Source organism: Stenotrophomonas lactitubi, from assembly GCF_002803515.1.
In the GTDB taxonomy this organism is placed as follows: Bacteria; Pseudomonadota; Gammaproteobacteria; order Xanthomonadales; family Xanthomonadaceae; genus Stenotrophomonas; species Stenotrophomonas lactitubi.
Map to the genome: position 1 here is coordinate 2,722,240 of NZ_PHQX01000001.1, position 57,671 is coordinate 2,779,910.

The following is a 57,671-nucleotide window of genomic DNA, read 5'->3' on the forward strand; positions in this document are numbered from 1 at the left end:
CGCGTCGATACCGCTGTTGAACGCATCGAAATCGAACGTGCGGGTCTCGAATGCCTCCACAGCGAACACGGCACGCAGGTCCTGGTTGGACTGCTGTCCGGCGACGCTTCTGCGATACATCCGCACCATCAGGTTGTTCGCCCCACCTGCGCCACAGGCACGTACGACCACGCGCAATCGACGCATACCATTGATTGGCACCCACTTGCCACCATTAGGCTGCAGCGTGGGATTCACACTGGTATATCGATTGAGCAGCACGCCCGGACGGCCGTCGCCGTTGACCGTGCTCCACACTGCACCGTTGGCGGCTGCCGATGCGGTCCAGCCTCCCAGGCCCTCTGCGAAATCGGGATTGGGCAGCAGGCCGCTGCCGGTATTGAGCACTCCCTTCAGGCTGCTGGAAAGATCAGTGACCTGCTGCGCCTGCGCATCGACCCTCGCCCCCTGCTGATCCACCTTCGTGGTCAGCGCAGTGACCGCCGTTGCCGTGGCGGCGGCGCTCTGCTGGGCGGCGTAGGCATCGGTGACATCGATCATGCGGATATCATCAACCTGTACGCGGACCCCCACTTCCCGTGCGCCATTTCCGCCCGGGATACTGACGAGCATCCGCCACTTCGCGGCAGAGGCCGCAGTATCCATGTAGCCGCTGACCTTGGTCCATGCATCCTTGCGCAGGGAGGCCAGTGCATAGGCCTGCAATGGCCACAAGCTTTCCGCGTTGGCTTCGTTGGTAGTCTGCCAGCCCACCCGGATGGAACCTCCGGTCGGCTGGATGCTGTCCGGATGCAGGCGCGCGTAGTACTCCACGTAGATGCGACGATTGCCGGTGATGGGGGTCCACTGGCCGACGTACATGTCCGCGTTCGTGCTCTGGCTGGTGTTGGCTGCGACATTCACGTCCAGGCCCCGCTCACCGGTCCGGCGCGCATCGGCGCGGGCGGTGTAGATCGTGCCCGCCGCACTCGCCAGCAGTTGGCCGTCCTGGAAGGTTTCGAACGATCCCAGCGGGAACAGGCTGTCGCTTCCGTTGAGAATCGACTGCACATCCGACTGCAGCTTGACCACATTGGCCGCGCTGCTGGTGATGCGGTCGCCAAGCTGCACCACGTCGGTGCGCAGGTTGGAGATCGCCGTGGCATTGCCGGCGATGTCCTGTGCATCGGTGATGTCGTAGAACTCGACGCGGTCGAACAACACCTTGCCATTCGCATTGGTCAGATGCACCTGTGGCATCACTTCATTGCGGTCAAGCCCCGTCGACCACTCCGCCGTGTACGTTTTCCAGGCACCGTCGGCCAGGTTCAATGTCACGTCCGCATGGCTTTCGCCAACGCCCGTGGTGCGCACCCTCAGGCGACATACCAGCGTCGCCGTCGCGCCATCGAAGGCACGGGCGATCATCACCATCCGGTACCGGCGTGACTTGCCGGCAGCCACCGGCAACCAGCGCGCATCATTGGCTGTGATTGCCGGGTTCTGGCCGGCCTGCGGCCCGTGCGTCATCAACAACGCATCGCCGCCCTGGCCAGAGGCCTTCACCCACTCCACGGTGTTGGCCGGCAGCGTGCGGGTCAACGTCCACCACGCGGCACTGCCGGCGAAGTTGCTGTTGCGCAGCAGGTTGTCATTGCTCACCACGGACGTATCGATTCGTGCACCCAGACTGGTGATGCTGTCCGCCGCAGATGCCAGATCGGTACCGAGCTTGCCCACATCGGTGCGCAGCCCGGTCAGTGCTTCGGCATTGGCCCGCGAGGCACGGTCGAGCGCCGACGAGTCCTGCGATCCGGTCGGTACACCATTGAGCAGGGTGATGGTCATTTCCACCCACATGCCAACGCGGCTGGCATCCAGCGCGGGCGGAGACAGGATCTGCCTGCCGCCACCGGCGCCACTCTTCCTGCGCCCGACCATCACCAGCATCCGTCCGCCGGAAAGCGCCACAAGATTCTCCTGCGACAGACCGGCATCAAGCAGGCGCGTGCGCAGGCCGACGGTGTCGGCGTTGGTGCCACTGCTGATCGCCCCCACCGCGTCAGACGTATAGGCGATGAAGTACTGATTGTCCTTCAGGGTCTCGTCGTACCAGGCGTTGAAACGGGCCGATTCAGCCTGCAGATTGCCGTACGTGTCGAACACGGCGGTACTGCTGATGCTGTTGTCCGCATTGATCACCCCTACCCGCAGGCCGCGGTTGGCCCCCATGCCGGCCACGATGCTGCCGTTGGCGCGGTAAACACCCGATGCACGCGGTCCACCTGTGGGCCAGGCGTTGATGTGCGCATTGGCAATGATGTTGTAGGCCACCATGTTGCCGATACCGGACGCCAGGCGTGTCACATCCTCGGCGGCGGTCGTCAGCTTGCCATCGATCTGCTCCACCTTGGTCGACAGACCCGTGATCGCCGAAGCATTCGCATCGGCGTCGGTCACTTCCTCCACCCACAGGTCATCCAGCCACAGCGTGCCGGCCGTGCCGTTGCGATTGATCGTGACCTTGATGCCCTGCACCGTGCCGGAGGCCGGCAGGTTCACCAAGGTCTCGGTTTTCACCCAATCCACGGACCTGGGGAACGAGGCTGTCGCAGCCACCATCAGATTGCCATTCTGGTCGCCGATACGAAGCTTGGTATTGTCGGCCGTGCCATCGAAGTCCTCGCTGGTCCGCGTCCAGCAGGAAACGCGATAGCGGCGCCCGGCCGTCAAGGCAATGAACCGCCCTTCATTGACGGCCGCGCTGACCACCGTGTTGACGCCACCGGCATAGGGGCCGGCCTTCCAGCACAGGCTGTTGCCACGCCCCTCCCGCACCACCGATGCAGCCGTTGTATTGGAGAAGGTCCAACCTTCGGGGCCCAGGTTGAAGTCACCATTGAGCGCGAGGTTGCTGCCCGCCCCCATCACCGCCTCCATCCGGCTCTTCAGCTGCACCAGGTCCTGGCTGCTGGTGGTGACTTTGCCGTCAAGTTGCCCCACTTCCGACTTCAGCGCATTGAAGGCACTGGAGCCGACCTTGTCACCCATCGTGGCGTCCAGGCTGTCCACACGACGTCCCAGCGCGGTATCGGCAGTGACCATTGCCTGTTGCAGGCTGCTGACGCTGGCATTGGTAGCCACCGCGCCGGTACCTGCGGGCATGCGTGCCTGCAGTGCCTGGATCGATTGTGCGTTGACCTGGTCGCCGCTGAGCCGCGCGGACTTCTCCGCCGCGATCAGGCCCTGGCTGACGCCCGCCAGATCGCCTCCTTCGTAACTGCCTCGCAGCTGCACGCCGAGCGTCTCTCGACGACTGGCCTCGCTGGAATCGGCTGCGATGCGTGCACTGGCTTCGTCCTGCAGCATCGCCACCGATGCGCCCGGTGTCGGTCGGCCGATCGCCACCCAGTCCAGCAGGAAGTAGTGGGCATCGGTCTGCGCCTTGGACAGATCCAGGCGGATCTGGTCGACCACGGTTCCGTTCCACGGAATGTTGTCCACATCCAGCGTGGCGATGCCATTGCTGTCATAGCCCGGCTCTGCGAACTGCACCGTGCGCGCGTCGTCCCACGACTGGCCGGGGCCGTTCCACAGCAGTCGCCCGTCCCAGGCAGGACTACCCACCTTGCGGATGCGCAGCTTGACGAAGCGGTGCGCCGCGCCCTGGACGTCCTGGCCACGCGGGCTGGTCACGAAGGCATCGCTGGCATGGTTGGCCGGGCGCAGCCAGCCATCCACCAGCGTGGGACTGCCACCGTTCGCGCCCCATCCTTCCACGCTGCTGTCGAAGTACCAGATGCGCTTGCTGTCAAACTGCACGCCACTGCCGGCCGACAGCTGGCTCACCATCCGCGTGAGATTCTCGACATCCGACCGGCGTTCGCTGGTTTCGCGGGTCACCGCCGTGGTCAGCTCGGTGCGGGTATTCAGATCGCCTGCAGCGCGGTCCAGCACTTCGCGTGCCAGGCCATCGGTGCTTGCCTTGATCGCCAGCGCCTGCTGGTCCAGCTGCCCGGCCTGCTGGGCAAGGTGCGTGGCACTCTCGGTGATCTGTCCCTGCAAGCGCAGCGATTCACTGCGCAGTGCTTCGGCCGCCTGGGTGGCGTTGGCCAGGTCGTTGTCGATGCGGGCAGTGATTTCCTTGCCCAGATCCTGCTTGACCGACTCCACCACGCCACCGATTCCCTCCAGCGTCTGCCCGACGTTGCGGCCAAGCGCACGTCGCACGTAGCGGGCGGCCGTCGACAGTACGCCCGAGGTGTTGCGACTGCGGCAGGCAAAGGTCCAGCTGCCCGACGCCGGCAGCACCGCTTCGATCGCGGCAGTGAAGAAGCCACCCGCATCGCCGAGCGGTGTCATCTGCTCCCACAGCGGGTTGTCGATGCTGCCCACGGTGTAGCGGATTTCCACACCGGCGAAGTCGGTCGATTGCACCGTATCGCTGAAGAAGCCCCATACGTAGCGGCGCACACCGCCACTGAGCTCTTCGATGTCGAACAGGTCGACCAGGACAGGCGGGGCATCGGCGCCCATCGTGGTGTACTGGGTGGACACCGCGACGCCGGCGCGTCCCTCCGGACTGTACGGACGCACGACGACGGGATAGGTGCCCGCACCGGGGATCGACCAGCTTGCCGAGCGCGTCGTGGTGCGTGCGACTTCCTCCAACGCGGCATTGCCGTCTGGATCGGACAGCACCAGCGTGTCACCCACCGGCCCGCTGATGTCGAAGCTCGCCTGCAGTTCGGTATGGACGCTGCCGCCCTGACTGACCTGCCGTTCGATCACTTTCAGGTTGCTGGCGATCGGCCGGGTCTGCAGCGACGATTCGTTCGCCGGCGGCACGTACTGGCCGGTGCGCACGTAGTGCCAGAACGCGGGCCCTTCCTGCACCACGTCCACCGATGCACCCTTGAGGTCGCCTTCCGGACGGATGCCGGTCACGCGCACGCGGGTACCCGGCGTCTGCTTGAAATCGTAGATCCAGATCGTGTCGTGGGCAGGATTGTTCTCGCTGCTGCCAGGCAGCGACGCGTCGGCCGGCCAGGGATCCGCCAACACCAGGGTGTGGCTCGGCTCACTGCCAGGCACCACGCGCAGTACGCGGTAGACACGCTCGCCCGGGATGCGCAGGCCAATGAACGCACTGCCCACCGCCGGCGGCGGCACCGGCTCGTCCAGCTGCAGCGTGGTCACACCTTCGGCATCGACCGTCGCGCCGATCAGGCGGCCACCGAAGCCCCACTGGGTCAGGTCGTGCTGCAACGCCAGCACCGACAACCGCGAGTAGGCCAGGTGCTCGATGTCGGTGCTGTAGCTGATCGACTTGTACTGATAGACGCTCTGCGCCAGATGCCAACGCGCCAGCATCGCGGCGTGGGCTTCGGTGCTGACGCCCTCGCCGGTGATCTTGGCCGGGTTGAGCATCACTTCCACACCCGGTGCCGGCACGCGCAGCGTCGCCGCCTTCCAAGTGCGGCGGTCCAGATAGCTGTACTCGATGCCGTCGGCGGCATTGGCCAGGGTGTAGTCGACCTGGAACTGGCCCTTCTTGATCGTCGCCATGTTGACTACGCCGGAGAGCGGCTGCTCGTCGGCGGCCCATGCCACGCCCAGGCGACCCTTTGCCCAGGTCACCTGGCCGAAGCCGGCCAGGGCGATGGCATCCAGTACCGCCTGGTGGCTGCGCACTTCGGTCAGCCAGTAGTCATAGCCAAGCGCATTGTCTGCGCAATGCAACATGAAGGCTTTCAGGCTTTCAATGTCGATGCGTCGATCCGCCATGCCCAGGCCGGCGATGCGCTTGCCATTCTCGTCGTTGATGCCTCGCACGTAGGCCAGAATCTGCGCGCCCGGGTTGCTGGTCTCCTCGGTCACCCAGCCAACCGCATCGCCCTTCCACACCGGGATCGGCCGCGAATGGGCCACGCAGCGGATTTCATCCGGGGTGCCGTTGAGCTGGCCGGAGGCCTTCATCTGCAGGCCGATCGCGGGAATGCCGGCATGGCTGGCATCGTCACGCTGCACGCTGACCAGCGTGGTCCAGGTGAAGTTCGCCTGCGCACCGCTGCCATCGGTGTTCTGTCCAGCCACGCGCACACGCACGTCGTACTGGCCAAGCTCCACATCGCGACCGTAGCTCACCCGACGGGCTTTCTGCGTGCGCCCCACAAGGTTGTAGTTGCCGAACAACTGCCAGTTGGTGGTGCCTACCGGGCGGTACTGGATCTGGAGCTGCTCGCGGTTGTCCTTGTCCTTGCCCTTGGAGGTCGTGTCCCACAGACGGAATTCCACGTTCACCTGCAGGCGAAGCGTCTCGGCCGAACTGGTGCGCTCCACCCACGGGCTGGCCACATGCTTGGCGTCGCTGCCGGTATCCAGCAACAGAGCGCCTTCGATCACATCCGCGTTGCTGTAGAGCGGAATCGCTTCGTCCGGCATCTGCGGGAAACCGCGGAACCAGGTGCGCACCCCCTCATAGCTGGACAGCGGTGACTCACCGTTCTGCAGCGCCTCGACACGGCCGACATTGATGCCTGGGCTCAGGGTCATGCCGACGAACTGCTCATCGCCTTCGAACCAGGTATAGGGACGGCTGATCAGATCGGGCGCCACGCGCGTGGAGCCGAACAGCAGACCCAGCGGCTCATAGGCGCGCACGCGGTTGCGAGGCGCAGCCAGCGAATAGGCGGTATCGGCAACACCACCACCACCGGGCCGGGGAGGCTTCGGAGTGAGAACCTTGTTGATCAGCACACTGCCGGCCACGTAGACCGCCGAAGCGGCCAAAGTGCCATAAGTGCCCGCGATCGCTCCCGCACCCCAGGCGGAGCCTGCCGCCAGCGCGCCGATGCCGAAGGTGAAGTAGGTCAGCGCGATCATCGCCACCAGCGGGATCACCGCTTTGCCAACCACGCTGCGCACTTCGATCAGCTGCCCATGCCGCGGGCGCACCTGCATCCACTGCTCACGCGGGACATCGATACCATCCACGCAGACCTGCCAGGCCTGCCCATCGAGGCCATCGATATGGCGCATGAGGAAGGCGTACAGGCTTTCGCCCGGGCGCAGGTCGACCGGTACGTTGCGCTGGCCATCCAGCAGCACCGGATGCGGGGTGATGATGAGGCGACCGTCGGTCGCCGGTTGTGGGGTCAGTTCCATGCGTAGTATCCCTCGATCCTCAGCCCATATCCGGGCAGGTCACGAACGCGGTGCAGCACGCTGCAGCCGTTCGTTTCATTGCTGTGCAGAACCCAGCCCTCGTGGGCCAGGAAAAAGAAAACCCCGGCATGGCCGGGGTTGTGTTGTCCGCGTTCGATCATCAGTACCAGGTCGCCGTCCTGCGGAGGGCCCTCGCGGGCTACCGCCTGCGCGCGCGACAGCGTGCCCAGTTCGGCCGAGCCGCGCCGCCCGCGCGGTCGCCGCCCGGGCAGCTCCACTTCACGGGCGAACAGCGCCCGCTGCACCTGCACCACCAGATCGGCGCAGTCGCACGCGGCTTCGTCATAGGGAATTCCCACCCATCGCTCGACGTCGACCAGGCGCATCAGAAGATCCCCGGCAACGTGAAAGGATTGGCGTGCAGCAGCACGGCCTGCTGGCGCATCAGGAAGTCGACGCCGCACTGGGCGCTGACCGTGCGCGTGTTGACCGATACCTGGGTCATCGGCAGGTCGTACTCGGCCTCGATGGCATCCGGGTTGGCACGGTCGGTCAGCATCAACCGGGCGGTCACCATCTCGCCCGGGGCCAGTGCTTCCAGGTCTTCGGTGAGTGCGCGGCCGATATTGTCGATCACCAGCTGCGCACGCGGAGCCTGCCCGCTGACGTCGTCGGGAAGCTGAAAGCCGAATGGTGCGGCGATGAACTCGCTGCCATTGCTGGTCCAGTTCACGTTGTCGTTGACGATCCGCAGTACTTCCGGCATCGATGGCGCCGACACTTCCAGCAGCATCAGCGGCCCCTGGGTATCGGCCAGGCGCTGGCGACGTTCATGGAACGAGCTCATCGCATGTACTCCAGCACCAGATCACGCTTGGAGAAACGGAACTGGGTGTTGAGCGGCACCAGGCGGCCGATCCCCTGCGGAAAGCGGGCGCTGATCGGCTGCCCGGTCCGCGGGTGCTCCATCGTGAACCAGCCGACACGACCGACATCGCGCAGGTACCACTCCTCGAACGCTTCGGCGTCGGCCGCACTGCGGAACTGCACCGAGGCGTACACATTCTTCATCACCCGGCTGTTGAGCGTGCGCATCTTGCTCGGCCCGCGCTCCATGTCGGTCCGCTCTTCGGACGCGACGATCTCCTCGCCATAGTCGGCGAAACGAATCTCTGCATACTCTGGCCAACTGCTCATCCCACTGCCTCCGTCCATCCATATCGGGCCCGTCCAATGGCGCCCAGCTCGCCACCGTTGAGGCTGTCGCCCACGATGTCGATCACCAGTCGCCGCACTTCGCTGCCATCCGGCATGCGTTGTCGCTCTTCCCGGGTATTGACCCGGCTTTCGCCGTAGTTGTTGATTTCCACGTTCATCCCACCCTCGCCGGCACGGGCGATCGGCACCTGCACATAGCCACCGCTGTCGCCACCGGACAGGCCATTGCCGGTCCGCAGCGACGTGCGCAGGGCGAAGAACGCCGAGGGGCCGCCGAGAGCGGCCATGTCTTCCTGGCTGAGCACGCCCTCGCCCTTGTGGACGATGCCCGCCGGCTCGTGCTTGCCGCCCGGGCCTGTGTAACCGCCGATGGAAAAGGAGGTGGAAATGGCCTCCTTCACCGGGGGACCGATGGTGGCCCCGACGACGGCGTTGTAGACGGTATTGAAAATCCCCACCATCGCCCGCTTGATTGCAATACGTGTCAAGTCGGCGATGATCGAATCGGCCAGTGACCTGAAGGACAACTTGCCCTTGTCCACGAATGTGTAGAGCGCATCCTCGATTCCCTGGAACGTTTTGGCGAACTCTGCCTTGCTCTGTGCTGCGGTATCGGTTGCGGCCTTGGCGTAGTCGGCGTATGCGGAGTGGAATCCTTCCCTGAACTTTTCGGCCTGCTGCCAGGGCTTTCGATCCTTGTCGAAGGACATCGCCTCGACCTTGTCCATCTCCGGTGCCTCGATGGCGAACAGACTCGAATCGTAGGAAATCCGCTCGCGCTCGGGCTGCATGTCCGCCACCAGTTCCGGCAGGCGGGCCGGTCCGTCATCCTGCGGTGATCCGTTGCCGCCAGCACGGCCAGGGGAGCTGGCCAGATGTGCCGCTGCCTTGCCAACGCTCCCGATGGATGCCGTCGCCTGGGCCGCCTGGGCCCGAATGGCCGCGAAATTCTGCGCGGCGATTCGATTGAGCTCATTCATCGCAGTGCGGAATTGCGGTGTGTTGATGCGCGGTGTGATGTCCAAGTTGTGGACTGTAGTGGCCACACATTTCTCCTGTTTGATGAAGGGCCCCATGGGAAGCCCTTGGTTCGTTGGTCCGGTCACCGCTGCCGGTCCGGCTGTCGATGCCGCCGCAGCCGGAACGAATTCACCGGCTTGTTCGGGCCAGCCGGATCGCGCTATTGGCTTGCATTGCGCTCCGATGCGACCTGGAAAACCTCCAGCAGCTGTTGTGTCCGCAGCTTTGCCTCGACCTCCGGCAAACGACGCTGCTGCACCAGCAGGAAGTCTTCGGCCGTAGTCGAATTGCCATGCACCTGAGCGAGTACACTGGTCAATTGCGCGAGCATGTCCTGCAATGGTTGATCCATCGGCTCGACGCGGGCAAATGCATAGATCTCGGAAAGCTGGCGGGATGTCAGCCCCGCCAGCATCTGGTCCGGATGCGGGAGGCCCAGCCTCCACGCGATCCGGAACTGAAGCCGGCGCTCAGGCCGGCGGATCAGTTTTTTTCCAGCTCTCCCACGGCCGCATCGCCGAGCGCATTGAGCGTCTGCGCGACACGGAACACGCGATCCAGCGCCGCCGCCGATTTCGCGCCCAGCTGGGCCACCTCATGGTCGGAGAACAGGCGCCCCCCCATTTCGTCGACCAGACACAGGCCGACGAAGCGCGCACGGAAGTCATCCACCTTGGGCGTATCACCGCCGTAGGTCTCCTGCTCCCAGCGGTCACGGTCGCTGGCCGACATCATCGCCACACGCACATTGCCGCCCCATTCGGGCACGGCGATGTCCTCATGGCGGCGATCATGTGCATCCAGGATCTGCTGCTTGCCCAGCAACATCACGGAGTGCCGCCAGCAGCAGCGGTGACGATGGCGAAATCACGCGGCAACAGATCGGCGGTGAAGGTCAGCACCTGGTTGGTACCCGGGGCGACGTTGAAGGCTGCGACCTTGGCCACGAAGGTGGCTGCATCGCCGGTGGGCAGCACCATCAGGAAGTGCAGGTCGGCATCCGGATCGGCGTCACGCAGGATTTCCTGACCCGCCGAGCTGCCCACCGGCCAACGATGGCCGGACACCTGTACGGCCTGGCCGCCGGACAGGCCTGCGATGTTTTCCATCTGCTTCGAACGCAGGTTGGTTGCATCCAGGGTGTTGGCCTGACCACGGCCGAACGGGAAGGCGGTGAGACCGTCGATCTCGGTGTAGCCAGCCGGATTGTTCGGCGCGGTCGGCGCGGTGCCGGCCTTCACATACAGCGCGGAGTCCTGGGCGGAAATGGCTTGATTGATGGACATGGTGTTGATTCTCCTGGAAATGAAAAAGCCGCCTTGCGGCGGCTGGGTTTCGGGGTTATCAGGCTCGGGTCGGCCTGGATGTCTTCGTCGCGGTTGGCCCGGCACAGCCGCCTGTTTCCACGCCGCCCTCGGGCAACGCGCGGACAACAAAAAAGCCCCCGGCTTGCGCCGGAGGCTTGTATGTCATCCTGGCTGAAAGCTTAGGCGCCGGGTGTGCACCGGTCAATGCGAAAACCACCATCTGCACCGCCTTGGGAAACCACCGCCATTTCCCCGTAGCCGCCCGATGCGGCACAGCCGCTGACATCGCGCTAACCCTCACAGCGTCGACAATGCCGTTCTGTTCCCTGCAACGAGGTACCCCCCGATGTCCGAATGGATCACCCTGGATACGCATTACGGTCCGGTCCGTGCCTGGCAGGTCCTGCCCGAAGGCCCTCCGCGTGGCAGCCTGGTGGTGGTGCAGGAAATCTTCGGCGCCAACCCGCACATCCGCAGCGTGGCCGAACGTTTCGCGGCCGAGGGCTACGCGGTGCTGGCACCGTCATTCTTCGACCTGGTGGACGGCCCCGAGGCCGATCCGGATGCCCTGCCCTATACCCCCGAAGGCGTGAAGGATGGCCTGGAACGGGTCACCGCCCTGGGCATGGAAAAGGCGCTGGAAGTGGTCCGCGCCGCAGCCACCCGGCTGGCGCCGCACGGCAAAGTGGGCACGGTCGGCTACTGCTGGGGCGGCAGCGTCGCGCTGCTGTCCGCGCTGCGCCTGGGCCTGCCCTCGGTGAGCTACTACGGGGCGCGCAACGTGCAGTTCCTGGATGAAACGCCGAAGGCCCCGGTGATGTTCCACTTCGGCGCGCAGGACAAGAGCATCCCGCCGGCGGCGATCCAGGCCCACCGCGAGAAGCTGCCGCAGATGGCGACCTACGTCTATCCGGCCGATCATGCCTTCAACCGCGAGGTCGGACATGCGTATGATCCAGACAGCGCCGCCCTGGCGCTGCAACGCACCCTGGACTTCTTCTCGGAGCATCTTGGATGAGCGATTTCGAACTCGATTCACGCCTGGCCACCGATAGCGTGCTGGTGGCCGAAGGCCCGTTGTCGCAAGTGCGACTGATGAACGACGAACGATTCCCCTGGCTGGTCCTGGTGCCGCGCCTGGCCGGGGTGACCGAGTGGATCGAGCTGGACGGCGATCAGCAGGACAAGCTGCGCACCGAGCTCAACCGCGCCTGCAAGGCGCTGCACGGTTCCGACGGGGTTGAGAAGATCAACATCGGCGCGCTGGGCAACATCGTGCGCCAGCTGCATTTCCACGTGATCGGCCGCCACGACGGCGATCCGGCATGGCCGGGACCGGTCTGGGGCAGCGGCCCGGCGCACCGCTATGAGCCGGCCGCGCTGGACCAGCATGTCGCCTACTGGAAGGAACGGCTAGGATATCCGGCCCATTCCTGAGCCAGTGCCGACCCGATGCGATTCAATATCGTCGCCGCCATCCTGCTGATCCTGATTGGCCTGTTCATGCTGGCCAGCAACCTGGGCTGGACCAACCTGAACCTGTCGCGCCTGCTGCTCACCTGGTGGCCGCTCGGCCTGGTGGCCGTAGGCATCGCGATCCTGTTCGGTCGCGGCAAATAAGCAAAGGCGGCGCATGCGCCGCCTTCGTGATCACGCAGAACGCCGGGCATCGCCCGGCGCCACCTTCAGGTGCGCGGCAGGGTCACGCCGGTCTGGCCCTGGTACTTGCCGCCGCGGTCCTTGTACGAGGTCTCGCACACTTCATCGGACTGGAAGAACAGCATCTGCGCCACGCCTTCGTTGGCGTAGATGCGTGCCGGCAGCGGCGTGGTATTGCTGAATTCCAGGGTCACGTGGCCTTCCCACTCCGGCTCCAGCGGGGTCACGTTGACGATGATGCCGCAGCGCGCATAGGTGCTCTTGCCCAGGCACACCACCAGGGTGTCGCGCGGGATGCGGAAATACTCGACCGTGCGCGCCAGCGCGAAGCTGTTCGGCGGAATGATGCACTCATCACCGACGATGTCGACGAAGCTGCCCGGATCGAAATGCTTGGGGTCCACGATCGTCGAGTTGATGTTGGTGAACACCTTGAACTCGCGCGAGCAGCGCACGTCGTAGCCGTAGCTGGAAGTGCCGTAGCTGACGATGCGCTCGCCGTTGACCTGCTTGACCTGCCCGGCCTCGTACGGCTCGATCATGCCGTGCTGTTCGGACATCTGGCGGATCCAACGGTCACTCTTGATGCTCATGCTCTGTCCTGGGTGCAAGGGGGCGCGAGGATTCTAACAGGGGGCCGGGCGTCGCCGCCGCAGCCCCGCCAGCGGGCCCTTACAGCAGCGAGGACAGGATCGGGATCGAGGCGCGCGGGCGCTTGCCCACCTCCTCGACCAGACGCTGGGCAGCGCGATGGTAGGCCTGGGCCGCCGCCGAATCCGGCTGCGCGGCGGTGATCGGGGTGCCGGCATCACCCTGCTCGCGGATGCCGATCTGCAGCGGCAACGACCCCAGCAGCGGCACGCCGTACTGCGCGGCCATGCGCTCGCCACCACCCTCGCCGAACAGGTGCTCCACGTGCCCGCAGTTGCTGCAGGTATGCACGGCCATGTTCTCGACCACGCCCAGCACCGGCACCTCGACCTTCTCGAACATCTTCAGCGCCTTCTTCGCATCCAGCGTGGCGATGTCCTGCGGCGTGGTGACGATCACCGCGCCGGCCAGCGGGATCTTCTGCACCAGCGTCAGCTGGATGTCGCCGGTACCCGGCGGCAGGTCGATCAGCAGATAGTCCAGGTCGTCCCACAACGTGTCTTCGAACAGCTGGGTCAGCGCCGCCGTCGCGCGCGGTGCGCGCATGATCAGCGGTGTCTCGTCCTCGACCAGATAGCCGATCGACATGGTGTCCACGCCGAAGGCACGCATCGGCTCGATGCTCTTGTTGTCCGGGCTTTCCGGGCGGCCGGACAGGCCGAGCATCGCCGGCACGCTGGGGCCGTAGATATCCGCGTCAAGCACGCCGACGCGCGCGCCAAGCTGCTGCAGGGCAACGGCAAGGTTGACCGCCGTGGTCGACTTGCCCACCCCACCCTTTCCCGAGCCCACCGCGATCACGTTGCGGATGCGCACATGCGGCGCCAGTCCCTTCTGCACCTGGCTGGCATGCGGACGACGGGAAGAACTGTTCACTGCGGACTCCGGGGTGAATCGATAAGAAGAGCCGAACATCATACTAGCTGGACGTACGCTGACTGAAATTCAGGATTGCTACAGATTCGTGCACAGATTGTTAAGTTCATGTTACGTTCGCTGAGCACTGGTTTTGGGCTCCGCGGCTGGTTGTTGCAGCACGCACGATGGCGCATGCGCAGTGCCGTACTCGTATTTGCTCTTTGAACGGAACTACATGAAAGACCTTCGCAATTCCGCACGTCGCAACACCCTCGCTGTCGCCTTGATCTCCGCCCTGGTTGCCGCCTCGCCGGCAATGGCCCAGGACAAGGCCACCAACCTGGACAAGGTCACCGTCACCGGTTCGCTGATCCCGCAGACCCAGGTTGAAACCCAGACCCCGGTGATGTCGATCTCCGCCGAGGACATCCAGACCCGCGGCTTCAGCAGCGTTGCTGAAGTGCTGCAGCAGTCCTCGCTGACCACCGGCGGCCTGCAGGGCGGCCAGACCTCGGGCGCCTTCACCCAGGGCGCCGAAGCGGCCGGCATGTTCGGCCTGAACCCGGGCTACACCAAGTACCTGATCAACGGCCGCCCGATGCTTTCGTATCCGGCGCTGTACAACGGTAGCGAAACCTTCAACAACATCAGCGGCATTCCGATCGACATCGTCGAGCGCATCGAAGTGCTGCCGGGCGGCCAGTCGTCGCTGTACGGCTCGGACGCGATCGCCGGCGTGGTCAACATCATCCTGAAGGAGCGCATGGACGGCGGCACCGTGACCGTCCGCGGCGGCACCTACACCGAGGGTGGTGGCAACAACATCCGCTTCAGCGCGGCCAAGGGCTTCAACGCCTTCGATGACCGCTTCCATGCCCTGGTCAACGTGCAGCTGGAAAACAGCAGCCCGATCTGGGGCTTCCAGCGCGACATCACCAAGCAGAACAACCCGGTCGGTTACACCGCGCAGCTGCCGTCCAACGACTTTGCCGTGATCGGCAACTCGGACAACAAGCTGTACATGATGGACCCGACCCGCTGCGGCAACGTGGCTGGCCTGTATGACGGCACCACCACCGTCGGCAAGCGCACCTCCGGCGAGTCCTGCGGCTCGGTGTACAGCGCCGGCTACAAGACCCTGAAGAACGGCAAGGACAGCGGTCAGTTCTACTCGTCGATGACCTTCGACGTGAACGACAACTTCCAGCTGTTCGCCGACGTGCTGTACAGCAAGGAAAAGACCGAGTTCACCTCCGGCTCCAGCGCCCTGTGGTGGGGCACCAAGTCGGTCATGGGCGGCTTCTACGACCAGGGCCTGGGCAAGGTCGTCAATCTGCAGCGCGCTTTCGCGCCGGAAGAAATCGGCCCCGGCCACTACGACAACATCCTGAACTCGGATGAGAGCCGTTCCTACCAGGTCACCCTGGGCGGCAAGGGCATGGTCGGCGACTGGGACTACAGCGCCAGCTTCACCCGCGGTGAGTACCGTCTGGACCAGAACCGCTTCGTGCGCTGGAAGGACAAGATCGAGGACTTCTTCGGCCAGACCGTGCTGGGCCCGCGCCTGGGCACCACCGCTGATGGCTTCGGCATCTACAACCCGAACTACGCCGCGTTCTACTCGCCGATCACCCCGGACCAGTTCGCCAGCTTCACCGGCTACGGCACCCACCGCAGCAAGACCTGGCAGAACCTGGCCCGTGCACAGGTGACCAACGGCTCGCTGTTCCAGCTGCCGGGCGGCGACGCCGGCCTGGCGATCGTCCTCGAGGGCGGCAGTGAAGGTTGGGATTACTCGCCGGACCAGGCGTTCGTCGATGGCAACGTGTGGGGCACCACCGCCGTGGCCGGCGCCGGCCATCGCAGCAACTACGCGGTGACCAGCGAACTGCGCATGCCGGTACTGGAGACCCTGACCGTCAGCGCCTCGGGCCGCTATGACGCGTTCAAGATCGGCGACGGCACCGTCGACAAGGCCACCTACAGCATCGGTCTGGAATTCCGTCCGATCGAAAGCCTGCTGTTCCGCGGCAAGTACGGCACCGCCTTCCGCGCGCCGACGCTGTCCGATGCTTACCAGGGCATGAGCGGCTCCTACGCCTCGAGCCAGAACGACTACTACCGTTGCAGCCAGCTGGGCTACGCCCTGCGCGACGAAGCCTGCTCGTTCTACAAGACCACCTCGGTGTACAGCGAAAAGTCCGGCAACCCGGAACTGAAGCCGATCACCGCCGACGTGTGGAGCGCAGGCGTGGTGTGGGCTCCGATCAGCAACTTCTCGCTGTCGGCCGACTACTACAACTGGAAGATCAAGAACGAGGTCAAGACCCTCAGCACCGACCAGCTGCTGCTGGCCGAGTACCAGTGCCACAACGGTCTGCCGAACAACACCTCGGCCAGCTGCCAGAACGTGACCGACTGGGTGACCCGCGATGCCGGCGGCAACCTGACCCGCGTGTACACGCCCAAGCTCAACGTTGCCAGCCAGAACCTGGAAGCGGTGACGGTCAGCGCCAAGTACCTGCAGGACATGGGCCGCTTCGGTTCGCTGCAGTTCTCGGGCAACTACACCAACATGCTGAAGCGTGAAGTGACCCCGCTGCCGGGTGCACAGAAGCTGGATCTGCTGAGCGATCCGTACAACATGTGGTACTACGACAACTTCGCCAAGGTCCGTGGCGATCTGTCGGTAGGCTGGAACATCGGCAAGTTCACCACCACCGTGTATGCCAACTACGTCGGCAGCACCCCGAACTACCTGGCCTACACCGGCCGCAGCTATGACTACGTCCACTCCTCCGGCGCCAAGGCCGGCAAGTGGGGCTCGTACACCACGTACAACATGAGCCTGAACTACCAGGCGCAGGACGATCTGACCCTGTCGCTGATGGTCAACAACGTGTTCAACAAGCTGCCGGAAGGCCAGCGCTACAACTACCCGGGCAATGAATCGACCCCGTTCAATGGCGGCTTCTACAGCGTCTACGGCCGTCAGATCTCCGCCCAGGTGAAGTACGACTTCGGCAAGTAATCCCGTCGTTTTCCGGGTCTGATTCCGGACCAGGCCCCGCTTCGGCGGGGCCTTTTTTTTTGGGCTGGACACGCCGCGCCAAATGCAGCAATGCCTCAATTGTTAATCAAGAAATATTTACACAACATTCATTCCGCCAAACTCGGCAAAGCATCGAAGATCTCGCAAGATCTTGTTTTTAAAGGAAATTTGATTAACCTCAAATGCCGAGCCATTGGAGCGTTACAAAGCCGCGCAAATCAAGTTAAGCGTGTGTTACGTTCGAAAAACGCCGCCTTTCTGCGTCTGCAGGCTGCTGAACAATCCATGAGTTCCCAGGAAAGGGAAACGCGTCTCTCACGACCACACGGAGTACCGCATGTCTCGCAATGGCTTCCCGCGTCACCCGCTCACCCGCGCCGTCCTCAGCGGCCTGATCCTGGCGAGCAGCAGCGCGATCGCGCTCGCCCAGGAGAACACTCCCACCGATCTCGGACGCGTGACCGTCACCGGCTCACTGATCCCGCAGACGCAGATCGAGAACCACACGCCGGTCCTGACCGTCACCGCCGAGGACATCCAGACCCGCGGTTTCACCAGCGTGGCCGAGGTGCTGCAGCAGAACTCGCTGACCACCGGCGGCCTGCAGGGCGGCCAGACTTCCGCCTCGTTCACCCAGGGCGCTGAAGCCTCGGGCATGTTCGGCCTCAGCCCGAGCTACACCAAGTACCTGATCAACGGACGGCCGATGCTGTCCTACCCTGCCCTCTACAACGGCAGTGACACCTTCAACAACCTCAGCGGCATCCCGATCGACATCGTCGAGCGCATCGAGATCCTGCCGGGTGGCCAGTCGTCGCTGTACGGCTCGGACGCGATCGCCGGTGTGGTCAACATCATCCTCAAGGACCGCATGGACGGCGGCGTGCTGAACGTGCGCGGCGGCGGTTACACCGAGGGTGGCGGCAACGATTTCCGCGTCAGCGGCGCGCATGGTTTCAACGCCTTCGATGACCGCTTCCACGCGCTGGTCAACGTGCAGTACGAGAAGAGCAGCCCGATCTGGGGCTACCAGCGTGACCTGACCAAGCAGAACAACACCAAGGGCTATACGCCGCAGGTGCCGACCAACGACTTCCTGGTCTACCTGCCGGGCCAGCAGAACGCTTACGTGATGATGGACCCGACCCGCTGCGCCAACGTGGCCGGCCAGTTCGGCGGTACCACCGTACTGGGCACGCGTGCGGCCGGTGAATCGTGTGGCTCGCCCTTCAGTGCCGGCTACAAGACGCTGAAGAACGGCAAGGAAAGCAGCCAGATCTATTCGTCGATGTCCTTCGACGTCAACGACAACTTCCAGCTGTTCGCAGATGCGCTCTACAGCCTGGAAGAAGTGCAGTACACCGCTGGTTCGGGCTACGCCTTCTGGGGCAGCAATGTCGGCTTCGGTGCCTTCGTCGACCAGGCCAGCGGCGAGTACATGAACCTGCAGCGCGCGTTCGCGCCTGAGGACATCAGCGCCGCCGGCTACCGCGACATCATGAGCACCGATCGCAACAAGGCCTACCAGGTCACTCTGGGCGGTCGTGGCAACGTCGGCAACTGGGACTACAGCGCCAGCTTCAGCCGCGGCGAGTACAAGCTGACCGAGCGCAGTTTCGCGCGCTGGGCCAACGAGATCGACAGCTATTTCGAAGATCGTGTGCTGGGTCCGGTGCTGGGCGTCAGCGACGACGGCTACAACATCTACAACCCGAACTGGGGCGCGTTCTACTCGCCGCTGCCGGCGGGTGATTTCCAGACCTTCACCGGCTTCACCTACAACAAGAGCCGCACCTGGCAGAACCTGGGCCGTGCGCAGATCACCAATGGTTCGCTGTTCAAGCTGCCCGGTGGCGATGCGGGCCTGGCAGTGGTGGCCGAAGCCGGCAGCGAAGGCTGGTCGTATGCACCCGACCAGCGCCTGCTCGATGGCAGCGTCTGGGGCACCACCTCGGTGGCCGGCGCCGGCCATCGCAGCAACTACGCGCTGACCAGCGAATTGCGCATGCCGCTGCTGGAGTCGCTGACCGTGACCGCCTCCGGCCGCTACGACGCGTTCAAGATCGCCGACAAGACCGTCGACAAATCGACCTACAGCATCGGCGTGGAATTCCGCCCGATCGAAAGCCTGCTGTTCCGCGGCAAGTACGGCACCGCCTTCCGCGCGCCCAGCCTGTCCGATGCCTTCCAGGGCCGCAGCGGTTACTACGCCAACGACTCGGTCGACTACTACCGCTGTGGACAGCTCGGCTTCAACCCGAGCGACACGGTGGGCTGTGCGTATGCCAACGAATCGGTGTTCGGCGAACAGTCCGGCAATGCCGAGCTGGAAGCGATCACCGCCGACGTCTGGAACGCGGGCATCGTGTGGGCCCCCATCAACAACCTGTCGGTGTCGGTGGACTACTACAACTGGAAGATCAAGAACGAGGTCAATACCCTCAGCTCCGATCAGCTGCTGCTGGCCGAGTACTACTGCCGCAACGGCCAGACCAACAACACCTCGGCCAGCTGCCAGAACGTGAGCGACTGGATCACCCGTGACGGCACCGGCAAGCTGGAGAAGATCTACACGCCGAAGATGAACATCGCCAGCCAGAACCTGCAGGCGGTGACGGCCAGCTTCAAGTACGTGCAGGACATCGGCCGCTTCGGTGCGCTGCAGTTCTCCAGCAACTACACCAACATGATCAAGCGCGAACTGCAGCCGCAGCCGGGCGACGACTACCTGGACCTGCTGCGCGACCCGTACGCGATGTGGAACTACGACCAGTACGCCAAGGTGCGTGCAGATGGTGCGGTGGGCTGGGCGAAGGACAAGTGGACCACCACGCTGTACTTCAACTACATCGGCAAGACGCCCAACCGCATGGCATACCTGGGCAAGGGCTATGACTACGTGCATCCGTCTGGTTACGAAGCCGGCAAGTGGGGCTCGTACACCACCTACAACCTCAGCGTGAACTACCAGGCGATGGACAACCTGACGCTGTCGATGATGGTCAACAACGTGTTCAACAAGATGCCCGACGGCCAGGCCCACAGCTACGCCGGCAACATCGACGCGCCGTACAACAGCAGCATCTACAACCCCTACGGCCGTGCGGTCTACGTGCAGGCCAAGTACGAGTTCGGCAAGAAATAAGCGCCGCTCTCGCAGCAACCCAAGGGCCCCGCTTCGGCGGGGCCTTTTTCATGCCCGCCAATTGAGACGAATCAAAGTAATAAGTCCCATAAATTAAATAATCAGAAAGAATTTGAAGGCGACCCCAAGCCTTTGATCCTGAAGACAAATATTGCTATCGAAGCATATTGTTCTGCATCGCAACATTTTGAAACATTCCCAGACAAACCCGTTTATCCATTGATTACAAAGGAATTTCCCGGGAGCACGTGGCACATCCGTATGACCGCAGCATTTTGACAACGTGAACGCCGTGTTACGGTCCTGCTGAATGGATTGCAACTGAACAAATCATGAAGATGTCACGGAGGACATCAGCCAGACGACATCGCTCACACGGGGATCCATCATGTCTCGCCATCGCTCCACGCCTTCGCGTCACCCCCTGACCCTCGCCCTGATCGGCACCCTGCTCGCCTCCGGCGCAGCCCACGCGCAGGACAACGCGCCGACCCAGCTCGACCGCGTCACCGTCACCGGGTCACTGATCCCGCAGACGCAGATCGAGAACCACACGCCGGTCCTGACCGTTACCGCCGAGGACATCCAGACCCGCGGTTTCACCAGTGTCGCCGACGTCCTGCAGCAGTCCTCGCTGTCGACCGGCGGCCTGCAGGGCGGACAGACCTCTGCTTCGTTCACCCAGGGTGCCGAGGCAGCCGGCATGTTCGGGCTCAGCCCCGGCTACACCAAGTACCTGATCAACGGCCGCCCGATGCTCTCGTATCCGGCGCTGTACAACGGCAGCGACAGTTTCAACAACATCAGCGGCATTCCGATCGACATCGTCGAGCGCATCGAGATCCTGCCCGGTGGCCAGTCGTCGCTGTACGGTTCGGATGCGATCGCCGGCGTGGTCAACATCATCCTCAAGGAGCGCATGGACGGCGGCGTGCTCAACGTCCGCGGCGGCGCCTACTCCGAGGGCGGCGGCAACAGTGTGCGCGTGAGTGCGGCGCGCGGCTTCAATGGTGTCGATGATCGATTCCATGCGCTGGTCAACGTGCAGTACGAAAAGACCAGCCCGATCTGGGGCTACCAGCGCGACCTGACCAAGGTCAACAATCCCGACGGCTACAGCCCACAGTACGTCTCCAACGACTTCCTGGTATTGCTGCCGGCCAACAGCAACCGCTACGCGATGATGGACCCGAACCTGTGCGCCAACGTGGCGGGCCAGTTCGACGGCACCACCGTGCTCGGTACCCGGCCGACCGGCCAGGCCTGTGGTTCGGTGTATGGCACCGGCTACAAGACCATCAAGAACGGCAAGGAAAGCGGGCAGATCTACAGCTCGATGACCTTCGATGTGAATGACAACTTCCAGCTGTTCGGCGACGCGCTCTACAGCCTGGAAGAAGTGAAGTACGCCACCGGCTCCGGCTACACCTGGTGGGGCACCTCCTCCGGCTGGGGCCGCTTCTATGATCAGGACAGCGGCCAGTACATGAACCTGCAGCGCGTGTTCGCGCCGGAGGACATCGGCGGCGGCGGCTACCGCGACATCATGAACACCGATCGCAACAAGGCCTACCAGGTCACGCTCGGCGGTCGCGGCACGGTCGGCAACTGGGATTACAGCGCAAGCTTCACCCGCGGCGAGTACAAGCTGACCGAGCGCAACTTCGTGCGCTGGAACGATCCGATCAACGATTACTTCGAGCAGCGTGTGCTGGGGCCGGTCCTGGGTACCACCAGTACCGGCTACGACATCTACAGCCCGGACTGGGAAGCGTTCTACTCGCCGCTGCCGAGCGGAGATTTCCAGAGCTTCACCGGCTACACCTACAGCCAGAGCCGGACCTGGCAGAACCTGTTGCGTGCGCAGGTCACCAACGGTTCGTTGTTCAAGCTGCCCGGCGGCGATGCCGGCTTCGCAGTGGTGGTCGAAGGTGGCAGCGAAGGCTGGGACTATACGCCGGATGCACGCCTGGTCGATGGCAGCGTCTGGGGCACCACTGCGGTGTCCGGCGCAGGCCATCGCAGCAACTATGCAGTGACCACTGAACTGCGCATGCCGTTGCTGGAATCGCTGACGGTAACCGGCTCCGGTCGCTACGACGCCTTCAAGATCGGCAGCAGCACCGTCGACAAGGCAACCTACAGCGTCGGACTGGAATTCCGTCCGATCGACAGCCTGCTGTTCCGTGGCAAGTACGGCACCGCATTCCGTGCGCCCACCTTGTCCGACGCTTTCCAGGGTGTCAGCGGCTATTACGCCAACGGCTCCACCGACTACTACCGTTGCGGCCAGCTTGGCTACGACCCGGCCAACACGACGGGCTGCCCGTATGACAGCGTGTCAGTGTTTGGAACGCAGTCCGGCAACCCCGACCTGGAACCGATCACCGCAGATGTATGGAACGCCGGCATCGTGTGGGCTCCGATCAACAACCTGTCGGTGTCGGTGGACTACTACAACTGGAAGATCAAGAACGAGGTCAACACGCTCAGCTCCGATCAGCTGCTGCTGGCCGAGTACTACTGCCGCAACGGCCAGACCAACAACACCTCGGCCAGCTGCCAGAACGTGAGCGACTGGATCACCCGTGATGCCTCCGGCGTACTCGATGAGATCTATACGCCGAAGATGAACGTGGCCAGCCAGAACCTGCAGGCGCTGACGGCCAGCTTCAAGTACGTGCAGGACCTCGGCCGCTTCGGTTCGCTGCAGTTCTCCGGCAACTACACCGACATGCTCAAGCGCGAACTGCAGCCGCAGCCGGGCGATGAGTACCTGGACCTGCTGCGCGACCCGTATGCGATGTGGGTGTACGACTCGTACGCCAAGGTGCGCGCCGACGGTTCGATCGGCTGGGCCAAGGACAAGTGGACCACCACCCTGTATGCCAACTACATCGGCAAGACGCCGAACTACATGGCCTACCTGGGCAACGGCTACGACTACGTCCACACCTCCGGCTACAAGGCCGGCAAGTGGGGCTCGTACACCACCTACAACCTCAGCGTGAATTATCGGGCGATGGACAACCTGACGCTGTCACTGATGGTCAACAACGTGTTCAACAAGCTGCCGGACAACCAGCGGTACAGCTTCGCCGGCACCAGCGGCCAGCCATACAACAACTACCTGTACAACGCCTACGGCCGTGCCATCTACGTGCAGGCCAAGTACGAGTTCGGCAACCACTGATCCGTCGACACGTTCGCGTACAGCAGAAGACCCCGCCCCGGCGGGGTCTTCTGCGTTGAGGCCCGCCCAGCCTGTCCGGCGGGGGGATTTCACGCCAAGTTGACGGACGAAGGCTGTTCGTTCATCTTCAGGTCATCTTCCAGTCACGTTGCCAAGGATGCCCTGTACATGAAAGACGCCCGCCTCGCCGCCCGCCTGGGCATCGCTGCCACCCTGCTCGGCCTGGCCGTGGGCCAGGTACTGGCCACCCCTCTGCCTGTCGACGATTTCGCCAAGATCCCGGCCATCCAATCCGTGACCATGAGCCCAGATGGCAAGCAGCTGGTTGCGATCATCGCTGCCCCAGGCAGCGACAACGGTGACACCGCACTGGCCAACTGGAACCTGGACAATCTGGGCGCCGGCCCGGTGGCCATCACGCCTTCCGGCGATCGCATGAAGTTCATCGCCGCCAGCGCCCTGAAGGCCGGCCGCAGCCTTGTCATCGGTCGCCAGGAACTGACCGCGCAGCTGGCCGGTTGCGGAGAAGGCAACTCGGTGGGAACCACCAAGACCTTTCTGTCGAAGGCTTACCTGACCGACACCAGCCAGGCCAAGTTCGACGAGGCCTTTGCCGACAATTCGCGCAAGCTCGGCATCAGCGAACAGACACAACGCTGCCTGGAGCTGGCAGGTACCGCGTCGCTGGTGCATTCGCTGCCGCTGGACCCTGACAAAGTCATCATTTCGCAGATCAACCAGTCAACGTTCTCTGCAAGCTACTACCTGTTCAACCTCAAGAGCGGCCAGACCGAACTTCTCTTCCGTGGTGATGCGCGCTCGACTCCGGGGCTGTTCCACCCCCGCAGCGGCGAGCTCCTGACCAGGACCCAGATCGAACCGGCCGGGTCGAACGAGTACGAACAGCAGATCCTGATCAAGGACAAGACAAGCGGCAAGTTCGAGAAGCACGATGCGCTGACGACCAAGCTCAGTGAGCGCTACACGATGGACGTGGCCGGCATCGACGACCAGACCGGCAAGCTCTACATCCTCACCGACAGATACTCCGAGCAGGTGCAGGCCCGCCTGTACGACCCGGCAACCCGGAGCTTCGACAAGGAGCCGTTGGCCGCACACCCGCAGTACCCGATCAGCGGCCTCATCCTGGGCAGCAAACCCAGCAACTTCAACCAGGTTCTGGGCTTCTATGTGGACGGGCCGCGGCGCGAGGCGATCTATGTCGACCCGCAGATGAAGGCCCTGTATGACGGCCTGAAGCAGGCCTATCCGGGAAAGTACGTCGCCATCACCGGTTACAACGACGACCTCTCCCGCGTGCTCTTTACCACCAACGGCGCCAACACTCCCACCACCTATCACGTACTCAGCGACCGCAAGCAGGTGACGACCCTGGGCAGTGAACGCCCGTGGATCGATGGCAAGCAGATCGGTGAGCAACGCTGGGTGACCTACACCGCTCGCGACGGACGAAAGATTCCTGCCATCCTGGATCTGCCTGCTGGCTGGAAAGAAGGTGGAGAACCACTGCCCGCGCTCGTGCACCCGCACGGCGGCCCGTGGGCGCGTGACTATGCCGGTTGGGATGTCTCCGGCTGGGTGCCGTACTTCACTTCGCGTGGCTACGCCGTCATCCGCCCCCAGTATCGCGGTTCGACCGGCTTCGGTCGCGACCACTGGATCGCAGGTGACAAGCAGTGGGGCCTGACGATGCAGGACGACAATGACGATGCGGCGGCGTGGCTGGTGCAGCAAGGGATCGCCGCAAAAGACCGCTTGGCGATCTTCGGATACTCCTACGGCGGCTTCGCTGCAGCTGCAGCCACTGTCCGCAGCCCCTCTCCTTTCCAGTGCGCCATTGCCGGCGCACCTGTCACCGATCTCGGCAGAGTCGGCATGTCCTGGAGCGAGAACCGCCTGCAGCGCATCCTGCAGGGGCAGACCGTCAAAGGCATGGATCCGATACAGAACACGGCCAAGGCGAACATTCCGGTACTGCTGTACGTCGGAGATCGTGACGTACGCACTCCGGCGTTCCATGCCCGATCCTTCTACAACGCCGTCCAGGGCAAGGTTCCGGCGAAGTTCGAACTGATTGCCGACATGCCGCACAGCATGCCGTGGTACCCGAGCCACTACCGGGCCACGTTGCCGCTGATGGCCGACTTCCTGGCCAAGGACTGCGGCCCCGGCGGCCTGTAAGCCACCCGGGTGGAAACCGCCACCCCGCTGGTCAGGCCAGTGGGGTTTTTCACGCCCGAACCCCTGAATTTCCCCTTAGCAACAGTGAGTTACACAACGAGGGTATTCATGTTGCATTTAATTTACGCTGTGCATACACTCCGTTAACCGAAGCATAACAAGTGGGGATCCGACACAATGCGCAAGACCAACCGCCTTATTACGCCCAGCCGCCTGCCGCTCGCCCTGGCAGTGCTTGCCTGCCTGCAGGCAGCTCCGGTGCTGGCCCAGGAATCCACCCGCGAGGAAGCAGCGGCGTCAAGTGCTTCGAAGTCTGACAAGAAGGCAACTGACCTTGACAAGGTCACGGTCACCGGCTCCCTGATCCGTCGGGCGGACTACGAGACCACCTCGCCGGTGTTCACCATCGACACCGAGCGCAATGCCGCCCAGGGCCAGACCAGCGTCAGTGAATTCCTGCAGAAGTCGGCGATCGGCGCCGCCGAAACGCAGATCACCAATCAGTTCGGCGGTTTCACCACCAACGGTGGTACCGGCGTACAGACCTTCTCGCTGCGTGGCCTGGGCGCGAACCGCACGCTGATCCTGCTGGACGGCCAGCGTCCCGGCCCGGCCGGCACCCGCGGCGCGGTCGGCGCATTCGACCTGAACGTGCTGCCCACCGCTGTCCTGCAGCGCGCCGAGATCGTGAAGGACGGTTCGTCCTCGATCTATGGCTCCGACGCCGTGGCCGGCGTGGTCAACCTGATCACCAAGAAGAATTTCGAACGTCCAGAACTGACCATCAGCGGTCGCGTTCCGACCGAGGGCGGCGGCGAAGTGTTCTCCGCATCGCTGGCCAACGGCTGGAACTTCGACAACGGCAGCATCGTTGCCGCCGTGGAATGGTATCGCCAGAACGAACTGACCCGCGGCGACCGCGATTTCTTCAAGTGCTCTGAAGACATCGTATGGGACGACAAGGGCAACCGCATCGACCGCGTTGACCGTTCGATCCTGGCCGGCACCAATCTGGCCAACTGCCAGAACATGCTGCACAACGTCATCGACGTCGGCACTACCCGCTACGTGCCCAGCACTGATGGCAGCACGGTCGGTCCGTTCCCGGGCTATCGTCCGCGCGCCAACCAGACCTATGCCAACGGCAATCCGCTGGCGACCTATCAGGAGCCGTACAACTTCCCGGCCTATGGTCAGAGCCAGATCATCAACCGCCAAGAGCGCAAGACGGTCTACTTTGCCACTGACTTCGGCTTTGACTCGTTCAACTGGAAGACCCAGTTCCTGTACAACAACCGCACCACGGACAACTTCGCCTGGCGCCAGTTCTTCCCGACCGTGCTGATCCCGGGCACCACCACCCGCGCCCAGCCGGTGCTGCCGTTCAAGTCCGCTTCGGAGACCGAAGTTGACTACTACTACTTCGCCAACAAGTTCGATGGCGGCTTCGGCAGCAGCACCTGGGGCTGGGAAGTCAACGCCAACTACAGCCACTCCAGTGGCAAGTACAGCAACCTCGGCATCCGCAACTCGATCAGCGGCGACATCGGCCGTCCGGGTTCCGGCACTGCAGCGGCGAACTACTTCGATCCTGGCTATCTGAATGGCTCGAAGGTCGACGAGCTGGTCTCGATCCTCGGCGTCTGGGCCAAGGGCAAGACCACCTACGATCAGACCACGGTCAACGCCGTGTTCAGTGGTGAGCTGTTCGATCTGCCGGCCGGTGCCGTGGCCACCGCCGTCGGTGTCGAGTACCGCAACTACAAGATCGACGACCAGCCGGGCGCCGATTTCGCCGACATCTGGGGTTCGACCACCGCGGGTCGCACCAAGGGCGATGAGAAGGTGAAGGAAGCCTTCGTCGAACTGGACGTGCCGGTCATCAAGGGTGTTCCGGGCATCGAGTCGCTGTCGCTGAATGGCTCGGGCCGTGTCTTCAAGTACGACACCGTGTCCGGCTCGGACAAGGTGTGGAAGTTCGGCGTCAACTGGCAGATCATCCCGTCGCTGCGTCTGCGCGGCACCATCGGCACCTCCTACCGTGCACCGGGCCTGTACGAGCTGTATCTGGGCAACCAGACCGGCTTCCAGGCGCAGACCGCCATCGATCCCTGCATCCGCTGGGCCGAAGGCAACAACAGCAACGCAGCTGCCAACTGCGCCGCTGCCGGTATTCCGGGCGACTACACCGCTGCGGGCAACAGCAGCGCCACCGTCTTCACCCGCGGCGGCGCTGGCGGCGACCTGAAGCCGGAAACCTCGCGTGCACGCAGCCTCGGCCTGGTGTTCACCCCGGAATTTGCTGACCTGAGCATTGCGATCGACTACTTCGACTACGAAGTCAGCGACCAGATCACCGCGCTGAGTGCAGCCTCCATCCTGGAAGGCTGCTACGAGTCGAACACCTATCCGAACCGGTACTGCGACCTGATGCGTCGTAACCCGAATTCGGGTGCCAACGCGAACATGGTCACCGAGGTGTACGCGCAGTACTTGAACATCAACCGCCAGCGTACCCGCGGTTGGGATCTGACCCTGAACTGGGAACACGAGTTCAGCTTCGGCAAGTTCTCGCTGGATTCGCAGGTCACCTATACCGTTGAAGACACCGCCGAGCTGTTCGACAGCGCAGCTGCCAGCGGCCTGTCCTCGTCCGATCAGCTGGGTGATTTCGGTCGCCCGGACCTGGTCGGCAACCTGGGCCTGAGCCTGGAGCGCGGCGACTGGACCTACAACTGGATGACCCAGTACATCGCGTCGACCCAGGACCCGGACCTGTCGGAGACCTTCACCTATCAGGGTCGTCCGAATTCGTACCGTGACATCACCGCTGGCAGCCGCTGGTACCACACCGCCTCGGTGAGCTACGAGCAGGCCGATTGGCAGATCCTGGTGGGCGTCTCGAACGTGTTCGATGCCAAGCCGCCGCTGATCTCCAGCAGCGTGTACTCCTCGCGCTACGGCAACACCCACCCGTTCGCCACCCAGTACGACTACTACGGCCGCACCCCGTTCGTGCGTCTGAAGTACAAGTTCTGATCCAGCAACAAATGCAGTACCCCCGACAGACCCGGCTTTTGCCGGGTCTGTCTTTTTCCGGTGCCGGCAAGGCCCTTGCGCCCGGCCATGACCTTCGACACCCTTGCAGTGCGGGCCGGCGGCGTATCGTTCGGCCCACGGCCGTCACCACGGCCCTTCCCTGACTCACTCGGCCTGGAGGCCATTCAAGTGACCCGTACTCCCAAGATCGTGCTGCTGACCCTGGCCGTTTCGGCCGCGCTGGTCGGCTGCGGCAAGAACGAAACCCCGGCAAAGGATGCCACCGCCTCCACGCCGGCCGCGGCCGACGCCGCCACCACCTACAAGCTCGACGAGAGCAAGCTGCCGGCCTACAACGCCTTCCAGGCCAGCGATCTGGACAGCAACCTTGACGCCTGCACCGCCTTCGGCGACTACGTCAACGGCAAGTGGCTGGCCGCCAACGAGATTCCGGGCGACCGCACCAGCTGGGGCGCCTTCACCATCCTCGACGAGCGTTCGGTGGCCGTGCAGCACCAGCTGGCCGAGCAGGTCGCGCAGGTCAAGAACCCGGCCGGCATCGAGAAGATCGTCGGCGACCTGTGGGCCACCGGCATGGACGAAGCCAAGGTCAACGCCCAGGGCATCGAGCCGCTGAAGGCCGACCTGGCTGCGATCGATGGCCTGCAGGACAAGGCCGCCATCGCCAACTACCTGCGCACCAGCGCCGCCAAGGGCGAGAACGTGCTGTTCGGCTTCGGCGCCGAAGCCGACTTCAAGAACTCGGCCGTGAACATGGCCTACGCCAGCCAGGGCGGCCTGGGCCTGCCGGACAAGACCTTCTATACCGACGCGTCCAAGGCAGACAAGCTGAAGGCCTACCAGGCCCACGTGGCCAAGGTGCTGGAACTGTCCGGCGTCGCCGCTGCCGATGCTGCCAAGCAGGCTGAAGAAGTCGTCAAGTTCGAGACCCGCCTGGCCAAGGCATCCAAGTCCAGCGTCGAGCTGTCGCGCGATGTCTCGCTGTACTACCACCCGGTCAGCCTGGCCGAGGCCGATGCGCTGACCCCGAACTTCAGCTGGACCGAGTTCTTCAAGTCGCAGAACGTGGCCGCGCCGGAGAAGTTCTCGCTGGCCATCCCGGCCTTCCACCAGGAAGTGAGCAAGGCGCTGGGCGACACCGATCCGTCGGTGTGGCGCGCCTACCTGCGCTTCCACACCGTGGACAGCGCTTCGCCGTACCTGGCTGATGCCTTCGTGCAGGAAAACTACGAGTTCTACGGCAAGACCCTCAATGGCCAGAAGGAACAGAAGCCGCGCTGGAAGCGCGTGCTGGGCACCATCGAGAGCGACGCCGGCGAAGCCTTCGGCCAGCTGTACGTGAAGGTTGCCTTCTCGCCGGAAGCCAAGGCGAAGATGGAAGAGCTGGTGAAGAACCTGGCCGCCTCGCTGAAGGAACGCATCCAGGGCCTGTCCTGGATGAGCGAAGAGACCAAGGCCAAGGCCATCGCCAAGTGGGAAACCTTCACTCCGAAGATCGGTTACCCGGACAAGTGGCGTGACTGGTCGGGCCTGCAGACCAACCGTGACAGCTACCTGGGCAACGTACGCGCGGCCACCGCGTTCAACTACCAGTACAACCTGGCCAAGATCGGCAAGCCGGTGGACAAGACCGAGTGGGGCATGACCCCGCAGACGGTCAACGCCTACTACAACCCGCTGCAGAACGAGATCGTGTTCCCGGCCGCCATCCTGCAGCCGCCGTTCTTCGACCCGAAGGCCGACGACGCGCTGAACTACGGCGGTATCGGTGCGGTCATCGGCCACGAAATGACCCACGGTTACGACGACCAGGGCAGCCGCTTCGGGCCGACCGGCAACTTCGAGAACTGGTGGACCGAAGCCGATTCGAAGAACTTCGCTGGCCTGACCGGCAAGCTGGTCAAGCAGTTCGACCAGTACAAGGTTGACGGCCAGGCCGTGAACGGCCATCTGACCCTGGGCGAGAACATCGCCGACCTGGGTGGCCTGGCCACCGCCTACGACGCACTGCAGAAGGCGTCGGCCGGCAAGGAAGACGCGAAGATCGATGGCTTCACCCGCGATCAGCGCTTCTTCTTCAACTGGGCTACCGTGTGGCGCACCAAGTACACCCCGGAGAACGCCAAGGTCCGCCTGGCAACCGACCCGCACGCGCCGGCGCAGTTCCGTGCCATCGGTGCGCCGTCGAACCTGCCGACCTTCACCGCGGCCTTCCAGTGCAAGCCGGGTACGCCGATGTCGCGCACCGGCGACTCGCAGGTGGTGATCTGGTAAGCCACGGCTGAGGCCACGGTTTGCCTACAAAGGCCCGGGATTTCCCGGGCCTTTGTTTTTTCGCGCGGGTAGAGGCCGACCTTGGTCGGCGCATGGCACAAAGTAGCCACCGTGACGCGTGCATCCCGTGCCCATGCCACCCACCCGGTAGCGCCGGGCCATGCCCGGCGGATGCACCGTGATGCGTGCATGCCGCGCCCATGCCCGGCTTGCTATAGTTCGCCCGCCCTCAATCCATCACGGATTCGTTCTACATGCCCAACTTCCGTCCGCTTGCCATCGCCCTGGGCATCAGCCTGGCGACCCTGGTTCCGACCCACGATGCGTTCGCCGCCAAGAAGAAGGCCGCACGCGCCCCGGCCGTCAGTGCACAGTGCAGCGACTTCTACGACGCCACCAACGCGGGCTGGCTGAAGGCCAACCCGGTGCCGCAGACCGGTGCCGCCACCGCATTGGGCCAGCTGGTCGACCGCAGCCGGCAGCAACAGCGTGAACTGCTGGACGCCTCGATGAAGGCGCCGCAGGGCAACGTGCAGAAGCTGCTGGGCGACTTCTGGGCCAGCGGCCTGGACGAAGCGGCAGTGGAGGCCGACGGTTCCAACCCGATCGCGCCGCTGCTGACCCGCATCAACGCGATCAAGAAGGCCAAGGACATTCCCGCCTCGATCGCCGCACTGCACCAGGTCGGCATCCCGGTGGCCTTCAACTTCGGTCCGGACGTGGACCTGAAGGCACTGGACCGCCACATCGGTTATTTCATGCAGGGCGGCATGGGCCTGCCTGATCCGGCCTTCTATACCCGCACCGACGCCGACACCGTTGCGTTGATGGGCCGCTACCGCAACTACGTCAAGCAGATCCTGGCACTGACCGGCACCCCGGCGGCCAAGCTGGACGCCGAGTCGCAGGCGGTGATCGCGCTGGAAACCGAACTGGCCCGCAACGCGCAGTCGCTGGCGGGCATCAACAACCCGTTCAACAACTACGCACCGATCTCCACCAAGGACCTCAACAGCCGCTATCGCAACCTGCAGCTGGATGCGTTCCTGAAGGCGCAGGGCGTCAACGATGACCTGGTCTCGCTGGCCGATCCGGCGCTGTTCAAGCAGCTCGACGGCATGGTCACCAAGCTCAAGCCGGACCAGTGGAAGGCCTACCTGCGCTGGCGCGTGGGCGACTCGATGGCGCCGTACCTGTCCAAGGCGTACCGCGATGCGGAGTTCGAGTTCCGTGGCCGCGTGCTGCGTGGCGAGACCCTGCCGCCGCAGCGCTGGGAAAGCGTGCTGGACGCGATCAACGTGGCCGCTGGCCCGATGGTCGGCCGCGAATACGCCGCGCGTTACCTGTCTGCCGAAGACCGTCGCCAGGCGGCGTGGATCGTCGACAAGGTGCGCGAAGTGCAGATCGAGGCGGTCAAGAACAACAGCTGGATGAGCGCCGAGGCCAAGACCGAAGCGCAGGCCAAGCTGGCCGCGCTGAAGATCGAGATCGGCACCCCGCTGCGTGACCTGGACTACAGCGTGCAGCCGATGGGCCGTGGTTCGTTCGGCGGCAACATGCTGATCGCTTCCACCTGGCGCCACCGCGAGGAAATGAAGCGCATCGGCAAGGGCAACGCCGACCGCCGCTGGGACGTGCTGCCGCAGCAGCCGTCGCTGGCCTATGACCTTGCGCAGAACCGGCTGATCGTCACCGCCGCGATCCTGCAGGGCCCGGTGTTCAACGCCAAGGCCGATGCCGCCGACAAGTTCGGCAGCTTCGGCGGCCTGGTCGGCCACGAGCTGACCCGCGCGATCGACGCCAAGGGTGCACTGGTTGATGCCAAGGGCGAACTGCGCAGCTGGTGGACGCCGGCCGACAAGACCGCCTGGACCCTGCTCGGCAGCCGTGTCGCCACGCAGTACGGCGCCTACGAGTTCCCCGGCGTGAAGGGGGCCAAGGTCAACGGCACGCTGACCCAGGAAGAGAACCTGGCCGACATCGCCGGTCTGGAACTGGCCTGGGCCGCCTACACCGCGCAGGAGCCGAAGGCCAAGCCGGCACAGCAGCAGGGCTTCTTCCGCGCCTGGGCCGCGCTGTGGCCGCAGCAGCTGTCGCCGAACGAGGCCGCACGCCGCCTGACCGCCGACATCCGTGCACCGGGCCGCTGGCGCGCCAACGGCCCGCTGTCGAACCTGCCGGCGTTCGGCGCCAGCTTCAGCTGCAAGCCGGGCCAGCCGATGCAGCGTACCGACGCCGAGCAGATCAAGGTCTGGCGCTGAGGTTGATGCGATAGCCGTAACGGAAAGGGCGCCTTCGGGCGCCCTTTTTCGTGGTTCTGGCCATCCACGCATGGCGTGGATCTACTGCCGTTGCCTGGGGTGGATCCACGCCAGGCGTGGATGGGCATCAACCCGGCCTCAACGTTCCGCGGTAATGCACGATCCGCCCCACCACTGGCGCGCCGATCTCCACGTCGAAGACAAAGCATCCGTCCTCATCACTCTCGAAACTGTTTTCCCCCGGCAGCAGCCATTGCGGCAACGGCATGCCCAACAGCGACCAGCGTCGTGGCACCAGTTGCAGCCGCCCGTTGTCGACCAGCAGCGCCAACGCTACCGAGATCACGCCGAAGCGCTCGACCAGCAGCGCTTCGTTGCGCCCCTGCCCCTGCGTCTGCAACGAAGAGAAACGACGGCCGGCAAAGGTCCGCGTCCAGCGCTCACCGCCGGCCTCCGGGGTGAACTCCACACTGACCGGCACACGCGCGCCCGCCGCGGGAAAGCCGAACACCTTCCCCAGCAACCGCGACAGCAGCCCGCGACCACGCTCGACCGATGCCGTGCCGCTCCAGCGCTTGGCTGCAGACGGCGCATGCAGCGCCTGCACGCTGGCCGGCAGTTGCGCGTATGCGCTGCCAAGCACGCGCTGGTACAGGCTGGCACCCGGCATGTCCCGGCGGAAACCGGTGTGGATGGTGCGGCCTTCAAACAGGCGGTCGTAGTCGCTCAACTCCAGCGCATGCGTGGCCGCGCGCGCCCCGGGCGTCGGCCGATCACCGGCCAGCTGCTTGCGGATCACCGCCTCGATCGCCATCGACGGAATGTACGGACCGTCATCGGCCTCGGCCAGCAGGTGCCAGCTCTGTTCGACGCGCGCACCATCGCGGGTGCCCACCGCGCGTACGATCATGCCGCCGCGATGTTCACCGAACTTCATCAGGTTCAGTACGGTGTAGAACAACCGCGAGCACGGCTCCAGCGACGGCAGTTTCAGGTGCAGACGCGCCTTGGCCAGCAGGTTCAGCACGCGATGCAGGATTTCCGGCACCGGGCCAGCCCCCATCCAGATGTCGGTCATCGTCGGATGTTCGGGTGGCAGCACCTGCAGATCGGGCACATCCACCAGCGAGAAATGCAGGTTGCGCAGCGGCAGCCGCCCCGGCACCGCGACGGTGAAGCGGCGACTCTCGGCGAGGCCGATGCCGTGCCCATCGCGACCGTTGCGGCGCAGCTTCACCGGTGCACCGGCATAGCCGACGACCGCACGCATCACATTCAGACCAATGCCGGCATACGGCGATGGCGCGATGCCACCTTCCACGCTGACGATATCCATGTGCGTGGCCATCTCGCGCAGCACCGCGGCGGTCAGTACCGGGAAGCTGCTGACGCCGGACAGCACGTAGATGCCGGCCGCCCTGGCCTGCTCGTCGTACTGCGAAACGCCGAATACGAAGTCCGCCGCGTCGGCGAAGTCCAGATAATCAATGCCGGCAGCGATGCAGGCTTCGATCGCCGTGTAGCGATGTTCGCCGTAGTCCTGGAAAGGACCGGAGGCATCCACCACCAGGTCCGGCCGCTCGGCCTGCAGGGCCGTGGCCAACTGTTGCCGGTCGACCTGCAGCGGGCGCAGTGTCGATTGCCCCACGTAGCTTGCACAGAAGACCTGCGCCGCCGCCAGGTTGCGGCCACCGATCAGCAGTTCCAGCATCGGCAGGTCCGCCAGCAAGCGGACCAGACGCCCCCCGAACACCCCATATCCACCCAGAATCAGGATCTTCACGCATCGTCCCTGTCGTGTCGTCTGCCCATGGTAGCGCGACGCCGCCAGCTCCCGCAGTGCAGCACGATCCGGCATTAACACGACCCATGCTATCGCTGCGCCTTCGTCCACTGCGGAGCCCCGCCATGGCTCACAAGAACACGATCTGCGTCTGGTACGACAGCGGTGCGCTCGAGGCTGCCTCGTTCTACGCAAAGACCTTTCCCGACAGTCAAGTAACCGCCGTGCATCACGCGCCAGGCGACTTCCCCGACGGCAAGCAGGGTGACGTCCTCACCGTCGAGTTCACGGTCTGCGGTGTCCCCTGTGTCGGCCTCAATGGCGGCCCGACCTTCAAGCACAGCGAAGCGTTCTCGTTCCAGATTTCCACCGAGGACCAGGCCGAGACCGATCGTTTGTGGAATGCCATCGTCGGCAATGGTGGCCAGGAGAGCCAATGCGGCTGGTGCAAGGATCGCTGGGGCATCTCCTGGCAGATCAGCCCACGCATGCTGATCGAAGCGGTGACCAGCAAGGACAAGGCCCTGGCCAAGCGCGCCTTCAACGCGATGATGCCGATGAAGAAGATCGACATCGCCACCATTGAAGCAGCGATCCGTAACGCATGACGACGTGGGACACGATCATCGTTGGCGGCGGCCACAACGGGCTGGTGTGTGCGGCGTACCTGGTGCGCGCGGGGCAACGGGTGCTGGTGCTGGAGCGCCGCGGTGTACTCGGCGGTGCGGCGGTCACCGAAGAGTTCCATCCCGGCTTCCGCAACTCGGTGGCCTCGTACACGGTGTCGCTGCTGCAGCCGAAGGTGATCGAGGAACTGCAGCTGCATGCGCACGGGCTGCGCATCGTCGCGCGGCCGGCCAACAACTTCCTGCCATTGCCCGATGGTCGCTACCTGCTGTCTGCACCGGGCCGCACCCAGGCGGAAGTGGCGAAATTTTCCGAGCGCGATGCGCAGGCGCTGCCCGCCTATGAAGCGCGCCTGGAAGTATTTGCCGACGTGCTGCGCGACTGGGCGCTGCGTCCGCCGCCCGACCTCGGGGTGACAGCTGGCTGGCGCGCGCTGCCCGCGCTGTGGCAGATGGGCCGGCTGGGGCGCGAGCTGGCCGCGCTCGATCCTGCATTGCGGCAGGAACTGCTGGATCTGTTCACGCTGTCGGCCGCCGAATACCTGGACCGCTGGTTCGAGAGCGAGCCGATCAAGGCCCTGTTCGGCTTCGATGGCATTGTTGGCAACTACGCCAGCCCCTACACGCCCGGCAGCGCCTACGTGCTGCTGCATCACGTGTTCGGCCAGTGCAACGGGGTCAAGGGTGCCTGGGGCCACGCCATCGGTGGCATGGGTGCGATCAGCCAGGCCATCGCCGCATCCGCGCGTGCGGCAGGTGCTGAGCTGCGTGTCGATGCCGGCGTGCAGCGCCTGTTGGTTGAAGACGAACGCGTGGTCGGCGTCGCGTTGGCCGGCGGTGAGAGCCTGCGCGCACGTGCGGTGGTGGCCAACGTCAATCCGAAGCTGCTGTACGAACAGCTGCTGCAGCCTGCGCAGGTTCCCGCCACCACCCGCGAACGCATGGCGAACTGGCGCTGCGGCTCGGGCACGTTCCGGATGAACGTGGCGCTGTCGCGGCTGCCGGATTTCCGCGCCCTGCCCGGCCCCGGCGACCACCTCAGTGCCGGCATCATCATGGCGCCCAGCCTGGATTACATGGACCGTGCCTGGCTGGATGCACGCCGCGATGGCTGGTCGCGCGAGCCGATCGTGGAGATGCTGATTCCGAGCACGCTGGACGACTCGCTGGCGCCCCCCGGGCAGCATGTGGCGAGCCTGTTCTGCCAGCACGTGGCGCCGGAGCTGCCCGATGGCCGTCACTGGGATGACCACCGGGATACCGTCGCCGACCTGATGATCGCTACCGTCGATCACTACGCCCCCGGCTTCGCCGACAGCGTGCTCGGTCGGCAGGCGCTTTCACCGTTGGACCTGGAACGGACGTTCGGGCTGATCGGCGGTGACATCTTCCACGGTGCGCTCAGCGCCAACCAGCTGTTTTCGGCACGGCCGATGGTCGGCCAGGCCGGCTATCGCGGCGCCCTGCCCGGCCTTTACCTGTGCGGCGCGGGCACGCATCCGGGCGGCGGGGTGACCGGTGCGCCCGGGCACAATGCGGCGCAGGTGGTGCTGCAGGACCAGTAGATCCACGCCATGCGTGGATGTGGGTACAACCCGCCGCCTGCATTGCGCGCTGTTGGTAGGCGCCAACCTTGGTTGGCACAACGTGGCAGAGATGATTGCCAACCGAGGTTGGCATCTACCGGCGTCAAAGCGTGCCAACCAAGGTTGGCATCTACCGGCGTCAAATGAGCCTGCGGCTCATTTGACGCTGCGCAGATGATTCGGGCGCTTCGGCGGGCCGGGGGGACGACGCTTGTTGAACGGCGGTTGGCCACGCCAGTAGCGGATCAGCAGCCAGCCGAACAGCATGCCGCCCAGGTGCGCGAAATGGGCCACGCCTGGCTGCCAACCGGTCATGCCCAGCACCAGCTCGCCCACGCCGAACAGGATCACGAACGTACGCGCCTTCATCGGAATCGGCGGGAACAGCAGCATCACCCGCTGGTTGGGGAACAGCATGCCGTAGGCCAGCAGCAGGCCGAACACACCACCGGAAGCACCCAGCACCGTGGCCGGGTTCTCCAGCATCGTGCCGACCAGCAACTGGCACAGGCCGGCGCCGACAACGCACACCAGGTAGTAGATCAGGAAGCGCTTCTCGCGCCAGGTCTGTTCCAGCGGCGCGCCGAACATGAAGACAGCCAGCATGTTGAAGAACAGATGCCCGAAGCTGCCATGCAGGAAGCCGTAGGTCAGCAGCTGCCACGGCTGGAAGTTGCCACCCGGCGAGAACGCATCGAAGCCCTGCTGCAGCGGCTGCAGCATGAACGGTTCGAAGGTCTGCATGCCGAGCAGGAACGGCTGCTGCAGCAGGAACAGGATCGCGTTGGCGATCAACAGGGCCTTGGTAACGGTTGGCAGTCGCGGGAACATGGGGACACCGGCATGGAACGGCCTCCATCATAGCCGCAGCACCGGCCCTTTTTGACCCGAGCGGACGGTCGCCCGTTCAGTCGCAGGCAGCGATCAACCCGGTCCCCATACGGCCGCATCCAGCGCCGCCGCCGGGTCGGTCGCGGGCATCCGCACCCGGCCGTTTTCCACGACGACACCCTCCGCACGCAGCCGCTGCGATTGTTCGCGCCAGCCGGCCGAACCTTCGGCCATGGCGATGCGCCCATCCGAGCGCAGCACCCGGTGCCAGGGCAGTGTGGGATCCTCATTCTGGCCGAGGATGCGCGCGGTCAGCCGGGCGCGTCCGGGCAGGCCCGCGCGCATTGCGACCTGGCCGTAGCCCATCACCTGTCCCGGCGGAATCGCATGGATCACCGCCAGGATGCGCGCACGCGCCTGCTCCGGTGTCAGCGGCGCAGCCGCGTCACCAGCAGTACGCCGAGCAGGACCAGCACGGTGCCGGCGATCTGCGCCGGCCCCATCGGTTCGTCGAGCAGCCATAGGCTCATCACGATGGTGGAAACCGGGCCCAGCATACCCACCTGCGCGGCCAGCGACGAGCCGACGCGCTGCACCGCCAGCATGATCGCCAGCACCGGCAGCACGGTGCAGACCGTCGCATTGATCAGCGACAGCCACTGCACCGCAGCGGGGGCCTGCCACAGCAACGGCAGTGGATGGGTGATGGTGAAATGCAGCAGCACCAGCACACTGGCCACGCAGCTGGCATAGGCGGTCAGACGCACCGCGCCGATACGGGCGACCACCTGACCGCTGCCGAACAGATAGAGCGCATAGCTGAGCGCACTGCCAAGCACCAGCAGGCTGCCGAGAATGATCTGCCCACCTTCGCGCTGCAGGTCATGGCCGAACGCGATCAGCACGCCGAGATAGCTGAGCACCAGCGCACCGATCTGCCAGCGACCCGGCCGCTGCCGCGCCAGCAGCACGTTGATCAGCAGCACCAGGGTCGGGTTCAAGTACAGGATCAACCGTTCCAGGGTCACACTGATGTACTGCAGGCCCTGGAAATCCAGCAGGCTGGACAGGTAGTAACCGGTGAAGCCGAGCCACAGCACGCGCGCCCGGTCAGCCCAGGACAATCGCTCCGCACGCCGCGACGCCCACACCGCCATCAGCGCGAACAGGGGCAGCGCCATCAGCATGCGCAGCGCCAGCAGCGTGGTCGCGTCCACGCCATGGCGCAGCCCCAGCTTGACGATGATGGCCTTGCCCGATGCGGCAACGGCGCCGATCGCAGCCAGGCCGATGCCGCCCAGGGCGATACGCGGGGACGTGGTGGCAATGCGGGTGGAAGAGGTAGACATCAGGAAGAAGACGGGCCGCACGGGCGGCTGGAAGGAGCCGGATAGCTTCCAATTGTCTCATGGCACTTCCGGGCGAACGATCCGATTCCCGTTCATGCCCACTGCAATTCCTGATCCACGCATGGCGTGGATCTACGTGTCGACCAAGGTCGACACCTACCAACAGCAACACAGAACGCCGGTCCGACAGATCGCAGCAATCTGTCGAAGGCGGGGTGGGTCCGGTTGCGGGGGCGTGAGCGCCATGAATGGCGCGACCGAGCCTACAGGGACGTATTTACGGCGTCCCCCGCAACCGGACCCACCCCGCCATCCCACGGAATGCCCGCTGTTGCTTCGGCTGTTGCCGTTGAGGTTGCCGGCCAGCGGCCGGCACTACCGTGAGTGTCGGCTCAGCGCATCAACACCACTTCTTCAGCAGACGTCGGGTGAATCGCCACCGTGTCGTCGAACTGGGCCTTGGTCGCACCCATCTTCACCGCCACCGCGAAACCCTGCAGGATCTCGTCGGCCGCTTCACCCAGCAGGTGTACACCCACCACACGCTCTTCCGGCCCGGCACAGACCATCTTGAACAGGCTGCGCTGGGTGCCGTTGGCCAGTGCCTGCAGCATCGGCCGGAACCGGCTGTGGTACACCGTCACCTGCTCGAAGCGCGCACGTGCGTCTTCCTCGCTCATGCCCACTGCGCCCAGCGGCGGGTGCGAGAACACCACGCTGGCCACGTTGTCATAGTCCATCTTCGCGTCCGGGCGGCCACCAAACAGACGATCCATCAGACGACGCGATGCAGCCACGGCAACCGGCGTCAGGCCGACCTTGCCGGCGATGTCACCGACCGCATGCACGCTCGCCACCGCCGTGGTCTGCCACTCGTCCACCTCCACCTGCTGGTGTTCGCCGATGCCGATACCCAGCGCCTCCAAGCCCAGATCCCTGCTGTTGCCGCGCCGGCCGGTCGCGAAGAACACGGCGTCGAACACGCTGTCGATCGGGCCGTCATGGCCGAAAGCGCGCACGCGCTCGCCGTCGCGCTTCAACTCACGCAGACGGTAATCGAAGTGGATGCGAACACCCTGCTGGCGCAGGTTCTCGGCCAGTTGCGCGGTCAGCTCGTAGTCGAAGCGCTCCAGCAGGCGACTGCCACGTACCAGCAGACTCACCTTGCTGCCCAGCGCCTGCAACAGCCCGGCAAGTTCCACCGCGATGTAGCCGCCGCCGATGATGGCGACCTCGGCCGGTGCCGCACGCAGGTCGAAGAAATCGTCGGACACCAGGCCCAGTTCGGCGCCGGGAATGTCGGGCCGCTGCGGATGGGCGCCGGTAGCGATGAGGATCTGTGCAGCGCTGTACTGCACGCCATCACTGCACGCCACGGTGTGCGCATCCAGCAGATGGCCACGGGCCGGAATACGCACCACGCCGGTTTCATCCAGGCGCTTGTGGTAGCTGGTGTGGATGTTGCTGATGTAGGCCTGGCGATGGATCACCAGCTCCTTCCACGACAGTGCCGGACGCGCGTCCACGTCGAAGCCCATCGCGCTGGCCAGGCTTATGCGCTCGGCCAGATCGGCCGCCAGCCACATCGCCTTCTTCGGCACGCAACCTACATTCACGCAGGTGCCGCCCAGTTCACCCGGCTCCAGCAGGGCAACACGCTTGCCATGCTGCGCAGCGCGGATGGCGCCGGCCAGGCCAGCGGAACCGCCGCCAAGGACGATCAGATCGTAGTCATAAGAAGGAGTGTTCATCGGAATCGCTCGGGTCGACAGGGAACAGGATCGATGGCGGGCGTGCGCCCGCAGAGAAGATCGGCGGGCAGCTGGCTGACGCAGGCGCTCATGCTGCTGCGAGCATGCCATGGCCCGCTGCAGGCCAGACGTGAGGGTGTACAGCGACACGCGTGGCGATGCACGCAGCCACGCAGGAAGAGATGTGCGTGGCCTGCATCGATCACCCCTGCCCGGCCCCACGGCGCATCGCTGGCCACTGCTGGTACGTCATCGCACGCCACAGCCATTCCATCGGACCGAAGCGGAAACGGCGCAGCCACAGATGGCTGAGGATTACCTGCGCAGCGAACAGCAGCAATGCCAACAGCAGCTGCCAGGCACGCGGCACTGCATCGAACCACCCCAGCCCGTAGTGATAGAACAGCAACGTACAGACCAGCGATTGACCCAGGTAGTGGGTCAGCGCCATCCGGCCGACCGGCGCCAGCCAGCCCATGCGCGCACGCCAGTGCACGATCCAGGCCAGGTAGCCCAGGCACATCGGCACGCCGCCCACGGCCACCAGCGCCATTGCCGAGGTGGTCGGCAGGTCATAGACACCCGGGGCCAGATAGGGCTTCCACAACACACCCGCCAGGGTGACCAGCAGGCCCAGAGGCAGCGCGACCCAGCGCAGGCCGGCATATAACCGGGGGAAACGCTCGGGCGCGGTCAATGCGCCGCTGCCAGCGAACCAGGCACCCAGCAGGAACATACCCAGCACTTCGGGTCCGGAAATGAACATGCCACCCAGCGACGCGCCGAACTCATGCAGGCGCTGCACGTTGGCCTGCATCCAGTCGCCCTGGCCATACACCAGACGTTGCTGGTCGATGCCCTGCTGCGCGTCGACCAGCATCTTCTGCAGGTCCTGCGGGGTGGCCATCGACACCATTGCGCCGACCAGCAGCATCAGCGCAACACCCAGTGCATACACCAGAAGACCCATCCACGGCAGCCAGCTGCGCGGTGCTTCGCGACAGGCCAGCAACGGCAGCGAGGCCAGTGCATACAGCACCAGGATGTCGCCCGACCAGACCAGCAATGCGTGGCACAGGCCGATCAGCAGCAGCCCGGCGCTGCGGCGCAGGTAGAACGGAGTGAACGGGCGACCCGCCGTTTCAGCACGCTGGGCCATCACCGCAAAGCCCGCACCGAACAACAGCGAGAACAGGGTGAAGAATTTTCCCTGCACGAACACATAGACGAATGCATCGGCCCAGTAGTCGATGCCCTGCCAATGCGCGTCGATGCCGGTAAAGGCCAGGTCCAGCGGCCCGCTGAGGGCCTCGATGTTCATCAGCAGGATGCCCAGCAGGGCAAACCCGCGCAGTATGTCCAGCAGGGCGATGCGTTCGCCGGAAGCCACCGGTTGCAGGGAAGGGGAAGCGGTGTTCACGGGGCATCCGGCGTGCAGGTCCGTCATTATGCCGCCGGCCTGCGGACCGTGGATGGCTCCGCCCTGTTCCACATACGCAACGGCCCGCCGAAGCGGGCCGTTGCTGCCATCACGATCGCAGCGCGATCAGTGCTGGTGACCGCCGTCGCCGTGGACGTGGCCGTGTTCGAGCTCTTCCTTGCCGGCTTCGCGCACGTCGACGATCTCGACGTCGAAATGCAGGTCCTTGCCGGCCATCGGATGGTTCAGGTCGACGTCGACCACGCTCATGCCGACCTTCTGCACGGTCACGGCACGCGGGCCGAAGTTGGTCTGCAGCACGACCTGCTGGCCCGGGACCAGCTTGGCGGTACCGAAGTGCTTCTTCGGCACGCGCTGGGACAGGCCATCACGGCGCTCGCCGTAAGCATCGGCCGCCTTGACGTCGACGTCGAAGGTCGCGCCGGCTTCCTTGTCCATCATGGCGTTTTCCAGGCCCGGGATGATGTTGCCGTGGCCGATCAGGATCGCCAGCGGCTCGCCGCGGTCCTTGGACGATTCGATCGGCTCCTGGCCGGCCTCGGAGACGGTGTAGTGGAAGCGGACAACGCGGTCTTTTTCGATCTTCATGCGCAACTCTGTCTGGATCTGCCGGAGGCAGGCGGGTTGGGGCGGGTTGTCGCCCGGCGGGGACGCCGCCATCATGACGGCCAATCCAAGGTCGCGCATTATCCGGAGAACATGCACATCACGCCAGTTTCGTCCGGCACGCGCCGGCTCCTCGCGCCCGCCCTGCTGCTGGCCCTGCCCCTTCTGCTGACCGCCTGTGGCGGCGGCAAGGCCGTCCGTTCCGCACCGCCACCGCCTGCGGCAAGCTGGCCCAGCACCACACCGGACAACCCAGAGGCCGCCAATTCGGTGCTGATGCGCGCCATCAGCCTGGTCGGCACGCCCTACCGCTATGGCGGCAACACGCCTGAATCCGGCTTCGACTGCAGTGGCCTGGTCGCCTACGTCTACCGTGAAATGCTGGATCTGAAGCTGCCGCGGACCTCACGCGACCTGGCGGCGGTACAGGGCCCGAAGATCGATCCGAAGCGCCTGGCGACCGGCGACCTGGTCTTTTTTGGCAGCCGCGGCAATGTCAGTCACGTGGGGATCTACGTGGGCGAAGGTCGATTCGTGCACGCCCCGAGCACCGGCGGAACGGTGCGCCTGGATTCGCTCAGCGGACCCTACTGGAAGGACCACTACACAGGGGCGAAACGCGTCCTTCGCTAAAATGAACAGGCGATATGTTCAAAATTGTGACAGGAGTCACTACGCAACTAACGATTTACTAACGGAATTTTTAACTTATTACCGCTTTTACAGGGCATGATGCCCCATCGTTTTTTTCCTTGTGACCGACGCGTGACGACAAACGACCCGACGTGCCAAGGCCAGACCGCCGCTTCTTCGCGTAGTGTCCGCCCGCTTCTGCTGGGCTTGGCATTGTGTCTGACCAGCCTTCCCGCCTGGTCGCAGTCCGCTCCCACCCGTACCGATGCGACCCCGGCTGCCACCGCCGAGACCGCTCCCCGCGCAGCCGCCAAGGCCGACGCCACCGCTCCGCAGCGCAGCCGCGCCGATGCCGCCGCCAGCGCCACCCTGGCCGCCCTGCTGCCGCACCTGGCCGCCAATGACACCATTCCGCTGATGGACCGCTCGGCCATGGTGGCCGGTGACCTCAGCCGCCTCCTCGCCAATTACGACACCAGCAGCGCCGCCAATGGCAGCGTCGTGGTCGGTACCGCTGCCGACAACGGCAAGGTGCAGTCGCTGCTGCGCCGGGCCATGACCCTGCTCGGCACCCCGTACCGTTGGGGTGGCAGCAATCCGGACAGCGGCTTCGACTGCAGCGGCCTGGTCGGTTATGTGTTCCGCTCGGCCCTGGGCATCGAGCTGCCGCGCGTCTCGCGTGAAATGGCGCATGACGCCAATGCCGAACTGATCAACGACCGCGCCGCCCTGGCCGCAGGCGATCTGGTGTTCTTCGGCCGCAAGGGCCGGGTCGACCACGTCGGCATCTATGTGGGCGATGGTCGCTTCCTGCATGCCCCGAGCACCGGCAAGGACGTCCGCGTCGACACCCTGCTCAGTGGCTACTGGGGCAACAAGTTCATGCAGGCCCGCCGGGTCGACCTCTGATTCGAGGCCGTCCGCACGTGACCTGACAAGCCGCTGCCCTGCAGCGGCTTTTTTGTTGGTTCATTGGGCCGGCGATGGCCGCTGCTCGACGCATGCTGCGTTGGTCATTGATGTCACGGTCCGTTTGGGCCGCAACCGGCCACCCACGCGTGGCCGCAGCATCCCGGCGTGGGGCGGCACACCGATGATGACCTGTCAGCCGCCCGCGTTGCCCGGATGCTGGGGGAAGGCATGGCGGCAAGCCTGGAGATTCCATCGCGCTGCGTGATCTGGTTCGGCCAGCCACCGGCCGCCGAGCGCGGCGCGCTGGCGGCCGCCGGATGGCAACTGCGCTGTGTCAGCCCTGCACCTGCCATGGCCATTGGCCTGCGCGGCCGCGATCATCTGGTCGCCGTCGTAGATCTTCGCCATCTGGACGCAGAGGCGGCGCAGTTGTTGCTGCCGTGGGTCGAGCAGCACCATCACCTGCCGTGGTTGGCCGTGCTGCCCGCCGGGCTGGGCAGCCCTCCTCCCGCCTGGGGGGCGTTGCTGCGGGCCTGCCAGGATCAGTTCTCGCTGCCGCTGGAGCTTCCCGACCTGCTGTCGGCGATGCAGCGCCAGTGCGACGGCGATGACCTGCCACTCGCCGCGCCCCACAACGGTGGCGGTCTTCCTGCACTGATCGGCAACAGCGCCCCCCTGCTGGCCGTCCGCACTGCCCTGCACAAATTCGCCCCGGTCGAGCTGCCGGTGCTGGTAACGGGAGAAACCGGCACCGGCAAGGAGCTGGCCGCGCAGGCGCTGCATGCGCTGTCCGGGCGTGCTGGGAAGCCCTTCCTGGCAGTGAACTGCGGTGCCATTCCCGCCAACCTTGTGCAGTCCGAACTGTTCGGCCACGAGCGTGGCGCTTTCACCGGCGCTTCCCAACGTCGCATCGGCCTGTTCGAAACAGCCCATGGCGGCACCGTATTCCTCGATGAGGTCGGCGACCTGCCTGCGGATGCACAGACCAGTCTGCTGCGGGTGCTGCAGGAGGGCACGCTGGAACGGGTGGGCAGCAACCAGCCACTGCGGGTGGATGTGCGCGTGCTGGCGGCCACCCATGTCGAGCTGGAACACGCGGTCGCCCAGGGCCGCTTCCGGCGCGATCTCTACTACCGCCTCAATGTGCTGCGCCTGCCGATGCCATCGCTGCGCGAACGTGGCGCCGATGTCCTGTTGCTGGCCGAACACTTCCTGCGCGCATTCCGCCAACGTCATGCCGGCCGTGCACGTGGCTTCGATCCTGGCGCGCACCAGGCGATGCGCGGGTTCGACTGGCCGGGCAACGTGCGCGAACTGTTGAACCGCGTACAGCGGGCGGCGATCGTGGCGGAGGGAGAACTGATCAGCGCGGCCGACCTGGATCTGGCCGAACCCGATGCGCCCGCACGGCGTGCGCTGCTGCAGGATGCGCGTGGCCAGGTGGAGCGCGATGTACTGCTGCAGGCCCTGCGCCAGCATGGCTACAACGTGTCGGCGTGCGCGCGGCACATGCAGATCTCGCGGGTGACGGTCTATCGGTTGTGCCGCAAACATCATCTTGAGCTGCCGGCGCAGCGCTGACCGCTGGCAGCATGAAGCAGCCGGGCATGGCCCGGCCGCCCCGCCTACAACATGTACGGCACCTTGAAGGCCAGCGTGAAGTCCGGCGCATCCGGGGTCAGGCCGATGCCCAGCATCGTCACCAACGTGGTGTGCTGGTTCAACGCGTAGGTCACGCCGAGATTGAGCGACGCTGCATTGGCATCGCTGCCGATCACCTTCACCCATTCACCGCCCTTGAACCGCGTCGAGGCGCGCGTGCTGATCTTGTCGCTGAAGGAAATGCTCAGGCTGGTGCGCTCGTTGAACGCGAATGCCACACCGGCACCGAAGTACACCGAACCACCCAGCTTAACGTCACCGGGGTTGACCGTATCCGGGTTGCTGTCGATATCGCTGAAGCCGCGCGGGAACGAATGGATGTAGCCGGCATTGGCGAACAGGATGGCCGGATCGGCGGTCTTCACCATCGACACGCCCAGGTTGGCCTGCCATACGCCGTTGCCGGTCGGCTGCTCCTGCGGCACCGCGAAGCGGATGTAGTCATCGTCATCGCGCTCGATCACTTTCCAGTCCAGGCCATAGGGTGCGCGACCTGTAGGAGCAGTCACGCCACCGGTCAGTACCGTCTCCGGACGCCAGCCGCGTTCGGCGAACAGCCGGTAATTGGCACTCAGGCTGACATCGCCGATGCCGTTGCCGTTGGTTTCTTCCTGCGCGATCGCCGCTGCTGCACCGCCGGCACCGCCCTTCTGGTAGACCGTGCGCCGGGCCAGGTATGGCACGTCCAGGTTCAAGGTGAGGTTGGGGCTGACGCCCCAGCGCGCGGCCAGGTTGTAGGTCAACGAATCGGATTCGACATTCTCGATCGCGATGTTGCCGAGGAAGATCGCATCCAGGGCGAGGAAGCCGTTGAGGGTGAGTTGCTTGCGGTCATAGCGCGCATAGGTGAGGCCGTTTTCGATGGTGAACCGGCGCGAGAACAACGCCGCCTGCTGCTGCTTGACGTCGTCCACGCTGCGCCGTGCCTCCTGCTTGGCCTGCTGTGCCTCGGCCGCGCTGCTGGCATAGCCTTCGCTGCTGGGCGGAACGGCGGATGCTGCAGCGGGCGCCAACGGCGCTGCGGGCGTCGTACCGGGGCCTGCGCGACCGCTCAGCCGCGCCTGCATCGCCTGCACCTGCATGTCCAGTTCGCGCAGGCGTCGTACCTCTTGGGCGTAATTGGCCTTGAGCTGTTCCAGTTGCGCGATCAGTGCCTGCATGTCGGCGCCCTCATTGGGCGCAGGCTGCTGGGCGAAGGCGGTGGCCGCCAGCGCCGCCAGCGCCAACGGAGTAAGCCGGAAGAGAGTGTGCATGTCGGTGACCTGCGTTGTACGTCGATTCCCCCTGACCAGGCCGTGTTACTGGCCCGGGCCCATGCCGCGGTTCATCCCGATCGCCTGGGCCACGTTCTGGCTCAAGGGCAGGTTGTTGGCCGCGGTGTTGCGTACCAGTTCCAGTTGCAGCCGGTTGCTGGCGGTCTGTCCATCGCCGGCCAAGGCAATGCCCTGCCCCACGCTGCCGTTGCGGATCCACTGCTGTACCAGGCTCTGCCCGTCGACCTGCAGCAGCAGGCGCGCCTGGTTGCCATCGAGCATGGCTGTGGCGGTAGCGCCACCCTGCTGTGCCTGCGCCATGCGGCTGCCGTCGTCGGTCATCGCTGTCGGCACCGCGCCATCACGCACGGTCAGCGTGGTCACGTTGCGCGCGGTGTTGCCATCGCCGGCCACCTGCACGCTCTGCACCAGTCCACTGGCATTGGCCAGGCCGGTACTGTCGATGCTGCGCCCTGCCGTGGTCGGCAACGGAGCGTCAGCGGCGGTGACGTGGACGCTGGGCTGGAAGCTCAGTTTCGGTGTCCCGCCATTGCGGAAATCCATGCCCAGGGTCAGCGCTCCCTGCACCACTGCACCGTTGGGCCCCTGCCACTGCGAAATCATCGTCACCCCGAACCAGGCCACGTTGTTGCCACCAACGGTGTAGCGGCCACGCATCAGGTTCAGTTCGGGATCGGGTATTTCCTTCAGGCCACGCCCCGGTGCACCGTCTGCCGCCATCAACGGCGACACCGACAGCATCAGCAGCAGGGCGAGTACTACACGTTGGCATTGCATGATCGTGCCTCCTTCAGAACAGGTCGGCGTGGCTGAAGCCGAAGTCGACCAGTTCGGCATCGGTGATCGGTCCCTGCCGCGCATACAACGCGCGGGCACTGGGCCGTTCGCTGGGTTGCAGCAGCGCCGTATTGCGATCGAAGTCGCTGCCGATCACGACGAAAACAGCACGTGACGGCCAGGCGGCGCTGAACTCTTCCAATGACAGGCTGCGGTTGCCCAGAATCGGATCGGCCACTTCCACCACGCCGTCGCGCACCTGCTTGAGCACGACGAAATGCCGGAAGCCGCGTACATCCATCAGCACCAGTCCAGGAACCCGCAACGTGCGCAGCCGCGATTCATCGATGCGATAGCCGCGTCCACGCATGCCCAGCGATTCGACATAGCGTTTGATGTCCAACAACGAGAAACCGCGTTCCTTGACCAGCTGTGGATCGGATACCCCCATCATTCCCTCGATCACCGTCGCCTCGGTGGTGTCCAGGTGGTAGGCATAACGCAGGATGGTGGCCAGAGCGGCCGCCCCGCAGCTGTAGTCGGTGTGCTGCCGCACCAGGTTGCGATAACGCCGCTCCTGCATGCTTTCCACCTTCTGCTGCAGCAGCGCGCCATTGGGCAGCACCCCGCTGAACACCACCTCGCCTGCCCAGCCGGATGCGCTGGTCAACAGCAGCAGGCAGGGCAGCAAACGCAACCACCAGCGATGACCGGCCATGCTGTTCTCCACGAGAAGGAAGGAGCCCCTGCCCCAAGGGGGAGGAGGGACAGGGGCTCCCGGGGGAACCCGGCCATTGGCGGATGGCCGGGCTTGTTGCGCTCAACGCAGGTTCGCTGCGAAAGCGGTCACACCGTGGATCACTCGCCGCCGCCGGTCCCACCGCCGGTGCTCGGCTGCGCCACGGCCAATGCCAGGCTGTTGGCCTGCAGGTTGCCGGTACCCGATGCCACGTTCACGCCGATGTTGCCGGACGCGCCGGAGAACGCGCTGCCGGAAAGTGCCGAGGTGTTGGTCGCATTGACGTTCACCCAGCGAGTGGTGCTGACCGTGCCACTGAGGCTGGCATACAGGTCGGCCACGCCCAGCTCGACGAACTGGCTGGTGCCGCTTTCACGCGTATCGAAGCCCAGGCCACCCACTCCCGGCCGGTTCGGGTTCATCGTTGCGTTCTGGATCTCGTTGTCCAGATCGATGTGCCCGGTCGCATTGCCACCCGGATGCGGCAGATCGCCACTCCACGTATCGAGGTAGTAGTTGGCCATCTGGTAGGCATTGCCGGTGCCGCGATAGGTACCGGCACCCACGGCCAGGGTACCGCCAGCGACGCGGCCGCTCAGGCCGACCTGCACCGTATCGGTGTAGGACTGCACGAAACCGGCGTTGGACACGGTGTTGCCGGTGGACACCTGGTTGGAGCTGATGCTCGACTGCGCCATCGCACTGGTGGCTACCGATGCAGCAAGTGCGTTCTTCTGCTCGTTGTTGTTGCCCGAGGCGATGTTCACACCGATGTTGCCCGATGCACCGCCGAAGGCATTGCCACCGAGGCCTGCGGCGTTGGTGACGCCGGAGTTCATGGTGGTGTTGCCGAAGCCGGCCTGGTTGACGAACACCTCGGCGTCGGCCATGCCGAAGCTGAAGGAGGCATCCGCAGCCGACAGCGACGCAGCGTTGTCCTGCGCGTTGTTGTCGCCGGCCACCACGTTGAAGCCGAGGTTGCCGGAGGCACCGGCGCCGACATCATCGGCGATCGAAGCGCTGTTGGTGACCAGGCTGTTGCCGGTGAGGTTGTTGCTGATCGACTGGCGGTTGTCGATCACGGCGATGGCGGCCGAATCCAGATCGATGTCACCGGTGATGGTCGGATCGCCGGAGAAGTTGATGTCCGAACTCAGCCGCAGGTCCTTCTCCAGGTTCACGTCGACGCCGTGGTTGTTCTTTTCCTTGCGCTCGTCGGCCTGGATGTTGCTGTTCTTCTGCACCTGCTCGTTGACGTTCACCGTGCGATTGCGGGTCACGTTCGAGGTGTCGGTGTTGTTGCGTACCGTGGTGTTGCTGCGGGTCCAGTTGCGGACTTCGTTGTCGGTGTGGTTGTGCGTGTCGTTGCGGGTTTCGGTCACGACGTGGTTGTGGTTGATGTTCGCGTTGGCGTTCTGGTTGTCCCAGCCATTGGCCGCAGCAGCGGTCGAGGCAGTGGCAATTGCCATGGCGAGTACGGTCTTTTTGACAGTCGCTTTCATGGTGCCCTCTCTCTCATCAGTGATACATCGGGTGGGTGGTACTCACGGGTTGCCCTGCACGACCAGGCCCAGAACATTGGCCGTATCGTTTCGCGCTCCCGCGATCTGATTGAGTTGCAGGACACCGTCGAAGCCCCGCAGTGCCGTCGAGGAAACGCCGACACTGCGGATACCCGCCGCAACACCGTCACCGGTATCGCCCTGCCCCCCTGCTGACGCGATGTCCGAGGCGGCCAACGCCGTGTCATCGGACTCGCGTATTCCTTGCCGGGCCAGCGTCGCGCTGACGACATTGAGCGTCGTGTTGGCGATGCCGCTGGCCTGGTTGATCGATGCAATGCCGCTGGCCCCTGCCAGCGCCTGTCCGGCGATGTGCGCGCTGGCTTCCAGTGGTGCCGACAGCACGACATCGTTGCTGTGCTGCTGCCGTGCGGCGATGGCCACGTCGGCGCGGTCGCCGCTGACCATGCCATGCAGGTTGGCCTGGATGTTGAGATCGCCCGCGGCCTGGTTGATGGCGATGGCACCACTGGCACCGGCCAGCGCGCGGCCGTCGATGCGGGTCACATCGAGGTAGGCCAGCATCCCGCTGTAGTCGTCGGCCAAGGCTACGGCCGGTACTGCCAGCCAGGCCGCCAGCAGCACTGCGCGCTTCACTTGCCACCCGCCTGCGCCGGTGCGCCCAGCGGGAACTGCGACAGTGCGCCGCGCACGGTATCGCCGATGCCGCGTGTGGTATTGCCGACCGCACCCAGCGGGCCGCTCATCGCACCGCTGAGGCTGCTGCCACTGATCATCCCCTCGCCCGAGCGGCCAAGGGTTCCGCCCAATGCCTGCTGGGTCACCCGCTCGACGGTGGTGACACCGTGCGCGTGCACGCTGCCGGACTGACCGGCGCCGAGACCGGCGTAGTCGTCGTCACTGAGTTCATCCATGCCGCTGGCGGCGCCGCTGCTGCCGAGTGCGGCAGCGATCTCCTGTTGCGGTTTCGGATCGGCGATCAACGCCACGCCGGGCGGCGCCATGCGGTAGGCCGGGCGCGTGGCCACGTCGCGCAACAGGACGATTTCGCCAGGCTGCGCCTTCACCCCTTGGCGGGCGCCCGAAGCAGCGGCCGCCAGCGGAACGGCCAGCACCAGCAGCAGCGCAAGCTGCCGGCCAGAAACAGTGATAAGGGTGGTGCTGCCGTCCATGCCGCTCTCCCGTTGCATATGCGAGGGGAATGAGCAGCTTTCGTGCCAACACCGGGAGGCCGTCGCAGCGGGGGTTTGACGGGTAACACCGCGGCGGCATGACGCCGCAGTGTTACAACTTCGTTCGGATTCCGTTCGCCTTAACGCGCAGGAAACACCACTGCGCAAGGCGCCACCGGGGCTGTATCAGCAGTGTTACAGGTACTGATACAGCCCGTTGCAGTGCCGCTTCAGGCGCGCGGCGGGCTCGGGTCGGGATCATCGATGCCGACGTTGGTGGACGGGTTGTCGTACACCGTCTGGTCGAGCAGGCCCGTTTCCTTGGCCACCAGCACCGGCACCAGCATCTGACCGGTCACATTCGTCATCGTGCGCATCATGTCCAGGATGCGATCGATCGCGTACAGATAGCCGATGGTTTCCAGCGGCAGGTTGGCCGCGCTCAGCACCACCGTCGCCATGATCACCGCCGTACCCGGCACGCCGGCGGTACCGAAGCTGCCCAGCACCGAAGCGATCAGCACCACCACGTACTGCTCGGGCGTCAGCGGCACACCGCTGTACTGGGCGATGAACACCGCGCACAGCGCCGGATAGATCGCGCCGCAGCCGTCCATCTTGATGCTCGCGCCCAGCGGCACCGCGAACGAACCGTAATCCTTGTTCACGCCCAGGTTGTGGGTGATCGAACGCAGCGCAACCGGCATCGCCGCGAAGCTGGAGGAGCTGACGAAGGCCACCTGCATGCCCGGCGCCGCACCGCGGAAGAACTTCAGCGGATTCAACCCGTGCGCCAGCAGCAGCGCGCTGTACACCACCACGATGTGCAGCGCGCAGGCCACGTACAGCGCCAGCACGAAGTGGCCCAGCGGCAGCAGCTTCTCGAAGCCATAGCTGCCGACCAGGCCGGCGATCAGGCCGAAGGTGCCGATCGGAGTGACTTCCAGCACGAAGCGGGTCACCTGGATCATGATGTCGCTCATCTGCCCGACCAGCTTGCGCGCTTCGGTCACCTTCTCGCCGAGCTTGACGATGGCAAAGCCGACCAGGCCTGCGAAGAAGATCACCGGCAGGATCGAACCACGGCCCGCCGCCAGCACGGTCTCACCGGCGGCGTTGACCTTGGTGCCGATACCCGACAGCGCGTAGAACACGTTGGACGGCACCACATCCAGCAGCACCTGCACCACGCTGGGCACTTCGCGCGGCACATAGTTGCTGGCCATCGACAGCTGCAGGCCACCGGCGCCGGGCTGCAGTACCGTACCCACGCCCAGGCCCACGCATACCGCGAGCGCGGCGGTGATCACGAACCACAGGAACGTGCGCCCGCTGAGCGCGGCGACCGATTTCTGGCCGTGCAGCGAAGAGATCGCGTTGATGACCGCGAAGAACACCAGCGGCACCGCGATCATCTTGATCAGGGTGACGTACAGCTCGCCGAGCGGGCCGAACCAGGTTTCAGCCGCCGGGCCAAGCGCCCAGCCGGCCAGCGCACCGAGCACGAAGCCACCGACCACGCGCTGCCAGAATGGAATCCGCAGCCAGGCAGAGACCAGCTTCATAGGCAATCCAAGGGGGTAGGAAGGGATGCTGGCACGATAGCCCAAGGCGGGCTGCAGAACGACCGCCCACGTGGCAAATCAGTGTGTCATCGGCGTGCCTTGCGAGGCCGGGCATAATGAACGTCCCGTTTCACTTTGTGAGATCCCAGCGTCCATGCGTCGTTCCGTCTCCCTGTTGGCCGCCTGCGCCACGACCCTGCTGCTCGGCGCCTGCGCCAGCACCGCCCCCGCGTCCGCTCCGGCCGGCCTGAAGGTCAGCGTCGCCCCCGTTGCCCACCCTGCCGGTGAAACCCCGCAGTGGTGGTACCGCAGCGGTGCCGCCCAGGCAGCCGCCAATGGCGCGATGGCCGGCAAGGCCAAAAACGTCATCCTGTTCCTGGGTGATGGCATGAGCCTGACCACCGTGGCCGCCTCGCGCATCTACGAAGGCCAGCAGAAGGGCGGCTCGGGCGAAGAGAACCTGTTGTCGTGGGAGCGCTTCCCGGCCACCGCGTTCAGCAAGACCTACAACACCGATTCGCAGACGCCGGATTCGGCCGGCACCATGACCGCCATCACCACCGGCGTGAAGACCCACATGGGTGCGATCGGCGTCAGTGCCGGCAGCCGCACCGACTGCGCCGACAGCCTGTCCAAGGGCCTGCTGACCTGGCTGCAGCTGGCCGACAGCGCCGGCCTGGCCACCGGCGTGGTCTCCACCGCACGCCTGACCCATGCCACGCCGGCCGCGACCTACGCGCACTCGCCCGAGCGCAACTGGGAAAACGACACCGACCTGACCGAAGCGGCCAAGGCCGCCGGCTGCAAGGACATCGCCCAGCAGCTGCTGTCGACCTCGCGCTACGGCCGCGGCCCACTGGTCGCCCTGGGCGGTGGTCGCGGTGAGTTCACCACCGTGGAAGAGCGCGACCCCGAGTACGACGACAAGGTCGGCCAGCGCCTGGACGGCCGCAGCCTGGTGCAGGAATGGCAGCAGGCGCACCCACAGGGCGCCTACGTGTGGAACAGCAAGCAGCTGCAGGCCGCCGCCAACGCACCGGCGATTCTTGGCCTGTTCGAGCCGGACCACATGCGCTACGAGTACGAACGTCCGCAGGACCCGGCCGGTGAGCCGAGCCTGGCCGAGTTGACCGCTGCAGCGATCAAGAACCTGTCGCGCCATCAGGAAGGCTACGTGCTGATGATCGAAGGCGCGCGCATCGACCACGCCAACCACAGCGGCAACGCCTACCGTGCGCTGACCGAGACCGTGGCCCTGTCCGATGCCGTGCGCGTGGCCAACGAGCTGACCTCGGCCGACGACACGCTGATCATCGTCACCGCCGACCATTCGCACACCCTGAACTTCGTCGGCTACCCGGCCCGTGGCAACCCGATCCTGGGCAAGGTGAAGGACAAGGGCGGCGAAGACGGTGCGGGCAAGCTCGACCTGGCACTGGATGGCAACGGCCAGCCCTACACCACCCTGAGCTATGCCAACGGCCCCGGCCACACCGGCACCAGCAACCAGCAGCCGGCGGGCCCGAAGCGCTACCCGCACAACCCCAGCAGCTTCGAGCCGGCCAACGGCCGCCCGAACCTGCACGATGTCGATACCGAGCATCCGGACTACATGCAGGAAGCGTTGGTACCGATGAAGTCCGAATCGCATGGTGGCGAGGACGTCGGCATCTGGGCACGCGGCCCGGGCAGCAAGGCGATCCGCGGCACCCTGGAACAGAACGCGATCTACCACATGATCGTGCAGGCCACCCCTGCCCTGCGCGACCGCCTGTGCAAGGCCGGCACCTGCGACGACAAGGGCGTACCGGTGGAACTGCCGGCACCGGCCACCTTCGAGCGCAAGGCTGACAGCAAGTGATGGCTCGGCCGGCACGCCCTGCCCTGGCCAGCCTGCGCCATGTGCGCTGGCTGGCCCTGCTGGGCGTGCTGGCCAGTACCTGCGCGTCAGCGCAGGGGCCGGCCTGCAAGGTCATGACCGAAGAACACGGGTTGTGGATGCTGCCCGGCTGCGAGGTCGTCGATGGCAAGCCGCAGATCAGCGCGGACACCCTGCAGGATCTTCCCTACGACGGCGACGGCCTGGCGTTGGTACAGACCGCCGACGGCTTCCACTACGTCGACCGTCGCGGCCGCAGCCAGGCGGTGATCACCTGGGACAACGGCGCAGACTCCCTGCAGGAAGGCCTGTTCCGCGGCCGCGTCGGCGATCGCGTGGGCTACTTCAACGCTGCCTTCGAGCAGGTGATTGCGGCCACGTTCGATTTTGCCTGGCCATTCCAGGACGGCGTGGCCGAGGTCTGCAACGGCTGCCGCCGAGGCACGCCCGATGGCGACGGGCATACGCCGATGGAAGGCGGCGAGTGGTTCCGCATCGATCGTTCCGGTCGCCGGCTGAAGTAAGGGGTTTATCGGCAGGGCTGCGCCCTGCACCTGCCGAAACAACGGCAACAGCCGAGCAACAGCAACAGCGGCATTCTGTGGGATGGCGGGGCGGTGTCGGATTGCGGGGACGCCGTGAACCCGTCCATGGGGGCTTGGCAGCCGCATCCATGCGGCTGACACCCCGCAATCCGACACCGTCCCACCTCTGACAGTTTCCCGGTGGCCAGTAGGTCCACGCCATGCGTGGATGAATCTCTTTCAGATATCGAAATCAATCTGGGGTCAGATCCGTTTTCCTACGGAAAACGGATCTGACCCCAAGAGCAATTCCGACAGATCGCGGGAAACTGTCGAAGGCGGGGTGGGTCCGGTTGCGGGGGTGTGAGCCGCATGGATGCGGCGACCGAGCTTACATGGACGTACTTGCAGCGTCCCCCGCAACCGGACCCACCCCGCCATCCCACGGAATGCCGGCTTTTGCTTCGGCTGTTGCTGTTGCTGCTCAGGTTGCCGGCCAGCGGCCGGCACTACCGCTTCGGCGGGTGCAGGGCGCCGCCCTGCCGACCCACCCTATACTTGCCGCCGTGACTGCCTTCCCGCCCCCCGCTACGCTGGATGCACCGCTGCTGGTCGGCTACAGCGGTGGGCTGGATTCGACCGTGCTGCTGCACTGGCTGTGGCAATCGGCGCAGGCCGCCGGCACGCCGCTGCGTGCCATCCATGTCCACCACGGCCTGCAACCGGCTGCCGATGATTGGGTGCGCCACTGCCAGCAGCAATGTGCTGCGCTGGGCATCGAGCTGGCCGTGCACCGCGTGCAGGTCACGCGTGAGGGCGGCCATGGCCTCGAAGGTGCCGCCCGGCTGGCACGCCGCGCTGCATTCACCGCCGAGTTGCAGGCTGCGGAAACTCTGGCGCTGGCCCAGCACCAGGATGACCAGGCCGAAACCTTCCTGCTGCGCGCGTTGCGCGGCTCGGGCATTGATGGGCTGGCGGCGATGACCGCTGACAGCCACCTCGACGGCCATCGGCTGTGGCGGCCATTGCTCGATGTGCCTCGCAGCAGCCTGCAGACCTACGCCACGACTCACGGCCTGCAGTGGATCGAAGACCCCAGCAACGGCGAAGACCACGCTGACCGCAATTTCCTGCGTCTGCGGGTGTTGCCACTGCTGCGCCAGCGCTGGCCACACGCCACCGCCGCATTGGCGGGCAGCGCCGCGCATAGCGCGCAGACGCGCGCGCTGCTCGACGAAGAAGATGCCGAGCTGCTCGCTCACCTGGAAGTAGCACCACGGGTGCTGTCGTTGGAGCTGCTGCGCCAGGTCGCACCGGAACGTGCTGCGCGCGTGCTGCGTGCGTGGGTACGCCAGCACAACGCAGCGCCGCTGCCGGCGCATGTACTGCGGCAGGCACAGAACGAATTGATGGTCGCCGGCGCCGATCGGCAATCGCAGGTGCGTTGGCAACAGCACGTCATCCGCCAGTGGCGCCAGCACGCCTACCTGCTGCCGGCAGAGCTGCCGTCACTGCCGAAGGACTGGCAGGCGGCGTGGGACGGCCGCGCGCCGCTGCAGCTGCCCGACGGCGGCCAGCTGCGCCTGCTCGGCGCGGACGGCTTCGAACACCCGCTGCAACTGCGCGCCCGCCAAGGGGGCGAACGCATCGTGCTGCCCGGGCGTACGCATTCATCCGCGCTGAAGGACTGCCTGCAACGCGAACACCTGGCGCCCTGGCGACGCGCGCAGTTGCCCCTGCTGTTCGACGGTGGTCAGCTGCTGGCGGCCGCCGACGTGGTTGTTTCCGCACCGGCGCAGGCCTGGCTGCAGGCCCGCAATGCACAGTTGCAGTGGCATCCGGGCGGCTGGTGAATTGACCCTCGCGCGCGCGCCGTCCACACTTGTCGCATGGCCAAGAAGTCCCCCGAAAACGCCTCCCCGGTCGCCCAGTTCGAGCAGTCGCTCGAATCGCTGGAACAACTGGTGGAGCAGATGGAAACCGGCGAGCTGA

The 57,671-nt window shown here is 65.0% G+C and carries 43 protein-coding genes and 1 pseudogene (2 of these 44 only partly in view); 19 read left to right on the plus strand and 25 right to left on the minus strand.

The window, feature by feature from the left end:
• From CR156_RS12845 to CR156_RS12880, 8 genes are all read right to left on the minus strand, one after another.
• Positions 1–7,146: the 5' portion of a host specificity factor TipJ family phage tail protein gene (locus CR156_RS12845; protein ID WP_100553122.1), read on the minus strand. 1,131 nt of this gene lie to the left of the window's left edge; the window shows 7,146 of its 8,277 coding nt (coding positions 1–7,146); it begins with the start codon at positions 7,144–7,146; its stop codon lies off the left edge, out of view.
• Positions 7,137–7,532 carry a hypothetical protein gene (locus tag CR156_RS12850; protein ID WP_100553123.1) on the minus strand — a complete coding sequence of 132 codons (396 nt, stop codon included), beginning with the start codon at positions 7,530–7,532 and terminating at the stop codon, positions 7,137–7,139. The genes CR156_RS12845 and CR156_RS12850 overlap by 10 nt, the downstream gene beginning before the upstream one ends.
• On the minus strand, positions 7,532–7,993 hold the full coding sequence (locus CR156_RS12855; protein ID WP_032975025.1) for a DUF1833 family protein: 462 nt from the start codon (positions 7,991–7,993) through the stop codon (positions 7,532–7,534). Before CR156_RS12855 ends, CR156_RS12850 begins: the two co-directional genes overlap by 1 nt.
• A complete protein-coding gene (locus tag CR156_RS12860; RefSeq protein WP_100553124.1) occupies positions 7,990–8,343 on the minus strand; it encodes a hypothetical protein in 354 nt (117 codons plus the stop codon). Before CR156_RS12860 ends, CR156_RS12855 begins: the two co-directional genes overlap by 4 nt.
• Positions 8,340–9,410 (minus strand): phage tail tape measure C-terminal domain-containing protein, encoded by a 1,071-nt coding sequence (locus CR156_RS12865; protein WP_243381820.1) that lies wholly within the window; start codon positions 9,408–9,410, stop codon positions 8,340–8,342. Before CR156_RS12865 ends, CR156_RS12860 begins: the two co-directional genes overlap by 4 nt.
• A gap of 134 nt (positions 9,411–9,544) precedes the next feature.
• Positions 9,545–9,799, minus strand: coding sequence for a phage tail assembly protein T (locus CR156_RS12870; RefSeq protein ID WP_243381822.1), 255 nt, complete (start codon positions 9,797–9,799; stop codon positions 9,545–9,547).
• A 68-nt stretch (positions 9,800–9,867) separates the two neighbouring features.
• Positions 9,868–10,212, minus strand: a complete 345-nt coding sequence (locus tag CR156_RS12875) for a hypothetical protein (protein ID WP_100553126.1) — start codon at positions 10,210–10,212, stop codon at positions 9,868–9,870.
• Positions 10,212–10,670, minus strand: coding sequence for a hypothetical protein (locus CR156_RS12880; protein ID WP_032975030.1), 459 nt, complete (start codon positions 10,668–10,670; stop codon positions 10,212–10,214). Before CR156_RS12880 ends, CR156_RS12875 begins: the two co-directional genes overlap by 1 nt.
• 367 nt (positions 10,671–11,037) lie before the next feature.
• Here CR156_RS12880 and CR156_RS12885 point away from each other — a divergent pair, with 367 nt between their 5' ends.
• From CR156_RS12885 to CR156_RS22975, 3 genes are read left to right on the plus strand one after another with little or no spacing between them, the layout of a single operon-like run.
• Positions 11,038–11,709 carry a dienelactone hydrolase family protein gene (locus CR156_RS12885; protein WP_100553127.1) on the plus strand — a complete coding sequence of 224 codons (672 nt, stop codon included), beginning with the start codon at positions 11,038–11,040 and terminating at the stop codon, positions 11,707–11,709.
• Positions 11,706–12,128, plus strand: a complete 423-nt coding sequence (locus CR156_RS12890; RefSeq protein ID WP_100553128.1) for an HIT domain-containing protein — start codon at positions 11,706–11,708, stop codon at positions 12,126–12,128. The genes CR156_RS12885 and CR156_RS12890 overlap by 4 nt, the downstream gene beginning before the upstream one ends.
• A gap of 15 nt (positions 12,129–12,143) precedes the next feature.
• Positions 12,144–12,311, plus strand: coding sequence for a LiaI-LiaF-like domain-containing protein (locus CR156_RS22975; RefSeq protein ID WP_025876120.1), 168 nt, complete (start codon positions 12,144–12,146; stop codon positions 12,309–12,311).
• A gap of 65 nt (positions 12,312–12,376) precedes the next feature.
• Here the strand turns inward: CR156_RS22975 and dcd are convergent, their stop codons facing one another.
• Complete coding sequence (gene dcd, locus CR156_RS12895) at positions 12,377–12,943, minus strand: dCTP deaminase (protein WP_089236335.1); 567 nt, start codon at positions 12,941–12,943, stop codon at positions 12,377–12,379.
• A 79-nt stretch (positions 12,944–13,022) separates the two neighbouring features.
• The gene (gene apbC / locus CR156_RS12900; RefSeq protein WP_100553129.1) at positions 13,023–13,877 is read right to left on the minus strand and encodes an iron-sulfur cluster carrier protein ApbC; all 855 of its coding nucleotides are present in this window, start codon (positions 13,875–13,877) and stop codon (positions 13,023–13,025) included.
• 217 nt (positions 13,878–14,094) lie between these two features.
• Here apbC and CR156_RS12905 point away from each other — a divergent pair, with 217 nt between their 5' ends.
• The 7 genes from CR156_RS12905 to CR156_RS12935 all read left to right on the plus strand — a co-directional run bounded on the left by CR156_RS12905 (position 14,095) and on the right by CR156_RS12935 (position 33,046).
• Entirely contained in the window at positions 14,095–16,890 is a 2,796-nt protein-coding gene (locus tag CR156_RS12905) for a TonB-dependent receptor plug domain-containing protein (protein ID WP_100553130.1), read from the plus strand.
• A 358-nt stretch (positions 16,891–17,248) separates the two neighbouring features.
• Entirely contained in the window at positions 17,249–20,056 is a 2,808-nt protein-coding gene (locus tag CR156_RS12910) for a TonB-dependent receptor domain-containing protein (protein ID WP_100553131.1), read from the plus strand.
• Positions 20,057–20,444: 388 nt separating this feature from the next.
• Positions 20,445–23,249 (plus strand): TonB-dependent receptor domain-containing protein, encoded by a 2,805-nt coding sequence (locus CR156_RS12915; RefSeq protein ID WP_100553132.1) that lies wholly within the window; start codon positions 20,445–20,447, stop codon positions 23,247–23,249.
• A 168-nt stretch (positions 23,250–23,417) separates the two neighbouring features.
• Positions 23,418–25,451 carry an alpha/beta hydrolase family protein gene (locus CR156_RS12920; protein ID WP_100553133.1) on the plus strand — a complete coding sequence of 678 codons (2,034 nt, stop codon included), beginning with the start codon at positions 23,418–23,420 and terminating at the stop codon, positions 25,449–25,451.
• Positions 25,452–25,628: 177 nt separating this feature from the next.
• Positions 25,629–28,490, plus strand: a complete 2,862-nt coding sequence (locus CR156_RS12925; protein WP_100553134.1) for a TonB-dependent receptor domain-containing protein — start codon at positions 25,629–25,631, stop codon at positions 28,488–28,490.
• Positions 28,491–28,679: 189 nt separating this feature from the next.
• The gene (locus CR156_RS12930; protein WP_100553135.1) at positions 28,680–30,785 is read left to right on the plus strand and encodes a M13 family metallopeptidase; all 2,106 of its coding nucleotides are present in this window, start codon (positions 28,680–28,682) and stop codon (positions 30,783–30,785) included.
• A gap of 254 nt (positions 30,786–31,039) precedes the next feature.
• Positions 31,040–33,046, plus strand: a complete 2,007-nt coding sequence (locus tag CR156_RS12935; RefSeq protein WP_100553136.1) for a M13 family metallopeptidase — start codon at positions 31,040–31,042, stop codon at positions 33,044–33,046.
• A gap of 127 nt (positions 33,047–33,173) precedes the next feature.
• On the opposite strand, the gene CR156_RS12940 is transcribed toward CR156_RS12935, so the two are convergent.
• A complete protein-coding gene (locus tag CR156_RS12940; RefSeq protein ID WP_100554163.1) occupies positions 33,174–34,829 on the minus strand; it encodes an SDR family oxidoreductase in 1,656 nt (551 codons plus the stop codon).
• Positions 34,830–34,954: 125 nt separating this feature from the next.
• On the opposite strand from CR156_RS12940, the gene CR156_RS12945 reads away from it, so the two are divergent.
• Both CR156_RS12945 and CR156_RS12950 read left to right on the plus strand, forming a co-directional pair.
• Positions 34,955–35,437, plus strand: coding sequence for a VOC family protein (locus CR156_RS12945; protein WP_100553137.1), 483 nt, complete (start codon positions 34,955–34,957; stop codon positions 35,435–35,437).
• Positions 35,434–37,020, plus strand: a complete 1,587-nt coding sequence (locus CR156_RS12950; protein WP_100553138.1) for a phytoene desaturase family protein — start codon at positions 35,434–35,436, stop codon at positions 37,018–37,020. Before CR156_RS12945 ends, CR156_RS12950 begins: the two co-directional genes overlap by 4 nt.
• A gap of 177 nt (positions 37,021–37,197) precedes the next feature.
• Here CR156_RS12950 and CR156_RS12955 read toward each other — a convergent pair whose 3' ends face one another.
• From CR156_RS12955 to CR156_RS12985, 7 genes and pseudogenes are all read right to left on the minus strand, one after another.
• Entirely contained in the window at positions 37,198–37,872 is a 675-nt protein-coding gene (locus CR156_RS12955; RefSeq protein ID WP_100553139.1) for a rhomboid family intramembrane serine protease, read from the minus strand.
• A 93-nt stretch (positions 37,873–37,965) separates the two neighbouring features.
• Positions 37,966–38,394: an MGMT family protein gene (locus CR156_RS12960; protein WP_240196465.1), complete on the minus strand. Its 429-nt coding sequence runs from the start codon at positions 38,392–38,394 to the stop codon at positions 37,966–37,968.
• Positions 38,301–39,221 carry a DMT family transporter gene (locus tag CR156_RS12965; protein ID WP_100554164.1) on the minus strand — a complete coding sequence of 307 codons (921 nt, stop codon included), beginning with the start codon at positions 39,219–39,221 and terminating at the stop codon, positions 38,301–38,303. The genes CR156_RS12960 and CR156_RS12965 overlap by 94 nt, the downstream gene beginning before the upstream one ends.
• Before the next feature lie 392 nt (positions 39,222–39,613).
• Positions 39,614–40,972, minus strand: coding sequence for a glutathione-disulfide reductase (gene gorA, locus CR156_RS12975; RefSeq protein ID WP_100553140.1), 1,359 nt, complete (start codon positions 40,970–40,972; stop codon positions 39,614–39,616).
• Positions 40,969–41,123, minus strand: a pseudogene (locus tag CR156_RS23355) (amino acid dehydrogenase); the annotation flags it as partial. The gene gorA and the pseudogene CR156_RS23355, both read right to left, overlap by 4 nt.
• Before the next feature lie 51 nt (positions 41,124–41,174).
• Positions 41,175–42,419 carry a DUF418 domain-containing protein gene (locus CR156_RS12980; RefSeq protein WP_100553141.1) on the minus strand — a complete coding sequence of 415 codons (1,245 nt, stop codon included), beginning with the start codon at positions 42,417–42,419 and terminating at the stop codon, positions 41,175–41,177.
• A gap of 99 nt (positions 42,420–42,518) precedes the next feature.
• Positions 42,519–43,001 (minus strand): FKBP-type peptidyl-prolyl cis-trans isomerase, encoded by a 483-nt coding sequence (locus CR156_RS12985; RefSeq protein WP_025876084.1) that lies wholly within the window; start codon positions 42,999–43,001, stop codon positions 42,519–42,521.
• Between the two features lie 111 nt (positions 43,002–43,112).
• Here CR156_RS12985 and CR156_RS12990 point away from each other — a divergent pair, with 111 nt between their 5' ends.
• From CR156_RS12990 to CR156_RS13000, 3 genes are all read left to right on the plus strand, one after another.
• Positions 43,113–43,652 carry a C40 family peptidase gene (locus CR156_RS12990; RefSeq protein WP_100553142.1) on the plus strand — a complete coding sequence of 180 codons (540 nt, stop codon included), beginning with the start codon at positions 43,113–43,115 and terminating at the stop codon, positions 43,650–43,652.
• A 132-nt stretch (positions 43,653–43,784) separates the two neighbouring features.
• Positions 43,785–44,561 (plus strand): C40 family peptidase, encoded by a 777-nt coding sequence (locus tag CR156_RS12995; protein ID WP_100553143.1) that lies wholly within the window; start codon positions 43,785–43,787, stop codon positions 44,559–44,561.
• Positions 44,562–44,792: 231 nt separating this feature from the next.
• Positions 44,793–46,145 (plus strand): sigma-54 interaction domain-containing protein, encoded by a 1,353-nt coding sequence (locus CR156_RS13000; protein WP_100554166.1) that lies wholly within the window; start codon positions 44,793–44,795, stop codon positions 46,143–46,145.
• A 44-nt stretch (positions 46,146–46,189) separates the two neighbouring features.
• Here the strand turns inward: CR156_RS13000 and CR156_RS13005 are convergent, their stop codons facing one another.
• From CR156_RS13005 to CR156_RS13035, 7 genes are all read right to left on the minus strand, one after another.
• Entirely contained in the window at positions 46,190–47,479 is a 1,290-nt protein-coding gene (locus CR156_RS13005; protein ID WP_100553144.1) for a transporter, read from the minus strand.
• Positions 47,480–47,524: 45 nt separating this feature from the next.
• Positions 47,525–48,277 (minus strand): hypothetical protein, encoded by a 753-nt coding sequence (locus CR156_RS13010; protein WP_100553145.1) that lies wholly within the window; start codon positions 48,275–48,277, stop codon positions 47,525–47,527.
• 13 nt (positions 48,278–48,290) lie between these two features.
• Positions 48,291–48,995 carry a C39 family peptidase gene (locus tag CR156_RS13015; protein WP_100553146.1) on the minus strand — a complete coding sequence of 235 codons (705 nt, stop codon included), beginning with the start codon at positions 48,993–48,995 and terminating at the stop codon, positions 48,291–48,293.
• Between the two features lie 140 nt (positions 48,996–49,135).
• Positions 49,136–50,518: an adhesin gene (locus CR156_RS13020; RefSeq protein ID WP_089236356.1), complete on the minus strand. Its 1,383-nt coding sequence runs from the start codon at positions 50,516–50,518 to the stop codon at positions 49,136–49,138.
• Positions 50,519–50,560: 42 nt separating this feature from the next.
• Positions 50,561–51,175 (minus strand): hypothetical protein, encoded by a 615-nt coding sequence (locus CR156_RS13025; protein ID WP_100553147.1) that lies wholly within the window; start codon positions 51,173–51,175, stop codon positions 50,561–50,563.
• A complete protein-coding gene (locus CR156_RS13030) occupies positions 51,172–51,711 on the minus strand; it encodes a hypothetical protein (protein ID WP_100553148.1) in 540 nt (179 codons plus the stop codon). Before CR156_RS13030 ends, CR156_RS13025 begins: the two co-directional genes overlap by 4 nt.
• Positions 51,712–51,941: 230 nt before the next feature.
• The gene (locus CR156_RS13035; protein WP_025876066.1) at positions 51,942–53,276 is read right to left on the minus strand and encodes a dicarboxylate/amino acid:cation symporter; all 1,335 of its coding nucleotides are present in this window, start codon (positions 53,274–53,276) and stop codon (positions 51,942–51,944) included.
• A 154-nt stretch (positions 53,277–53,430) separates the two neighbouring features.
• Between CR156_RS13035 and CR156_RS13040 the strand changes: the two genes are divergently transcribed.
• From CR156_RS13040 to CR156_RS13060, 4 genes are all read left to right on the plus strand, one after another.
• Complete coding sequence (locus CR156_RS13040) at positions 53,431–55,137, plus strand: alkaline phosphatase (RefSeq protein WP_100553149.1); 1,707 nt, start codon at positions 53,431–53,433, stop codon at positions 55,135–55,137.
• Entirely contained in the window at positions 55,134–55,679 is a 546-nt protein-coding gene (locus CR156_RS13045; RefSeq protein ID WP_100553150.1) for a WG repeat-containing protein, read from the plus strand. Before CR156_RS13040 ends, CR156_RS13045 begins: the two co-directional genes overlap by 4 nt.
• Before the next feature lie 566 nt (positions 55,680–56,245).
• Positions 56,246–57,532, plus strand: a complete 1,287-nt coding sequence (tilS, locus tag CR156_RS13055; RefSeq protein WP_243381825.1) for a tRNA lysidine(34) synthetase TilS — start codon at positions 56,246–56,248, stop codon at positions 57,530–57,532.
• Positions 57,533–57,568: 36 nt separating this feature from the next.
• On the plus strand, positions 57,569–57,671 hold the 5' end (the start) of the coding sequence (locus CR156_RS13060; RefSeq protein ID WP_006381978.1) for an exodeoxyribonuclease VII small subunit. Its footprint extends 158 nt past the window's final position; the window shows 103 of its 261 coding nt (coding positions 1–103); its start codon is at positions 57,569–57,571; its stop codon lies off the right edge, out of view.

Coding starts and splice junctions, on each gene's coding strand:
- CR156_RS12850 (WP_100553123.1), bottom strand. CDS start 7,532: ATGCGCCTGGTCGACGTCGAGCGATGGGTGGGAATTCCCTATGACGAA.
- CR156_RS12855 (WP_032975025.1), bottom strand. CDS start 7,993: ATGAGCTCGTTCCATGAACGTCGCCAGCGCCTGGCCGATACCCAGGGG.
- CR156_RS12860 (WP_100553124.1), bottom strand. CDS start 8,343: ATGAGCAGTTGGCCAGAGTATGCAGAGATTCGTTTCGCCGACTATGGC.
- CR156_RS12870 (WP_243381822.1), bottom strand. CDS start 9,799: ATGCTGGCGGGGCTGACATCCCGCCAGCTTTCCGAGATCTATGCATTT.
- CR156_RS12875 (WP_100553126.1), bottom strand. CDS start 10,212: ATGTTGCTGGGCAAGCAGCAGATCCTGGATGCACATGATCGCCGCCAT.
- CR156_RS12880 (WP_032975030.1), bottom strand. CDS start 10,670: ATGTCCATCAATCAAGCCATTTCCGCCCAGGACTCCGCGCTGTATGTG.
- CR156_RS12885 (WP_100553127.1), top strand. CDS start 11,038: ATGTCCGAATGGATCACCCTGGATACGCATTACGGTCCGGTCCGTGCC.
- CR156_RS12890 (WP_100553128.1), top strand. CDS start 11,706: ATGAGCGATTTCGAACTCGATTCACGCCTGGCCACCGATAGCGTGCTG.
- CR156_RS22975 (WP_025876120.1), top strand. CDS start 12,144: ATGCGATTCAATATCGTCGCCGCCATCCTGCTGATCCTGATTGGCCTG.
- dcd (WP_089236335.1), bottom strand. CDS start 12,943: ATGAGCATCAAGAGTGACCGTTGGATCCGCCAGATGTCCGAACAGCAC.
- CR156_RS12905 (WP_100553130.1), top strand. CDS start 14,095: ATGAAAGACCTTCGCAATTCCGCACGTCGCAACACCCTCGCTGTCGCC.
- CR156_RS12910 (WP_100553131.1), top strand. CDS start 17,249: ATGTCTCGCAATGGCTTCCCGCGTCACCCGCTCACCCGCGCCGTCCTC.
- CR156_RS12915 (WP_100553132.1), top strand. CDS start 20,445: ATGTCTCGCCATCGCTCCACGCCTTCGCGTCACCCCCTGACCCTCGCC.
- CR156_RS12920 (WP_100553133.1), top strand. CDS start 23,418: ATGAAAGACGCCCGCCTCGCCGCCCGCCTGGGCATCGCTGCCACCCTG.
- CR156_RS12925 (WP_100553134.1), top strand. CDS start 25,629: ATGCGCAAGACCAACCGCCTTATTACGCCCAGCCGCCTGCCGCTCGCC.
- CR156_RS12935 (WP_100553136.1), top strand. CDS start 31,040: ATGCCCAACTTCCGTCCGCTTGCCATCGCCCTGGGCATCAGCCTGGCG.
- CR156_RS12945 (WP_100553137.1), top strand. CDS start 34,955: ATGGCTCACAAGAACACGATCTGCGTCTGGTACGACAGCGGTGCGCTC.
- CR156_RS12950 (WP_100553138.1), top strand. CDS start 35,434: ATGACGACGTGGGACACGATCATCGTTGGCGGCGGCCACAACGGGCTG.
- CR156_RS12955 (WP_100553139.1), bottom strand. CDS start 37,872: ATGTTCCCGCGACTGCCAACCGTTACCAAGGCCCTGTTGATCGCCAAC.
- CR156_RS12960 (WP_240196465.1), bottom strand. CDS start 38,394: ATGGCTGCTCGACGAACCGATGGGGCCGGCGCAGATCGCCGGCACCGT.
- CR156_RS12965 (WP_100554164.1), bottom strand. CDS start 39,221: ATGTCTACCTCTTCCACCCGCATTGCCACCACGTCCCCGCGTATCGCC.
- gorA (WP_100553140.1), bottom strand. CDS start 40,972: ATGAACACTCCTTCTTATGACTACGATCTGATCGTCCTTGGCGGCGGT.
- CR156_RS12980 (WP_100553141.1), bottom strand. CDS start 42,419: ATGACGGACCTGCACGCCGGATGCCCCGTGAACACCGCTTCCCCTTCC.
- CR156_RS12985 (WP_025876084.1), bottom strand. CDS start 43,001: ATGAAGATCGAAAAAGACCGCGTTGTCCGCTTCCACTACACCGTCTCC.
- CR156_RS12990 (WP_100553142.1), top strand. CDS start 43,113: ATGCACATCACGCCAGTTTCGTCCGGCACGCGCCGGCTCCTCGCGCCC.
- CR156_RS13000 (WP_100554166.1), top strand. CDS start 44,793: ATGGCGGCAAGCCTGGAGATTCCATCGCGCTGCGTGATCTGGTTCGGC.
- CR156_RS13005 (WP_100553144.1), bottom strand. CDS start 47,479: ATGCACACTCTCTTCCGGCTTACTCCGTTGGCGCTGGCGGCGCTGGCG.
- CR156_RS13010 (WP_100553145.1), bottom strand. CDS start 48,277: ATGCAATGCCAACGTGTAGTACTCGCCCTGCTGCTGATGCTGTCGGTG.
- CR156_RS13015 (WP_100553146.1), bottom strand. CDS start 48,995: ATGGCCGGTCATCGCTGGTGGTTGCGTTTGCTGCCCTGCCTGCTGCTG.
- CR156_RS13020 (WP_089236356.1), bottom strand. CDS start 50,518: ATGAAAGCGACTGTCAAAAAGACCGTACTCGCCATGGCAATTGCCACT.
- CR156_RS13030 (WP_100553148.1), bottom strand. CDS start 51,711: ATGGACGGCAGCACCACCCTTATCACTGTTTCTGGCCGGCAGCTTGCG.
- CR156_RS13035 (WP_025876066.1), bottom strand. CDS start 53,276: ATGAAGCTGGTCTCTGCCTGGCTGCGGATTCCATTCTGGCAGCGCGTG.
- CR156_RS13040 (WP_100553149.1), top strand. CDS start 53,431: ATGCGTCGTTCCGTCTCCCTGTTGGCCGCCTGCGCCACGACCCTGCTG.